At 62.8% G+C, this 57,671-nt stretch carries 48 protein-coding genes and 1 pseudogene (1 of these 49 only partly in view); 31 read left to right on the forward strand and 18 right to left on the reverse strand.

Annotation, left to right across the window (positions count from 1 at the left end; all coding sequences use genetic code 11):
• Positions 1-98 precede the first annotated feature (98 nt).
• Together IG178_RS26115 and IG178_RS04590 are read left to right on the forward strand one after the other, a co-directional pair.
• Entirely contained in the window at positions 99-2,063 is a 1,965-nt protein-coding gene (locus IG178_RS26115) for an RHS repeat-associated core domain-containing protein (RefSeq protein WP_193211345.1), read from the forward strand.
• Between the two features lie 10 nt (positions 2,064-2,073).
• Positions 2,074-2,451: a hypothetical protein gene (locus IG178_RS04590; protein WP_193211346.1), complete on the forward strand. Its 378-nt coding sequence runs from the start codon at positions 2,074-2,076 to the stop codon at positions 2,449-2,451.
• Between the two features lie 75 nt (positions 2,452-2,526).
• Here IG178_RS04590 and IG178_RS04595 read toward each other — a convergent pair whose 3' ends face one another.
• A complete protein-coding gene (locus IG178_RS04595) occupies positions 2,527-3,096 on the reverse strand; it encodes an SEC-C metal-binding domain-containing protein (RefSeq protein ID WP_193211347.1) in 570 nt (189 codons plus the stop codon).
• 23 nt (positions 3,097-3,119) lie between these two features.
• Between IG178_RS04595 and IG178_RS04600 the strand changes: the two genes are divergently transcribed.
• The 3 genes from IG178_RS04600 to IG178_RS04610 all read left to right on the forward strand — a co-directional run bounded on the left by IG178_RS04600 (position 3,120) and on the right by IG178_RS04610 (position 5,014).
• The gene (locus tag IG178_RS04600) at positions 3,120-4,139 is read left to right on the forward strand and encodes a transposase (RefSeq protein WP_226894848.1); all 1,020 of its coding nucleotides are present in this window, start codon (positions 3,120-3,122) and stop codon (positions 4,137-4,139) included.
• Positions 4,140-4,454: 315 nt separating this feature from the next.
• Positions 4,455-4,817 (forward strand): hypothetical protein, encoded by a 363-nt coding sequence (locus IG178_RS04605; protein WP_226894850.1) that lies wholly within the window; start codon positions 4,455-4,457, stop codon positions 4,815-4,817.
• Positions 4,817-5,014 carry a hypothetical protein gene (locus IG178_RS04610; protein ID WP_193211350.1) on the forward strand — a complete coding sequence of 66 codons (198 nt, stop codon included), beginning with the start codon at positions 4,817-4,819 and terminating at the stop codon, positions 5,012-5,014. The genes IG178_RS04605 and IG178_RS04610 overlap by 1 nt, the downstream gene beginning before the upstream one ends.
• On the opposite strand, the gene IG178_RS04615 is transcribed toward IG178_RS04610, so the two are convergent.
• Entirely contained in the window at positions 4,996-6,306 is a 1,311-nt protein-coding gene (locus IG178_RS04615; RefSeq protein ID WP_193211351.1) for a LamG-like jellyroll fold domain-containing protein, read from the reverse strand. The two genes, IG178_RS04610 and IG178_RS04615, sit on opposite strands and share 19 nt — an antisense overlap.
• A gap of 650 nt (positions 6,307-6,956) precedes the next feature.
• Here IG178_RS04615 and IG178_RS04620 point away from each other — a divergent pair.
• The 6 genes from IG178_RS04620 (at position 6,957) to IG178_RS04645 (ending at position 15,198) form a co-directional block, all read left to right on the forward strand.
• Positions 6,957-7,631 (forward strand): hypothetical protein, encoded by a 675-nt coding sequence (locus IG178_RS04620; RefSeq protein WP_193211352.1) that lies wholly within the window; start codon positions 6,957-6,959, stop codon positions 7,629-7,631.
• 103 nt (positions 7,632-7,734) lie between these two features.
• Complete coding sequence (locus IG178_RS04625; RefSeq protein WP_193211353.1) at positions 7,735-9,207, forward strand: FecR domain-containing protein; 1,473 nt, start codon at positions 7,735-7,737, stop codon at positions 9,205-9,207.
• Between the two features lie 16 nt (positions 9,208-9,223).
• On the forward strand, positions 9,224-10,294 hold the full coding sequence (locus IG178_RS04630) for a helix-turn-helix transcriptional regulator (RefSeq protein WP_193211354.1): 1,071 nt from the start codon (positions 9,224-9,226) through the stop codon (positions 10,292-10,294).
• Entirely contained in the window at positions 10,291-11,877 is a 1,587-nt protein-coding gene (locus IG178_RS04635; protein ID WP_193211355.1) for an MGH1-like glycoside hydrolase domain-containing protein, read from the forward strand. Before IG178_RS04630 ends, IG178_RS04635 begins: the two co-directional genes overlap by 4 nt.
• Positions 11,874-14,507, forward strand: coding sequence for an MGH1-like glycoside hydrolase domain-containing protein (locus IG178_RS04640; RefSeq protein WP_193211356.1), 2,634 nt, complete (start codon positions 11,874-11,876; stop codon positions 14,505-14,507). The genes IG178_RS04635 and IG178_RS04640 overlap by 4 nt, the downstream gene beginning before the upstream one ends.
• A gap of 250 nt (positions 14,508-14,757) precedes the next feature.
• A complete protein-coding gene (locus tag IG178_RS04645; RefSeq protein WP_193211357.1) occupies positions 14,758-15,198 on the forward strand; it encodes a DUF488 domain-containing protein in 441 nt (146 codons plus the stop codon).
• Positions 15,199-15,214: 16 nt separating this feature from the next.
• Here IG178_RS04645 and IG178_RS04650 read toward each other — a convergent pair whose 3' ends face one another.
• Together IG178_RS04650 and IG178_RS04655 are read right to left on the reverse strand one after the other, a co-directional pair.
• Complete coding sequence (locus IG178_RS04650; protein WP_193211358.1) at positions 15,215-16,504, reverse strand: cation:proton antiporter; 1,290 nt, start codon at positions 16,502-16,504, stop codon at positions 15,215-15,217.
• Positions 16,505-16,508: 4 nt separating this feature from the next.
• Positions 16,509-17,213, reverse strand: a complete 705-nt coding sequence (locus tag IG178_RS04655; protein WP_193211359.1) for a cyclic nucleotide-binding domain-containing protein — start codon at positions 17,211-17,213, stop codon at positions 16,509-16,511.
• Between the two features lie 89 nt (positions 17,214-17,302).
• On the opposite strand from IG178_RS04655, the gene hmpA reads away from it, so the two are divergent.
• Complete coding sequence (gene hmpA, locus IG178_RS04660; RefSeq protein ID WP_193211360.1) at positions 17,303-18,535, forward strand: NO-inducible flavohemoprotein; 1,233 nt, start codon at positions 17,303-17,305, stop codon at positions 18,533-18,535.
• Here the strand turns inward: hmpA and IG178_RS04665 are convergent.
• A complete protein-coding gene (locus tag IG178_RS04665; protein WP_193211361.1) occupies positions 18,523-20,253 on the reverse strand; it encodes a chloride channel protein in 1,731 nt (576 codons plus the stop codon). The two genes, hmpA and IG178_RS04665, sit on opposite strands and share 13 nt — an antisense overlap.
• A 26-nt stretch (positions 20,254-20,279) precedes the next feature.
• Entirely contained in the window at positions 20,280-20,705 is a 426-nt protein-coding gene (locus IG178_RS04670; protein ID WP_193211362.1) for a MarR family winged helix-turn-helix transcriptional regulator, read from the reverse strand.
• 84 nt (positions 20,706-20,789) lie between these two features.
• Between IG178_RS04670 and IG178_RS04675 the strand changes: the two genes are divergently transcribed.
• The 3 genes from IG178_RS04675 to IG178_RS04685 are packed head-to-tail and all read left to right on the forward strand — an operon-like array spanning position 20,790 to position 22,671.
• Positions 20,790-21,461, forward strand: a complete 672-nt coding sequence (locus IG178_RS04675) for a glutathione S-transferase family protein (RefSeq protein ID WP_193211363.1) — start codon at positions 20,790-20,792, stop codon at positions 21,459-21,461.
• Entirely contained in the window at positions 21,458-22,183 is a 726-nt protein-coding gene (locus IG178_RS04680) for an HPP family protein (RefSeq protein WP_193211364.1), read from the forward strand. Before IG178_RS04675 ends, IG178_RS04680 begins: the two co-directional genes overlap by 4 nt.
• Before the next feature lie 23 nt (positions 22,184-22,206).
• A complete protein-coding gene (locus IG178_RS04685) occupies positions 22,207-22,671 on the forward strand; it encodes a group III truncated hemoglobin (RefSeq protein ID WP_193211365.1) in 465 nt (154 codons plus the stop codon).
• Positions 22,672-22,721: 50 nt separating this feature from the next.
• Here the strand turns inward: IG178_RS04685 and IG178_RS04690 are convergent, their stop codons facing one another.
• Positions 22,722-23,132, reverse strand: a complete 411-nt coding sequence (locus IG178_RS04690) for a GreA/GreB family elongation factor (protein ID WP_193211366.1) — start codon at positions 23,130-23,132, stop codon at positions 22,722-22,724.
• 322 nt (positions 23,133-23,454) lie between these two features.
• On the opposite strand from IG178_RS04690, the gene IG178_RS04695 reads away from it, so the two are divergent.
• The 3 genes from IG178_RS04695 to IG178_RS04705 all read left to right on the forward strand — a co-directional run bounded on the left by IG178_RS04695 (position 23,455) and on the right by IG178_RS04705 (position 24,860).
• Positions 23,455-23,838: a dihydroxy-acid dehydratase domain-containing protein gene (locus IG178_RS04695; protein WP_226894889.1), complete on the forward strand. Its 384-nt coding sequence runs from the start codon at positions 23,455-23,457 to the stop codon at positions 23,836-23,838.
• 16 nt (positions 23,839-23,854) lie between these two features.
• Positions 23,855-24,226, forward strand: a complete 372-nt coding sequence (locus tag IG178_RS04700; protein ID WP_226894852.1) for a metallophosphoesterase family protein — start codon at positions 23,855-23,857, stop codon at positions 24,224-24,226.
• 127 nt (positions 24,227-24,353) lie between these two features.
• The gene (locus IG178_RS04705; RefSeq protein WP_193211369.1) at positions 24,354-24,860 is read left to right on the forward strand and encodes a metallophosphoesterase family protein; all 507 of its coding nucleotides are present in this window, start codon (positions 24,354-24,356) and stop codon (positions 24,858-24,860) included.
• Between the two features lie 170 nt (positions 24,861-25,030).
• On the opposite strand, the gene IG178_RS04710 is transcribed toward IG178_RS04705, so the two are convergent.
• The 3 genes from IG178_RS04710 to IG178_RS04720 all read right to left on the reverse strand — a co-directional run bounded on the left by IG178_RS04710 (position 25,031) and on the right by IG178_RS04720 (position 29,440).
• Positions 25,031-25,627 carry a hypothetical protein gene (locus IG178_RS04710; protein ID WP_193211370.1) on the reverse strand — a complete coding sequence of 199 codons (597 nt, stop codon included), beginning with the start codon at positions 25,625-25,627 and terminating at the stop codon, positions 25,031-25,033.
• Positions 25,628-26,298: 671 nt separating this feature from the next.
• Entirely contained in the window at positions 26,299-26,949 is a 651-nt protein-coding gene (locus IG178_RS04715) for an RNA polymerase sigma factor (protein WP_343225926.1), read from the reverse strand.
• A 4-nt stretch (positions 26,950-26,953) separates the two neighbouring features.
• Entirely contained in the window at positions 26,954-29,440 is a 2,487-nt protein-coding gene (locus IG178_RS04720) for a delta-60 repeat domain-containing protein (RefSeq protein WP_193211372.1), read from the reverse strand.
• 505 nt (positions 29,441-29,945) lie between these two features.
• Between IG178_RS04720 and IG178_RS04725 the strand changes: the two genes are divergently transcribed.
• The 3 genes from IG178_RS04725 (at position 29,946) to IG178_RS04735 (ending at position 33,120) form a co-directional block, all read left to right on the forward strand.
• Entirely contained in the window at positions 29,946-31,349 is a 1,404-nt protein-coding gene (locus tag IG178_RS04725; RefSeq protein ID WP_226894853.1) for a DUF7453 family protein, read from the forward strand.
• A gap of 272 nt (positions 31,350-31,621) precedes the next feature.
• Positions 31,622-32,347, forward strand: coding sequence for a PEP-CTERM sorting domain-containing protein (locus IG178_RS04730; RefSeq protein ID WP_193211374.1), 726 nt, complete (start codon positions 31,622-31,624; stop codon positions 32,345-32,347).
• A 23-nt stretch (positions 32,348-32,370) separates the two neighbouring features.
• Positions 32,371-33,120, forward strand: a complete 750-nt coding sequence (locus tag IG178_RS04735) for a PEP-CTERM sorting domain-containing protein (protein ID WP_193211375.1) — start codon at positions 32,371-32,373, stop codon at positions 33,118-33,120.
• Between the two features lie 62 nt (positions 33,121-33,182).
• On the opposite strand, the pseudogene IG178_RS26120 reads toward IG178_RS04735, so the two are convergent.
• From IG178_RS26120 to IG178_RS25865, 6 genes and pseudogenes are all read right to left on the reverse strand, one after another.
• Positions 33,183-33,599, reverse strand: a pseudogene (locus IG178_RS26120) (transposase).
• Between the two features lie 179 nt (positions 33,600-33,778).
• Positions 33,779-39,319: an RCC1 domain-containing protein gene (locus tag IG178_RS04750; protein ID WP_193211378.1), complete on the reverse strand. Its 5,541-nt coding sequence runs from the start codon at positions 39,317-39,319 to the stop codon at positions 33,779-33,781.
• Positions 39,320-39,374: 55 nt separating this feature from the next.
• A complete protein-coding gene (locus tag IG178_RS04755; protein ID WP_193211379.1) occupies positions 39,375-42,065 on the reverse strand; it encodes an autotransporter domain-containing protein in 2,691 nt (896 codons plus the stop codon).
• A 476-nt stretch (positions 42,066-42,541) separates the two neighbouring features.
• Positions 42,542-42,796 (reverse strand): transposase, encoded by a 255-nt coding sequence (locus IG178_RS04760; protein ID WP_425499863.1) that lies wholly within the window; start codon positions 42,794-42,796, stop codon positions 42,542-42,544.
• Positions 42,742-42,939: a hypothetical protein gene (locus tag IG178_RS26355; protein WP_425499862.1), complete on the reverse strand. Its 198-nt coding sequence runs from the start codon at positions 42,937-42,939 to the stop codon at positions 42,742-42,744. Before IG178_RS26355 ends, IG178_RS04760 begins: the two co-directional genes overlap by 55 nt.
• A complete protein-coding gene (locus tag IG178_RS25865) occupies positions 42,936-43,349 on the reverse strand; it encodes a hypothetical protein (protein WP_193211457.1) in 414 nt (137 codons plus the stop codon). Before IG178_RS25865 ends, IG178_RS26355 begins: the two co-directional genes overlap by 4 nt.
• 312 nt (positions 43,350-43,661) lie before the next feature.
• Between IG178_RS25865 and IG178_RS25870 the strand changes: the two genes are divergently transcribed.
• From IG178_RS25870 to IG178_RS04785, 4 genes are all read left to right on the forward strand, one after another.
• Positions 43,662-44,234, forward strand: a complete 573-nt coding sequence (locus tag IG178_RS25870) for a reverse transcriptase domain-containing protein (RefSeq protein WP_193211381.1) — start codon at positions 43,662-43,664, stop codon at positions 44,232-44,234.
• Positions 44,228-45,403: a reverse transcriptase domain-containing protein gene (locus IG178_RS25875; RefSeq protein ID WP_193211382.1), complete on the forward strand. Its 1,176-nt coding sequence runs from the start codon at positions 44,228-44,230 to the stop codon at positions 45,401-45,403. The genes IG178_RS25870 and IG178_RS25875 overlap by 7 nt, the downstream gene beginning before the upstream one ends.
• Positions 45,404-45,573: 170 nt before the next feature.
• Positions 45,574-46,035, forward strand: a complete 462-nt coding sequence (locus tag IG178_RS04780; RefSeq protein WP_193211383.1) for a hypothetical protein — start codon at positions 45,574-45,576, stop codon at positions 46,033-46,035.
• A gap of 83 nt (positions 46,036-46,118) precedes the next feature.
• Positions 46,119-46,289: a DUF1328 domain-containing protein gene (locus IG178_RS04785; protein ID WP_193211384.1), complete on the forward strand. Its 171-nt coding sequence runs from the start codon at positions 46,119-46,121 to the stop codon at positions 46,287-46,289.
• A gap of 73 nt (positions 46,290-46,362) precedes the next feature.
• Here IG178_RS04785 and IG178_RS04790 read toward each other — a convergent pair whose 3' ends face one another.
• On the reverse strand, positions 46,363-46,854 hold the full coding sequence (locus IG178_RS04790; protein ID WP_193211385.1) for a hypothetical protein: 492 nt from the start codon (positions 46,852-46,854) through the stop codon (positions 46,363-46,365).
• 298 nt (positions 46,855-47,152) lie between these two features.
• On the opposite strand from IG178_RS04790, the gene IG178_RS26125 reads away from it, so the two are divergent.
• The 4 genes from IG178_RS26125 (at position 47,153) to IG178_RS04810 (ending at position 55,422) form a co-directional block, all read left to right on the forward strand.
• Entirely contained in the window at positions 47,153-48,451 is a 1,299-nt protein-coding gene (locus tag IG178_RS26125) for a substrate-binding domain-containing protein (RefSeq protein WP_193211386.1), read from the forward strand.
• Between the two features lie 217 nt (positions 48,452-48,668).
• Positions 48,669-51,245: a discoidin domain-containing protein gene (locus IG178_RS04800; RefSeq protein ID WP_193211387.1), complete on the forward strand. Its 2,577-nt coding sequence runs from the start codon at positions 48,669-48,671 to the stop codon at positions 51,243-51,245.
• A 42-nt stretch (positions 51,246-51,287) separates the two neighbouring features.
• Positions 51,288-54,692, forward strand: a complete 3,405-nt coding sequence (locus tag IG178_RS04805; RefSeq protein WP_193211388.1) for a pilus assembly PilX family protein — start codon at positions 51,288-51,290, stop codon at positions 54,690-54,692.
• Between the two features lie 22 nt (positions 54,693-54,714).
• Positions 54,715-55,422 carry a hypothetical protein gene (locus tag IG178_RS04810; RefSeq protein ID WP_193211389.1) on the forward strand — a complete coding sequence of 236 codons (708 nt, stop codon included), beginning with the start codon at positions 54,715-54,717 and terminating at the stop codon, positions 55,420-55,422.
• A gap of 6 nt (positions 55,423-55,428) precedes the next feature.
• Here IG178_RS04810 and IG178_RS04815 read toward each other — a convergent pair whose 3' ends face one another.
• Complete coding sequence (locus IG178_RS04815) at positions 55,429-56,436, reverse strand: alpha/beta fold hydrolase (RefSeq protein ID WP_193211390.1); 1,008 nt, start codon at positions 56,434-56,436, stop codon at positions 55,429-55,431.
• A gap of 248 nt (positions 56,437-56,684) precedes the next feature.
• Here IG178_RS04815 and IG178_RS04820 point away from each other — a divergent pair, with 248 nt between their 5' ends.
• Positions 56,685-57,149 (forward strand): DUF6515 family protein, encoded by a 465-nt coding sequence (locus IG178_RS04820; protein ID WP_193211391.1) that lies wholly within the window; start codon positions 56,685-56,687, stop codon positions 57,147-57,149.
• A gap of 39 nt (positions 57,150-57,188) precedes the next feature.
• Positions 57,189-57,671 carry the 5' portion of a hypothetical protein gene (locus IG178_RS04825; RefSeq protein ID WP_193211392.1) on the forward strand. Its footprint extends 2,187 nt past the window's final position, so the window shows 483 of its 2,670 coding nt (coding positions 1-483); the start codon lies at positions 57,189-57,191; its stop codon lies off the right edge, out of view.

Here is a 57,671-nt window from a genome sequence, read left to right on the forward strand (position 1 = left end):
CTTCCGATTCGTCATTCACCTACGATGCGCTCGGTCGCCTCGTCGAAGCTGCCAACGCCTATTCCGACATCGACTATGCCTACGATCCGGACACCCTTGTGCTTGAAGCTGAGACGATCTCGATTGATCCCGATGGCAGCGGGGCCCGTGCCGCGGTGAGCCGGACTTTCGACCGTGGTCGCGACTCATTGCTCCGGCCCACTGGCTATGAGCTCATGGACGGGACGACGACGGACGCGGAAACCACTTACACCTGGCACTCCACTCGAGGGCAGCTGGGGCAGGTGACCGGCGTACATGCTGGGGCGGCGCGCGACTTTACCTACGGCTACGAGCCGGAATCCTACGGCTTGCAGGCCTCCCTGACGGGACCCGCCCACACCGTGACGATGGATTGGATGGCGGACCGTGATCTGCTGCACAACCGGGCCAACAGTGAGCGATATGGTGACAATTCGCTCTTTTCGAAGTATGAGTACGCCGTGAACGCCATCGGCCAGCGTACCGGAGTGACACTCACCGGGGACGAGTATTCCGCCGGCGCCGGTATTGATTGGGGCTATGATTCGATGGGCCAGGTGACGACCGCGGATCGCGCCGGCGGAACCACCGGCGACCGGGGCTACAAGTATGACGGCATCGGCAATCGCCTCCGCTCATCCCGGAACACGACCGATCCCGACAGCCTCGGCAATACCAACAACAACCTCGCCCGATATTTAGACAAGAGCGGAACCGGCGGATCTGAAGGCGCGAATGCGCTCAACCAGTATGGGCGGACGAGACTGTACAGTTATTCGGTTTCGAATCAGGATTATGATCAGGACGGTAACCAGACCTCCGGACGCTACCCGGTCGGCAACAACGGCGACCGCTACTGGGACGGTGAAAACCGGATGTATCGGGCCAAAGTCGGCACGGCTAATACCTACTACGCCTACGATCCCTTTGGTCGCCGTGTGGCGAAATTCCAGGGCAGCGGCACCGGGATGACCGGCAAGGTGTATTTCTACGATCGTTGGAACGTCGTTGCCGAATTTGGCATCGACACCACGACCTATCCGCTCGAGCGTACATACACGTGGGGCTCCGACCTGAGCGGCTCAATGCAGGGGGCGGGCGGAGTCGGGGGGCTACTCGCAGTGGAAATCGAATCTGGTGCCGATGCCGGGGTATACTACCCAACCTACGATGGGAACGGGAACATCAGCGAGTATCTCGATGCCTCGGCTGTCGTGGTCGCCCACTTCGAATACGATCCCTTTGGCGAGGAGGTTGTAGCCACGGGTTCAAAGGTTGCGCTGTTCGATTACAGGTTTTCGACCAAACCATTGGATGCGGAGACGGGGTACTTCTACTACGGATACCGGTACTACGATCCGGTTCAAGGGAGGTGGCCAAGCAGGGACCCGATTGGAGAAAGGGGTGGGTTGAATTTGTACGGGTTTGTCTATAATAACCCCAATTCTTGGTACGATATTCTTGGAGGAAAGCCCGGAGGCAGCGGGTGGAAATCTGGTCCCAGCAAGCCCAACACCGGAGCCGGTTCGGGTGAGGTCAATAAACAGAATCGGAAGTTGGCACCGAGCTTGCCGGACGTATTTCCGCATGACAAAAACAACCCGTTTCAGCACTGCGTCTGGAATTGTCGGATGACGAAAGACCATGGGCGGGAATTCGCGGAGCAAATGTCTTGGGAGAAAGAGAAGAAGGATGTCGCGATGGCGAAGCGGCGAGATAAGCTGCTAGCTCAGGGTCGTTGGGATGATCTTTCGGATTGGGAGCAGGACTGGATTCAGGCTCACGCTGATAGTGCTATGCAGCCGTCTGATTTCGATGATAATCGGACTGGCAGGAACTGCGGCGAATCTGTCGATGACAAGGATGATTGTGAATGCTGCTGCAAGAATGCAGGCCTTAGTCCTGGGCCCGCCAATGAAGGCGGCACTCCAGAGGGGACTGAGCCGGGATCAACTAGGCCGTATGGACCGTATTCTGAACCCGGGTCAACAAATGGAGGCGTTCCAGATTATCCAGATGTGACGCCGCCGCACTTGCGTTGAGCTAAAAATGATGGATTACATGACGCGGCAGCTTTCAATAATGATCACTGTGACATTGGGGGGCGCAATGATCGTGGCCCTGAACTGTTGTGGTATGTATGACCCAGCCTTGGCAGCTTCTTCACCCCGCTATTATTCGGTGAAGGAGGGAGCCGCATTTTTAACTGATCAAGGACAGCCCCTCTATGTCGAAAAAATCACCCCGGAGGAGGTAACCGTCAGTTGGAGAAACTGGCAGAGCCCTTGGAGCTTGCCTCTCAAGATGAGAAAGCAGATGGGGAACGGAAGGTTCCTTGAGGTCGTTGAAATTGATAGTGCAACTGGGACTGCTGAAATCAAATATTCCGAATTAGATCGAAGAGGGATCGAAGGGGCATGGGCGTTCTAGGGTCGGAATCTCCGAGGGTCAGTCCTTGAATTATGAATCTGTTAGACACTGATTGTCCGTTTCCTCCCTTGGGAATCACCTCCCGCAGCACTTCTTGAACTTGCGGCCGCTGCCGCAGGGACAGGGCGAGGTCCGGCCTACGGCGGAGGCCACGGGAGAGGGACGGATCCGCGGGGACGGATCGGCCGGAGGGAGGGCAGGAAGCGCCGCAGGCGGCGGAGAAGACCGCTGCCGTCCTGTCCGGCGAAGCTCGCGCCTCGCCAGCTTCTTGGCCTCGTAACTCTTGGCCTCCTCGATCTTGGCCAGCACCCGGGCATTCCACAATGGTTCCCGCTCGGCGTATTCCTCCGGGGTGAGCGGCACGCCGGGCGACTTGCCCCAGATCTCGACATGCGTCTGTGCCCAATTCGTCGTCCGCGACTTGGGCGAACCGGTTTTCTTGGGCTGGATGCCTTGTCGGCGCCGCCAGGCCTCCTGCTGCTTGCGCCGGCGCTCGGCCCGTTCCTCGTCGGTGAGATCGAGCCGGGGCCGCCCGCCTTTGATCCCGTGGGCGGCGCCCTTGATGCCGTGATGGCCTTGGGCGCGGGCGGTTTCGTTGAATGGGGTCAGTCTCCTCCGAGTAGCAATCTGACCTTGACGATCCATCGCGGTGCGGCTGGATGAGGGCGATGGCACGGCCGACGAGATTCCAGTATCCGGGGGCAGTCTACCATCTGATGGCCCGCGGCGACGGGGGGAAGGCGATTTTCGAGACGGACGAAGACCGCGTGGTATTCGTTGCCCGGCTGGGCGATGTCTGCACCAGTCATGGATGGCGGGTGCACGCATGGGTGCTTATGGGGAATCACTTCCACCTGCTGCTGGAGACCCCGCAACCGAACCTGGTGGCGGGAATGAAGTGGTTCCTCGGAACCTTCAGCCAGGGGTGGAATCGGGCCCGCAAGCGCCATGGGCATGTCTTCCAGGGGCGCTACAAGTCGGTGCCGGTGAATTCCAGTGAGTCGGATCCTTATTATTTCCGGATCGTGGCGGACTACATCCACCTCAACCCGGCGCGCGCGGGGCTGGCTGGTGGCGGGAGAGGTGCTCTGGCAGCCTACCGCTGGAGTAGTCTGGCGGGCTATTCGAGCGGCAAGCCGCCGGAATGGCAGGAGCTGGAACGGGTGCTGGGGGCCTTCGAGCTGGCACGGGACGGCCGGGGACGCCGTGCTTATGTGGCGTGGCTCGAGGCACGGGCAGCGAATACCGGCGGGGCGATCGATGCGGCGTCGACCGCTGCCCTGAAGCGGGGGTGGTATCTGGGGGAGGAGAAGTTCCGCGACCGACTGCTGGCCATGGTGGATCGGGCAAGAGGGGTGAAGCCGGGGGGCGCAAGCCGCCGTGGCGGGGTGCTGCGGGAGCATGGCGAGCGAGACGCCGAGCGCCTGGTGGTGGAGGGCAGTGCGAAGCTGGGCCTGCCGGCCGACCGGAAGGAGTTGGCAAAGATCAAGAAAGGTGACGGGCGGAAGGCGATGCTTGCTGCCGTGATCCGGCGGCATACGGGAGCGAGTACGGAATGGATTGCCAAGCGCCTGGCAATGGGGACCCCTGGATCCGTAAGCCGCCTGACCGGTGTGGTGCGAAGATCCACTGAAAAGACCAAGGAGTGCGAGAAGCTCGGAAGAATGTTGATGCGGGGAGGGGACTGAGCCAAGTGGCACGGCATTAGCGTATTTCCGGTATCGCGAGCGGTCGGGGACCTCTATATACTCGTGGCAAAGCGGGTAGAGGAGAGGATAGGATCAGCACTGCACGGCCAACTCGCCGTTCAATGACTTGGGGAGCGAAAAGCATAGTCCGAGACCGACCTGCTGAAGGACGCGCCAACCGTATGGATGATCCGCCGCAGGAGTGAAGAACTGGAGCGATTCCGTTGTGTCCAGTGGCTTAAGCGGGGGAGGATCCACCAGTGGTCCGAGAAGATTCCATGTTACGATGTCAATTCGGCCAAATGGGCGGTGAGAGTGCGATCAGGAAATGGGAATTCACAGCCGGGGCCGCGGATCGATGCGATCGCGGCGCAGGTGCTGGCGCGGTTCCGAGGGGTGATCCGGGCGAACCCGAATGTCAGCCACGTGGGCCCGGCGGGGACGCTTCCGGATTTCTGCTTCGAGTTCGTCGCGCTGATCGGTCGCTTGGGGCAGGGGGGGCTGAACCCCGTGCCCGAGGGCATGACCGATCCCCGCCGCGACGAGTACCGCAACGCCGAGAAGTTCCTGGAGTCGCTCCGGACGATGGAGGGCGCCGCGTTCTCGGAAACCGATTCCGCTCCGGCCAGTCCGACCGTCCGCCCGGCCTACGGCGGCAGCCCGATCCTGAACTCTTGATGACCCGCTTCCGATCCATCGCAGAGGCCATCAAGGCGCGGCTCGAGGAAATTCCCGAGATCGCCGGCCGGGTGATCGTTTACCGGCGCTCGGACATCGAGAGCGAGTTCACAAAGCGGATGAACAAGGCCCGCGGCAAGGCCGTGGTCGTCCGCATCGCCGCTTCCATCCGCCATGCCTACTCCCGAACCCGGTAGAACTGTCGGCCGGATGTTGTCGTTGAATCGGTGAACGTCGTCTCGCTTTCGTTTCCCTGGACTTCACCGATCTGCCCCCATTCTTCGAGATCCTCCGAACGGTCGACGTGGTAGATCTGCCCGGCGAGTGAACTCCAGGTTAGTGTCGTGGTGCTCGTCAAGGTGTCGCGATTGATGAATCGAATCACCGGAGCCGGAAATTCCACGGAGATGCCGAGCGGGGCGTGATTCTCCAGTTCGTAGGTGACGCCCCCCACGGGATAAAGGTGAATGCCATTGGTGGTGGAGTCTTCGAGCGTGCCATCGAAGTTCCAGCAGGCAATCAAACCGGGCTCGGTTCCTTGGAGGCCGCTGCCAAGGTTCGCGCGGATCTCGGCCAAGCTGCGCGCGGTGTTCCAGATCCTGATCTCATCCAGATATCCGTGATAGAAGCCCGCGCCGAAGGTGTCGCTGAGCTTCCTTCCGATCATATGATTCGCGTCCGTCACGCTGACGGGAGTGGCCGGCAGGGAAGTGTCAACGACGAGACCATTGAGTATGATCACGACCTTTGACCCATCGTAGCTCACGGCGAAGTGGTGCCACCCGTCGGAATTCGGGCCTCCATTGTCGTTGGCGAAGGGAGAGCCGGTCTCGACAACGCTGTCGTCTCCCCAGAAGTAATGCCGCAGGACCGATGAGCCGGAGAGCCGGAAGCCGTTGGCTTGGCGCGTGGCCTCTTCTCCCCAGAAGACGAACGTGCTTCCCCCAAGCTCCTCGGCATTCAAGGTTTCAGGATTCGCCCAGAGCTCAATCGTGAAGGGTTGGTTGCCGGAAGGGATCACTCCGGCCTCCGGCGAGAATGAGAGATGGCTGCGCCCATCGAGACGGATCGCGCCATTTCCGGTGAAAGCCGGAAATTTATCGAAATTCAACGGGTCGGTGCCGGCCGCCACTTCGTCACCATCGGAATAGAGGTCCCAGTCCGTATCCACCTCAAGTGGATCGGTGTGGTAGTCGTTGACCTCCTCACCGTCCTCCAAGCCATCCCCATCGGTATCCCGATTCTGGCTATCGGTACCGAGCAAGATTTCATCCTCGTCAGAAAGTCCATCGCCGTCGAAATCCGCACCCGGCTGGAAGAAGGAGAGATCGTCGAAAGGTGCGAATTGTCCACTGCCTCCATTTCCCGCGAACCGAACCCAGATCTCCGTGCCATCGTCCAACCCGGTGAGGTCGATCGAGCCGGAACGGTAGCCGGTGCCGTCGGCAGCTGCGGGCGTGACCGAGAATGTGCTGCCGATCTGGGTCACACCGGCAGCGCCTAGGATGTCCGCGCCGTTGCCCGGTGCAAAAGAACCGTCGGTGATAAAGAATGCCATGTCGGCCCCGGTCGAGGCATTCCCATCGGTAAAGATCCCCTGGAAGAATCGGAAACCAAGCTCCGGGGATCGCTCGGCATCGTAGGTCCCGATCGATTGATAGATCCAGCCGGTGCCGCGAAGCGCGAGATGGCGGCTGGGCGAGTAGTCGCTCGGGCCGTCGGTCTGAATCGCATTCGAGGGGTTCACCCACTCGGTGTAGCTGGCGGCGTCGGTGCTGGATTCGAACCAAGCGGCCACGTCCTGAACCTGACCGCTCAGGCCATCTTCGAAGCCCCCGCCGTTTGCCTGCGGGATAGCGGTTGAGGGAAGGCAGGAGCCAATGGAAACGACGGCCAGGAGGACATTGGGTTTTCTCATGAGGTGGCAATTTCGCGGTGACGGTTTCATTTGCCGCCCGTGCGCGACCACCCGATTTCAGGTCGAAGAACCCCGGAATCCGTTCAACCCCGGCGCGGTGACCCAAATCGCCGGGCAATCGACCCAAAACCCCATGGCGCCCGCGCCTTGAACACAAGTACACACCAGGGCGGATGCTGTCAGGATCCGGCAGCCCGCATGATCCCCAACAAACCCAAGCGATGAAAACCACACTCCTCATCATCACCGCCGCAACGCTTCTCGTGACCCATGTCCGCGCGGCGCTCACGGTGACATCCGGCGATTTCGAAGACGGCCTGACCGACCAACAGCTGGATGTGACCGGTTGGTTCGAAAGCTCGACCAGTGGCTTTGTCGATTGGATCAACCTGTCGACCTCGATCCAGAATGACCCGGGGAATGGCTATGTCCAAAGCCGTCATCTTGCCATGCGCGGGGACGGCTACGTCTACCAATCGCTGGGTTTCTATCAGAGTTCCGCCGGCACCATGGCGAATTGGGAGGCCTATCAGGGAGTCTTCGCGGACAGCAATGCATCGGCCGGCTTCACGATCGCGTTCTATGCCGGAGCTTTCCCGGGCGCAGGGGAAGGCGTGGACATCGCCACAGCGGGCCTCTCGTTGATTGGCTCGGTCACCAGTCTCAGCGCCTTGGGCAATCCTGCATCCCTGGCTTCGGCAGGCTATCGGAGTGGATCGATTGATCTATCGTCTTTGGCCGAGAATACGGAGATCTGGACGGTGGTCCGGGGGACCGGTGGCGCGGGAGCCTACGCCCCGTTGGATAGTTTCACGGTGACGCAGGTTCCCGAACCGTGCTCCATGCTCCTGGGTCTCATGGGGGCCGCAGGGCTGCTCGTCCGAAAGAGGCGCTAGGACGTTGCGGAGCGGGATCGCCTTTTGCCTCTTCCTCCTTGATGGATTGCACCACGGAAGCCAACTGCCACTGTAGGCGGGAACGGCCAGCTGAGAAGAAACCATGAATCTCGAAGACGCGCTGCGAAAGATCGACAACGGCCAGATGAGTGAGGAAGCAGCCTCCGGTCTCCGCGAGTGGGTGCTGGATGAACCCGGTGCTCTCGAGCGACTCGCCTCCACGCCCGCCGCAACCTCAGGTTCAGCGGTGGAACTTGCCCCTCCCAGGCCACGACAGGGCCCGATCCTTTCCCGAACCCAGCTCGGCATTGCCGGCCTGCTCCTGCTCGCCGCTGGCGGTCTCTCCTGGTACGCGCTGCGCCCGGGAGCTGCCGCGTCTTTCGTAACGATCTACGAATCTCAAGCGGAGGGCGCCTTCAAGATCGGCCAGGTGATTCCACGCGGCCGCCACGACCTTCGCCCCGAGGATGAGATCGCCATGGTCTTCAGCTCCGGGGCCCGGGTGGAGTTAAAGGGGCCCGGGTCCTTCGAGATCATCGATGAGCGGAACATGTTCATGCACGAGGGACTGCTCAAGGCGCGCGTCGATGGCCGCCTCGGCCCCTTCCAGGTCGAAACACCGGAAGGCCGGGTGATCGACCTCGGCACCGAGTTCACGGTGGCCCGGCCACGCAATGGTTCGACGGAAGTGTATGTGGACGAGGGCTCCGTACGCTTGGAGGCCGGAGGGAAGGACCGGCTGCTTTTCGAGAGGGAGGCGGCATTGGTTGTCGCCGGGGAGATGGCCTCGGAAGATTACCTGAAGCATCGCTTCGAAACGCCACTCGATCTGCATGAAATCGCGAGCGCCAATGCACGCGCCGCCGTGGAGTCCTCCACTGGCACGCCGCCATGGATCGACACATGGGAACTTTCCAATTCCAAGCCGGGTGACGCTCCGCCGGTGGAATCCGGGGCATTCGAGATTCGCGGCGGAGTCGTCACCGCAGGGCTCACCTATTCATCCGGTGGCTACAACCTTGCCACCTCTCCCCATGCCATCATGACGGGTTCCACACTCGGGGATTTCGAATGTTCACTCCAGGTCCGGTCGCACCGCTCCGCTGGCACGGAGAGCCGTTACCTGAGCTTTCTGATGCGGCTGCCCGATCCCGATCACGGCATCGAGACGGCCTATGCCGGGCTGTCTTTCCTGACCGAGAGCCGCTGGGAGGATTTTTTCGTGGGTGATGGCTGGTTCAAGAGCGGTTTGTGCATGCATGAAGGGACACAAGAGCCCGGGGAGTCGCGTGACCTCGAGTCGCCGCTCGGCATCCCGCTCGGCAACAAGACGGTGCTGGTTGTGCTTCGAATCGATCCTCTCAAGAAGGTGACGGACGTGTGGATCGATCCGCCCTTGGGCCTCGCGACCCCTCCTGCGAATGCGGATGGTCGGTGGCAGGATGTCCCGAAGTTCGACCTGCTGGGGCTGCGCTCGGGACGCCGTGTCCACGAAGGCGGATACACCTGCATCTTCGACGAGTTCCGCATGGGGTCGGACTGGAGATCTGTCCTGCCTCTCGAAGCCTCCAAATGACTTCCGCCTTCTCTTCATGAAGCGGATCATCGTCATCCTGGCCGAAGCCGAAGAGCGTTCCATCCAGCGGATGAAGGGTGTCTCGGATTTCTTCCGGGGAGCCACGGGATTCCAACTCGACTACCGGATGGCGGATTCGCCGCCACCGGGTGCGGGTCGGATGGATGGTTTGATCTTTATCGGGCGCCCCGAATGCAGTCTCCCTCACGATCTCCCGGTGGTCGGAGTGGGAGAGGATTTCTCCGCGCGGGATGCCGCCATTTCCTGGATCAGGGAAGACTCGATCGCGGCGGGCACCGCGGCCGGTGAACTACTCGCCCGCCAGGGCATTGCCCGCTCCTTGATGATTTCGTCGGGCCGGCCGGGTGAGATCGAGATGTGGAAAGGCTTCCAGCAGGCGATCACAGGCTCGGGCATATCCTGCCAGCACATCCAACTCTCCGGGCCGGACCAGGGATTGGCCGAGCACCTTGCCGGAAGTCGCGGCGGGGTTTTCCTTTCTTCACCTTTGCTGGCCTTGCCTTTGCGCGATACCCGGCTCGCGGCGAAAGGCTCGCTATGGATGACCGGCAGCGATGCCCCCGGCATGGCCGAGGCCTTGGATATGACGTCCATCAGCGAAGCCTCGCGCAGGATGGGGTGGCTCGCCGCGGCCTGTCTGGTGAAAGCGATGAGAGGGGATGCCGTGCCGCCGCTGCTGGAGGTGGCACCCCAGGGGATCGTCCATCGCCGCAGCACCTATCCGTTTGCGACTTCGGGATGCGCGGAAGTGGAGCGGGCGCTCGCCTTCATACGCGAAGCTGCAGAGCGCGACATCGGCGTGGACGATGTGGCCCGCGCGGCAGGGGTATCTCGCTCGGTGCTGCAACGCCGGGTGAAGGAGACGCTGAATGTTTCCGTGCTGCAGTTGATCCAGTGGCACCGCATCGAAAGGGTGAAAACCTGCCTTTCCGACCGCAGCCTTGGCATGGAGCAGATCTCGGAACTCGCGGGATTCTCGTCATCCGCCCACATGACGGAAGTTTTCAAGAAGTTGACCGGCAACACACCCTCGGAATTCAGAAACCAGCTCAAGGCCCGCCCATGATCAATGTTCGAACCAGACTTCTGGCAGCAGCAACGTACCTGACCGTCGCGGGCGCTCCTTTCTCATCGGGCGCGGACTCCCTTCCCGGCGACGCGCCGTTGCGGCGCTACGTCGAGCAATTCAACCGGCAGGACCAGGACTTGTATCCGCAGTCGATTCCCAACGGCCAGGCCTTTGAGTTTCTGAAAGAGAATATCCCTCTCTTCGACGCTCCCGACGAGGATTTCGTGCGCACCTACTACTTCCGCTGGTGGGTCTTCCGGAAGCACGTGAAGGCGACTCCGGATGGCAGGGTGATCACCGAGTTTCTCCCGCCTGTTCCCTGGGCTGGGAAGCACAACACCATCTCCTGCGCGCTCGGCCACCACCTCATGGAAGGCCGCTGGCTCCGCGACCGCGGGATCATGCGGGACAATCTCAGATTCTGGCTCACCAAGGCGGAAGGGACCCATTTGCGGCGCTACAGCAGCTGGCTGGGCACCGGGTTGTGGGAGTTCCACGAGGTCGCACCCGATCCCGCCTTCCTGTTTGAACTCCTGCCGTCTCTGGTCGCGAACTACGAAGGCTGGGAGAAGTCGAACCTTTGCGCTGACGGCTTGTTCCAGCAAAGCGACAATGCCGATGGTATGGAAATCTCCATCGGCGGGTCAGGCCGGAGGCCGACGATCAACAGCTATCTTTATGGCGACGCGCGCGTGATCGCCCGCATCGCCCGCTTGGCAGAAGATCCTGCCCTGGCCGATAAGTACGAACGCAAGGCGGACGAACTTCGAAAACGGGTACTGGCAACGATGTGGGATGACGATGCCGGTTTTTTCCGCGTGCTCCCGGGGACTGAAGGCGAAGGGCGTGCCGACGTGTCGGAGCTGTTAGGCTACACGCCGTGGCTCACAGGGCTGGCCGACACCAGTGCGCGCTACTCGCGGGCATGGCGGCTGCTCATCGATCCCCAGGGCTTTCTTGCTCCCCACGGGCTTACCACCGTGGAGCAGGCGCACCCGCAATTCACCATCAGCGAGGGGGGCCACGAGTGCCAATGGAATGGTCCGAGCTGGCCCTATCTCAGTTCCGCCACCCTCAAGTCACTTGCCAATGTCCTCCAGGACGGCGGCAGCCAACCGCTCAATCGCGGCGACTACTTCAAGCTGCTCGGCAGCTATACCCGCTCGCACCGGCTGATGGCCGCTGATGGCAGCCATGTTCCGTGGATAGATGAAAACCTCGATCCTTTCAGCGGGGTGTGGCTCGCCCGCAAGCTTCTGATCGAACGTCACTCTCCCATTAAGGAGCGCGGCAAGGACTACAACCATTCCTCCTACTGCGACCTGATCCTCTCCGGCCTCGTCGGAATCCGGCCCGATGTCGATAACAAGCTTGAGATTGATCCACTGCTGCCGCCCGGCCGCTGGCGCTACTTCAGCGTGGAGCGACTCCGCTATCACAACCGCGAGGTAAGCATCGTGTGGGATGAGGATGGCCTGCAATACGGGGCCGGCAAGGGTCTTCGCCTCATCGTGGATGGCAAGGTGGTCGCCTCTCGACCCGATCTTGGAAAACTCGCCGTCGTCCTCTCTGCCCGATGAGAACTCGCTTCCTCCACCTGGCCGCCGGCCTGCACGTGCTCCTCTCCATCCCGGCCTGGAGCGAGCCGCTGATCCTGAATGGTTCGGTGCTCGATTCCTATTTCGACGGCTTCCGGGAGGAGGACCGGTGGTACTTTGACGTGGCGACCGACGCCGGGGTGTCCCTGGTCAATCATGGCACCTACGGCGGGCAGTGGGTGAAGAACGCCGAGGCAGCGAACTACCTGCGGTCGAAGATCCCGCTGCTGGATGTTCCCGATGCCGCTTTGGAGAAGACCTGGTACTACCGCTGGTGGGCCTTTAGAAAGCACATCAAGAACATCGGCACCGCCGTGGAGCCACGCTTCGTCGTCACCGAGTACATTGATCCGGTGCCTTGGGCTGACTCGACCAATGCCATCGTGGCACCCGTCGGACACCAGCTTTATGAAGCGCGGTGGCTGGACGATCCTCAGGTCAGCGGGGACTACATCCGCTACTGGATGACCCACGCCGGCGCAAACCCGCGACGCTACAGTGCCTGGTTGGCTGACGCCACTCTGGCGCGGCACCTCGTCATCCCGGATGAGGGCTTGGTCACCGAGATGGTCTCATCTCCTGACAACCGCTTGAACTTTGACTCAAACTGGCAGGGATGGGTTCTCAACGATTCAAGGCCCGGTGGAGCGACCCAACAAGCGAGCTTCGATCCCGCCGATCGTCTCTTTTGGCAGAATGACGATCGGGATGCGATGGAGGTCAGCTTCGGAGGCAGCGGCAAGCGTCCCTCGATCAACAGCTACCTCTACGGCGACGCTCGCGCGACCGCGGAGATGTTCCGGATCGCCGCGCGGCACCAGCCGGCGCAGGCCGCGAGCCATCTCGCTTCCGCCGTCCGTTTTGACGGGCTTGCCGACGATCTGCGCGAGGCCATGCAATCTCAACTCTGGGACACCCGGGATGAATTCTTCAAAACCGGCTACGGCTTGGGAGGGAGCGCCGGGCCCGCTTCGTCCGCGGATTCCACCATTCCGCGGCACACCTGGTGGGCGCCCGATCACCTCGGCACCAGCGAGTGGATTCAATACGATTTTGCGAGCCCGGTGACCATCGAGCGGACTGAGGTCTACTTCTACGATGACCGGCCCTCGGGGGGAACGCGGGTGCCCGTCTCATGGGAACTTCAATTTTGGACAGGCTCTACATGGGCTCCTTTCATCCGCCAGCCCGGCCAAACCTACGGGGTGACACGGGATGTCTACAACAGCGTGGCACTCGAACCGGTGACCACAACGAAGATCCGGCTGGCCGCATTGCTACAGTCCGGCTTTTCGGCCGGTACCCTGGAATGGCGGGTCTTTTCCCCCGATGGCACCAATCTCGCCCTGGCCGCCACGGCATCGGCATCCTACACGGACATCTATGGAGGCACCGTCGCCGCGCTCAATGACGAGGGTCGCTACCCGCTTCAAGACCGCCGTGAGCTGATCGGATTCACGCCATGGTACTTCGGGCTTCCCGATGACGATGCCGCCGCGGATTACGACAAGGCGTGGTCCCATCTCTGGCGATTCTCCACCAGCCATGGACTCTCCAGCGGAGCCACGGACGAAGCCGGCTACCAGACCGGACAACTGGGGAGCTGCTGCCAGTGGAATGGACCGGTCTGGCCCTTTGCCTCGACTGTTACCCTCAAGGCAATGGCTCGGCTCCTCCACGAGCACAACCAGCCCTATGTCACCCGCCACGAGTATTTTAACGAGCTGATGGCCTACTCCAACAGCCACCGCTTCACCCTGTCGAGGGGTGGTGACACGCGCACGCTCTGCTGGATCGATGAATCGATGAGTTCCGGCGGGGCGGGTGGCGGCGTGTGGACCCATATCGGAGGAAACGGCACGCAACCCGGCGGCGCTCCCCGCGGCTTCTCCTACAATCACTCGGGTTTCGCCGACTTGGTGATCACGGGTCTCATGGGGTTGAAGCCGCGCGCGGACGAGATCGTGGAGGTCTCGCCGCTGCTGCCGGTGGATGCAGGCGGAGGCTTCGTGTGGGGCCACTTCTGCCTGGATCAACTCGCCTACCGCGGGCACCAACTCACGATCCTCTACGACAAGACCGGCAACCACTATGACGCGGGCCAAGGCCTTCAGGTCTTTGCCGATGGCATCCGGATCGCCGCATCAGCATTCCCCGGCACCTTGCAAGGGGAACTACCGGGCCTCATCGAGCAATGGGCGGCCACTTTCTTTCCGGGTTATCCGGACAGGCATCAACTCGTTGCGGAGGCCGATCCGGATGGAGACGGGGTGGAGAACCTTCTGGAGTTTGTTTTCGCCACCGATCCCGCATCGTCCTCATCAATGCCGTCTACCCGGGTTTGGATCGCCGCGGTGGACGGAGAGCCTCCCACCGCGGAGTATCTCTTCGTGGAAGCGGTCACTCGCGAAGAGAGCCCGGCCATCAATCTGCAGGCGCAGCTCTCTTCCGGCCTTTCCGGGTGGGACTCGGGTGACGGCGTCATCGTCGAACTTCCCGCGCTTCCTCGCGGTGATGGCACGGTGACCCGGCGTTACCGAAGCGCCGCCCCGGTTGCGTCAGGGAGTCCGGCATTCTTCAGGTTCCAAGCGAGCTTCTCCTCTTCCGAATAGTCGCGCTGGCGGAGCGCGCTGGGTCTGACCCGACGATCCTGCTCTTGGTCCGCTTCCTGCCCGCAGCCTGAAAGCAGTTGCGGGAAGTTCCGATTGACGGGCGATTGTATTGCGGTGCCGCCCGTACCCGGTCGTCCTCGCCTTGGGCGCTTCGGGTGTCGATTGCAGGTTGCGGGTCGCACATGGGATGGGAACTGGTGTGGAGACGAGATACTTGAGACTGCCGAGGCGGGCGCTACGTTACCCGGAGATGATCGTGGGATGCTATCGGTACGGACGCGGCCGCGCGGCCGGTGGACTCCGGGTTGGTGTTGCCCGGCACGTTCCTCGTGGCGTCCGGAAGGAAGACTACGTGCCGGGCGGCTACTTCGATGTCTGGCTTCCTGTTCTGGCTCCGAGTGCCGAACTGGTTCGAGCTTATCAGCGGGGAGAGTGCACCACCGCGCAGTTCTTTCGTCGCTACCGGGGTGAGATGCGAGGGGCGGAGGTCAGGCATGTCATCGCCCTGATGGCGGCGATGTCGATCCGGACGCCGATCCAGCTCGGGTGTTTCTGCGAGGACGAGTCGGTCTGTCATCGTTCAGTTCTCCGGGAGTTGGTGATCGAGGCGCTGGAGGATCTGCCGCCGGCACACGGCGAGCGGAGTGGGTGTGCCAGCCCGCCTTGCGCGATCCCGGATCCGGAAGGGTGACGGCTCTCGGGCTGGTTCAGACATCGGACGGGGACGGACTGGAAGCGAGGCTGGCATGCCGCCTACGGCCGTAGACCAGCTCGAATACGGGACTGGTCATCAGAGTCGTGACGATGGCCATCAGAACCAGGATCGAGAACAGCGACTCGCCGATGATGCCTCTCTCGAGTCCGATGTTGATGATGATGAGTTCCATGAGACCCCGGGCGTTCATGAGAGTGCCCACCGCCATCGCAGTGGCGTTGTCCTCGCCATTCAGTCTCGCGGCCGCCCAGCAGGCGATCCCCTTGCCCGCCACGGAGGCGAGTAGGATGGCGAGGCCGACGACGATGAGTCCCGGGGAGATCAGAACTCCGAGCCGGGTATTGAGGCCTGAGAAGGTGAAGAACATCGGCAGCAGGAACACCACACACATTGGCTGGAGTTTCCGCTTCAAGTCTTCGGCGAGCACGCCACGCGGCATCGCGATGCCCAGGATGAAACCGCCGAAGACCGCGTGGACCCCGATGGTGTCGGCGTACCACGCGGCGAGACAGAACAGGGCGAGAATGGTGGCAAGGGCCTGAGGTGTGACACCGCCCGCCTGCTCCGCTTTCCGGCCCAGCTTGGAGAGGAGGCGTCGTCCGATCGTCAGGACGAGAATGCCGTAGAGGAGGGCGCCACCGATCGCGACGACCTCAGCGCCGATCTGAATGCCGCCGATTTCCATCGGTTGGGATGCTCCGAAAGTGGCGAGCACGACTGCCAGCAGCGCCCATGCCGCAGCGTCGTCGATCGCACCTGCCGAGAGGGCAAGCGTGCCGAGCGAGGTGCCCGCAAGCCCCCGCTCCGAGATGATGCGTGCCAGCATGGGAAAGGCGGTAATGGCGATGGACGCTCCCATGAAGAGCGCTCCCTCGAAGTATCGAAGCTGTGGTGAGAAGATGCCGGGCACCTGGCGCAGCCACGGGACGAGCAGTGCGCCAAGAGCGAACGGGACGATCATCCCGGCGAGCGAAACGCAGACCGCACTGCGGGCCCGGGAACGAAAATGGTCGGTGCGGAACTCGAGGCCGACGAGAAACATGTAAAGGCCGACCCCCAACTGCGCTCCGGCGTAGAGAATGCCACGGGATTCACTCGTGAAGATGAGTTCGGCGGATTGTGGCCAGATCCACCCCAGCAACGAAGGCCCGAGCAGCACCCCCGCGATCATTTCACCGACCACCTGGGGCTGGCCAAGACGCTGCGCGAGCGCTCCCACCCAGCGACAGGCGAGGAGGATGACGGCCATCTGGAGGAAGAAGTATGCGGCTTGTTCGGTCATGGAGTCAGGGGATGGAAAACTGGATGTCGTCGAGTCTCCTCGGGTCGGGGATGACGATGCGGCGACCCTTCACGATGACCCGCTCCTCGGCCTGGAGGCGGGCGAGGATGCGGGACAGGGTTTCAGGGCGGGTGCCCAGCTCCTCGGCGAGGAGTGCCTTGGTGGTGTTCATCCGGATCTCTGCGGGACCGTGGCCTCCGGAGCAGCGGGAGCGGAGCCAGTGAACGAAGCGCGAACCGGCGTCACGAAGCTGATAGTTCTCAATGGTCCCGACCAGATCGTGAAGGTGTCGGCTGAGCGATGAAAGCATCCGCAGGGAAAGCTCGGGCCGTTGCTTCAGGTGATCGAGGAAGGGTCGGCGGGGAATGAGAATCACCTCCGAAGCCTCCATCGCGCGGGTGTGGGCGGGATATCCGGGGAGTCCGGCGATCGCGGGCTCGGCAAACGATTGTCCGGGGTGGACCAGGTGAATCAGTTGCTCCCTGCTTCCATCGATTGTCCGGAAGGCCTTGATCAGACCCCGGCGAAGCACGAAGAAGCCCGTGACGGGATCACCCTCGCGGAAGAGGATCTCGTTTCTGGCGAGCGGAACGATCGACGAATAGGAAGCGATGCGGACCAGCTCTGCCTCGGGCAATCCGGCAAAGACCGGAGCCTGTGAGAGGCTTGCCGCGAGGGCGGTGCGCTGGATAGAACCTCCTGCTTTCACCGAGCAATCGGGTGTGAATCTTGACCGGCGTCAAGGAATCGGCGGCATCCTTGTTGTCGGGCTTTCGCGTGGACGGGACTTTGGCGGGGATGAATTCCCAACCACCTGTTGCCCTGAGTGAACGGACCATCTCGGTGGTCAAAAGCACCGCCCCGGTCCTGGAAAAGCACGGGGAGGAACTGACGCGTCACTTCTACGAACGGATGTTCCGTGAAAATCCCGAGGTGCGGCCCTTGTTCAACACCTCGAATCAGGCAGGCGGCACACAGCAACGTGCCCTCGCGGGTGCCATCTGTGCCTTCGCCGCCAATGTCGACCAACTGGAAGTCCTCGGCGCCGCGGTGGAACGGATCGCTCAGAAGCATGCCGGACTCCGCATCCTGCCGGAGCACTATCCGATCGTCGGTTCCAACCTCCTGGCCTCGATCCGTGAAGTTCTCGGGGAAGGGGCTACCGACGAAGTGATCGACGCGTGGGCCGAGGCCTACGGTTTCCTCGCCGAAATCCTGATCGGACGGGAAAGCCACATCTACACGATCCAGGCGCGGAACGAGCACGGCTGGAACGGATTCAAGCCCTTCCGGGTCGTTGGCAAGGAGCGCGAGAGCGACGTGATCGTTTCCATTCTCCTCAAGCCCGCGGATGGAGGAAAGGTTCCGACCTACAAGCCGGGGCAGTACCTCACCGTGCGGTTTCCGGATGGTGAGGGCGGGACGACCATGCGGAACTACAGTCTTTCGAGCGCTCCGCATCCGGACCATTTCCGGATCAGTGTGAAAGCCGAGGAAGGCGGTTTTGTTTCCAACCAGCTCCACGAGTTGAAACTGGGAGACAAACTCGAAGTCGGTCCCCCTTGCGGCGAGTTCTTCCTCGACTTGTCGGAGCGTCACAGCCGCCCCCTGGTGCTGCTGTCCGCAGGGGTCGGCGTGACTCCGATCCTGAGCATCCTCGAAAGTGTTCTCGCCGAACAACCCGGACGGGAAGTCGTCTTCATCCATGGCGCCATCAACGGCCACACCCACGCGTTCCGGGGAGTGGTGTCGGAACTCGCCGCACGCCACGAGAACCTGAAAATCCACTTCCGCTACAGCGAGCCGACGGAGAGTGACCGCAACCACCGCTGGCACGACAGCGAAGGATTCATCGACGCGGAACTCATCGAGTCCCTCGCCCCGCGGAAAGACTGCGATTACTACTTCTGTGGACCGAAGCCATTCATGGCGTCGATCTACCGGCAGCTCCTGGCTTGGGGAATCCCCGGCTCCCAGGTGCACTTCGAGTTCTTCGGGCCGCGTGAGGAACTTGAGGCTCATGCGGGCTGACGCGGGGTCGGGGATGTTGGTGAAATTCCATACTCGTCCTGCAGCCGCCGTCTGCGGACATTCAGGATCTCCTTCCGGCTGATCAGGCCGACGAGGACGGGCCGCGCTCCCCGTTCCACCACGGGGAGCCGGCCTATCCCGTGCAGAAGCATCCGGTCGGTCGCGTCGGCGAGGGACTCGTCGGGGTGGATGATGTGAGGTTCGCGGATAGCAATTTCCTCTATCTGCGTATCCGACCCCGAGCGGATGGCTTCCAGAAGTTCGGACCGGGAAATGATTCCACGGAGAAGCCCGTCCTTTCCGACAATCGGGAAAATGCGCGCGTTGCTCAACGGGTCCGTTTCGTCGCCGGCTTTGACGAGGAGGTCCGAGAGGAGGTGGGAAGGGGGAACAGTCAGTGGGTTTCGGTTCATGACGGCGGAGACCGGCGTCGTGGCAAACAGGTCCGGCTCGTAGTCCTCGGGTACGCGGACGCCGTCGCGGGCGAGCTTCTCCGTCATGATCGATTCTTTCATCAGCAACCGGGAGATGAGCACGGCGAAGGCACAACCCAGAAGGAGGGGGCCGAAGGTCGAGGTGGAATGGGTCGCTTCGAACGCGAAAGCCACGGAAGCGAGAAATGCCCGGGACATCCCCGCGAACACCGCGGCCATGCCGACGAGCGCCGCGATGCCAATGGGCAAATCCGCGAATGGCGGTAGCAGGATCAGTGCGTGCGCGACCAGTGCAGCAATCGTTCCTCCAACCGTCATCACCGGGGCCAGCGTCCCGCCCGCCGTTCCGCTTCCGAGGTAGAGGGACCAGGAGAGAAACTTCAGAACGGCGAGAGTGGCGATGGCGGTCACCGCCATGTTGCCATCGAGCAAGGCCCGGAGGTTGAAGTAGCCTGAACCCAAGGTTCTGGGATCGAGCCAGCCGATCAAGCCGACGAGCAGGCCGCCGATCGCGGGCCACCACATGCGGGGGATAGGGAGGCGTTCGTAAAGGGACTCGATACGGTGGAGGGCTACGGTCATGCCTGCCCCGAGCGCGCCGCAAACGAGCCCGATGATCACGGCTCCCACCGCAATCCCCGGTCCGGGCGCGTCCGGGGCAGGGAGGGGGAGCATCGGGAAGGGTTGGTCGAGGAGTCCGCGCACGGCCATCGCGCTTCCTGCCGCCATAGCCACCGGAAGAAGGCTCCGAGCCTTGAATTCGAAGAGCAGCAGCTCCACGGCCAGCAGCACCCCGGCAAGGGGCGTGCCGAAGACCGCGGTCATTCCGGCCGCCGCTCCGGCGGCGAGCATCACTTTCCGCTCCGCGGAACTGTGGGGAATCCATTGGCCGAAGAGGGAACCGATGCCGCCTCCCGTGGCGATGATGGGACCCTCCGCGCCGAAGGGCCCGCCGGTACCGATGGAAAGCGCCGTCGCCAGAGGCTTGAGAATGGCGACCCGGAGCGGGATCCGGCTTTGGTTCACCATCACCCCCTGCATCGCCTCGGGAATGCCGTGGCCGCTCACCTCGGGCGCGGCGAACCGTGCCACCAGGCCGATGACGAGCCCGCCAGCCGCCGGGACGAAAATGGCCAGCCATCCGAAATGCGAGAAGGTGGCCGGGGCCTCGTGCCACGAAAACTCGCCCCGGAAGGAGAGGTTCGTGATCAGGTGGATCAGCTGGAGAAGTCCGATTCCCGCGACCGCGACCACCGCACCCACCACGAGGGCGAGCAGCGGCATCCGGAATCGTTCCCGCGACGCGCTTCTCATTCGTCCTCCTCGGCAAGGGATTGGAAAAGGGCGGAGATTTCCGGGCCGATCTGGCGGAGTTCCCGGCGGTGCACATGGCTGAGGTGCTCAAGCTTCGTCTCTGCGGCGGGGGTGAGTGCGAGGACCACCACTCTCCGGTCGGCTTCTCCCGGAATGCGGGTGATCCAGCCACCGGCTTCAAGGCGCTTTGCGAGCTCGGCCGCGGTGTTGGGCCTCAGGCAGAGACGCTCTGCGAGGCGTCCCACGCTGGCCCGCCCGCCCTCGCTGCCGCGAATGACCAGCATCGCCTGGTGCTGTCGGGGAGTCAGTCCCTCGCCTTTGGCGGCGTCCGCGCTGAACTCGAGAAAGCGCCGTAGGGCGAAGCGGAAATCCGCGAGACGGACGTAATCGCCATCGGAGAGTTTCTTTCGTGATCCGGACATCCGGCGCTTGCATTATGTCGTAGTGCGATACTATGCAAGCGGCATGTCGACCTCATGAGGCCGATCAATAGCTTTACGACCACGATGAATCCCGAAGTCCACGGTTTCGCCCACAGCCCCTATTGCATTGCCGTTGAATCCGCCCTCGAAGCACTGGGCGTCTCCTTCGACAGGAAGGAGGTATCCGCCGCGGATCGCAGCAGCGTGCTTCGGCTCACCGGAGGCGCGTACTACGAGGTTCCGGTGTTGGTGCACGGCGGCAAGGTGGTGTTCGAATCGGGGCCGGAGTCCCAGGACGTGGGCCACTATGTCGACGATGCTTTCGGCGGTGGTCGTTTGTTTCCCGAACGCCTGAGGGGAGTCCACGATCTGGTGATCCGTTACCTTGAGAACGAAGTGGAAGGGGTAACCTTCCGGATCTACGATCCGATTTTCGTCGCTTCCATCCAGGATGTCGCCGAGAGGGGGATGATCGTTCGGCACAAGGAGCGGAAATTCGGGCGGGGCTGTGTCGAGGACTGGCGGAAGAACCGCGAGTCGCTCCTGCGTGAATCGGCTCGGCTGCTCAATCCGCTGGAGGACATGCTCTCGATGAAATCGTACCTGTTTGGCGACACACCCGTCTTCGCCGATTTCCTGCTCGGGGGGATTCTCGGCAACTTGCAGTTCGGTGATCATCAGAGACTTCCCGCCGACCTGCCGAGTCTGGCGGACTTCCTGCCCCGGCTTCGAAATTTCCGGTTCTCGGCCGCATGAGACGGATTTCCGACCTGCTGGGAATCGAGCTCAACGTCGTATCAGCCAAGGAAAGGCTCGTCGCCGTCTCCGGCGGTGCGGTGGCGATCCTTCTCTTGTGCCTGATTATCGACGCGTGCGTCGGTTTGGGTAGAGCTCCCGCTCTGGTGGCATCCATGGGCGCAAGTGCCGTGCTGCTGTTTGCCGTTCCCCACGGCCAGTTGTCCCAGCCTTGGCCGGTGGTGGGAGGGCACGTCCTTTCGGCCTTGGTAGGTGTCACCTGCGCACGCTGGATTCCCCATCCCGCGCTGGCTTCCGCGGCCGCCGTCGGGTTGTCTATCGGCGCGATGCATCAGCTGAAGTGCATCCATCCCCCGGGTGGGGCGACCGCGCTGACCGCGGTGTTGGGTGGTTCCGCAATTTACGAACTCGGCTTCGGGTATGTTCTCTGCCCGGTCCTTGCCAATGCGGTGGTGATGGTGGGCGTTGCGATTGTCTTCAACGCGGGTTTCAAATGGCGCCGCTACCCCGCCGCGTTGAACCGGCGGTTGCCGACGGATGACCGGAGCGAACCCGGCCACGAGGATGTCATCGCGGCACTCAAGGCGATGGATCTGTTCATCGACGTGGATGAGGGAGATCTGCTCCGCCTCAGCGAGGCGATCCGGTCACGCGTCCAGCAGGAGATGGTTGATCGCAATCTCTCGTCCCGGGTTGCCGCAAGCAGGGAACGGGCAGCCTAGCATTATTGGTAGAAAGAGAAACCATGGAAGAATCAATAGCCGACATTCAGGGCCGCGACGAAATAGTCCGGTTGGTGAACGCCTTTTACGGGAAGGTTCGTCGCGATGAATTGCTGGGCTTCATCTTCGATGAGGTGGCGGCGATCGATTGGGAGATCCACCTGCCCAAAATGTATGCCTTCTGGCAAACGGTTCTTTTTCGCGATGGTGGATTTCGTGGCGATCCGATTGGCAAGCATGCTCGCCTTGTGCCACTCACGGCAATGGGGCGCGACCAGTTCGATCGCTGGCTGAAACTGTTCCGCGAAACGGTCGACGAGCTGTTCTCCGGTGAAAACGCCGAGCATATCAAGCGTTGCGCCGAGGACATGGCCAACGTGATCCACTCGAAGATCAATGCCATCTCCGACGAGCGCCTGGATTCCGCCAGGCTCACACCCGAACAGCGCGCGCGATACGCCGCGTATCGGGAGCAGGCAGGACACTGAAACGCGATGGCTTCGGCACCGCCGCGGATCGCGGCAGTGCCTGTTTTTTCTCAGTGCACGTCTGCAGGTGTGACCGCCTTTTCGATTTCAACAACCTTCATTGCCCGGATACCCTGGGGTCCGGTCCAGATGACGAGTTCGTTCCGGCGGCGACCGAGACAGGCCAGCGCAACCGGCTTCCCGATTCCGATCCGGTCGGCATCGATATCCTCCCCGGAAGGAACCACGATGCTCAGGACGAACACATCGCCCCGATCGGTCGGCGATACCAGCGTGATGCGGTCCTCGAGGCCTACATGGTCGATGAGTTGCGCGGGGCTGCCGCCGGTTTGGGCGACGTTCAACACGGCCTCGAGATTGAGGGTTTGGTCGGCATTGAGCCGGCCGCCCGGCTGTTCGCCTTGGACAAGGTCCCGAAGACAGGCGTGGTCTTCCCGGGACAAACGGATGATGCTTTTCATGGTTAAATACAAAAACAGGTGGATGCCGCTTCCGAAGGGAAGGGCATGAAGTGGTGAAAAAAACGAATTCGACCTCGGGCGATCCCGGGTCGAAAGACCACTTCATGAGACCACCCGCTTATGACCGAAAGGCCGAGAGCCGGTGCGCACACCAACCCCGGGAAGGCTTCGTCAACCAACGAAGTCCCGTCGAAAGCGACTTGGGGTGTGAAAAGTGCATCAAAGCCAAGGAGGATCGTTTGCTGGAAAGAAATAGCAAGGAGTTTGTTTCCGATGATCTCTCAGGGTAATCAAGCCCGGGATGGATAGACGGTTGAAGCCGATGGAACGGTTCTGGGATCGTGCCGCCGCCTGCCGTCGCGCGGCATGCGGCGGAGGATTACTTCAGGGCAGCGAGGTCGGCTCCGTGACTGATGTGGAGCGAGGTGCCATCGGGCATGTGAGCCCCGAGGCGGCCGTTGGATGGCCGATAGCGTTGGTGAGAAACGGCGACCGGATCAGCCTCGATACTCCCCGCCGGCGGATCCGCCTGGAGGTGGGCGATGAGGAAACGACGGCCTGGAGGGAGGCGTGGACCAGGCCTGATCCGAAAGTCGTCCACGGGTATCTCGCACGCTACGCGGAGATGGTTTCTTCGGCTTCGGAGAGAGCGGTGCTGTCGCCGGGATCATGCCTGAATGAAAGGTCGAAGGCGCGGCGAGGGTAGCCCATTACCCATTCTCATGATCCATCGGTTACGAATGACCCGGCGCGACGCGCTGAAGACAACCCTTCTTTTCAGTTCCGGCGTGCTTGGGGGAATGAACCCGCTGGCGGTGGATGCTGCCGACGAGCTCCGGCGCACGACCGGTCGCGGTGGCCTGCACGTGCTGGCTTTGGGGGACTTCGGGACAAATAATGCCAAGCAGCGTCAGGTGGCCGATGCGATGGTCGGACTGGCGGGCAAACTCGGCGTGTCGCCAACCGCGGTGCTGGCGCTGGGGGACAACTTCTATGGGCACCTTTCCCCCGAAACCATTCCGTCGCGCTTCGGCGGCTACTACCCGAAGGAGACTCTCGATTGCCCGTTCTACGCCGTTCTCGGTAACCAATGACTACGGTCCCGGTTACGATTCAAAACAAGGCCGGGCGAAGGCGGACATGGAGCTGGGTCACTCCGCCCGAAATCCGGGGTCGCGGTGGAAAATGCCGGCCAAATTGTATTCCCGCGAACTCGGTCCGGTGAACGATCCGCTGGTGAAGATTCTGTTTCTCGACGGGAACTACTTCGAAGGTGCGATGACGCCGCAAGAAAAGATTGCCCAACGACGGTGGCTGGCCGCCGAGCTGAAGCGGCCCACGAAGGCGAAATGGATCTGGATGGCGTCCCACTATCCGCTGTTCTCCCACGCCAAACCGGACCGGGACAGGGAGCGCCGGAGGCTGCGCGAGGAATGGAAGGGTGCTCTCGGCGATCCCCGCGTCTCCCTCTGCTTCGCCGGCCACGATCACACCCTCCAGCATCTGCGTGCCGAAGGCTACACGCAGGATTTTATCGTCTCAGGAGGCGGTGGTGCGAGCCGTCACGACGTCGCCGAAGCCGGTGACGATTTTTCGATGAAGACCCGTGGTTTCAACCACATCCATGTCACCGAAGAGAAACTGACGGTGCGTTTCATCAATCCGGAGGGCCGGCTCCTGTATGCTTTCGAGAGGGACCGGAAAGGAGCGATGAAGGTGTTGTCCTGAAACTGAGGGGGAACGCCCGGACCCGATCGGCAAGCTTATGAGCTGACGAATGGACTTTGACCGATGGCGGTTTCGTATTTGCCGCGTCCGCGCCTCTGGCCTCCGATTCATTCAGGTCACTTGAGCTGCAGTCGATTTCATCAACCGGATGAGGGGAACCCGGACGCGATTCAATTTTCGCTCTCCAGAAGGGTTCCGACCACGGTTCCGTCGTCGGTGCGCACCTGGATCTCCAGATTCGTGTTTCCTCCGCCGACATTCGGAGCCATGCCCATGTTTCCGATAAGCTCCATGCCAAACCCCGAATTGACGAGAATCGTTCCGCTTCCGGTGAACATCGATTCGGCCAGTGGCTGCTCGTTGGTGCTGCCATCAGGCAGGGTCCAGACCAGCCATGTCGTCTGGCCTTCGGGCGATGGATTGATTCCCTCGATCACCGCATCCACCGTACCGTCTTCCGGCTTCTCGATCAGAAATCCACCGGGTTCCGTCTGGGTGATCCCCTGTTTTTGGGTTTGAGCGGCTCCAGCGCCGGGATGGAACCCATCCAGATCATCTTCCGCATCGGCGAGCCGTCCAATGAAGCCGCGCTGATCGGGATCGGGAAACCAGATCATGCCGCTCGCCGGGTCGTAGTAGGTGCCGTCCTCCGATTGCCAGAGGCCGAACTCCTCCCACGAGGTTTCAGGAAAGTGCCGGTGGCGGACGACCATGTCACTGTTCGCAGGAATCATCCCCTCGACCGGCCATCCGCGTTCGATCACCAATGAAGCGGGATCACCGGGCGCTCCTGTTTCCGCCTCCAAGGACGTGCGCAGTGCATCGACCAACAGCTTCCGGAGATGCTCCCGGGATTCCTCGGAATCCCTGCCCGCGCTTCCGGGGCGGGACAGCTCCCTGACCTTCGGAAGGCGGCCCTTCCCGTCGGAACTTTCCACGATTCCCCTGAGACGTGCGATTTCTTCCCGGAGTCGGCGTTCCTCATGGGGACGACGAGGCCTGTCCAGTCTCGTGGGTGAGGTGCGGATCTGATTATCCCGTGTATCGGGAACCGCTTCCGGAAGGTCCGTCGATTCCCCGATCTCGGGCGTCATCATGGAAGACTCCCGCGAGGAAGTGAAATACCACGTGCAGGCGAGAGCGATGGACGCCGCCCAGCCGGCCACGGCGGCAAGTCTCCATGGCCGGGAAATTTCCACCTGTCCGCGAACCGGTGGGGAGGGTGGCGGTAGTTTGTCCATGATCCGTCCGAGGGTCCCAGGAGGGGCGGCGCTCAAGCGCGAGGACGCCAGCCACACGTCGATGGCCGTTTCCTTGGCTGCGTCCGCTTCGGCGAGAAGATCGCCGTTCCTCGCGAATTTCGGGTCCGTTCGTGAAGCGTCAGCCTCCGACAAGAGATCCAGCGCCCGCATCAGGGCGTCTTCACGATCCGATTTTTTCATGGTGTTTCTCCTTTCGGGTTCTCCATCAGTTTGCGCAGCTTCTTCATCGCGCGAAAGAGCCGGGTTTTGGCGGTGGCCACCGGAACTCTCCAGCGGGCCGCCTGCTCGTCGATCGTGGCGGGTTCGAACAAGGCCGATTTCACGATCCCGGCTTCGTCTTCAGAAAGCCCTCGAAGCGCGGATTCCACCCGGCGGACAGTGTCCCTGAAGAGCAGATCCTCGACACCGCCGTGGGACGCGGGAACCCCGAGCTCGGGAATGGCGCTTTCGTCCGCCCACACCGTTGCTCGGCGTCGACGCTTGCGAAGCATGTCCAGGCAAATGCCGCGCAGGATCATGCCCGCCCAGGTGAAACCTCTGGAGCGGGCGGGATCGTATTCCCCCGCCTTCTTCCAGATTCTCAGGAAGCAATCCTGGAGCGCCTCGTCTGCCGCGCCTTCGTCGCCGAGAAGATGGACTGCCATGCTGAAAAGCCGGTCCCCCCACATACGGTAGAGTTGTTCCAATGCGTTGCCATCTCCGCCTGCGATGCGCTCAAGCAACCAAGTGCCGTCCCAAAGCAGGGACGGAGGTGCGGTCGAGGAACGGCAGGCGGACTCAGGCATGTCTTCTCCCTTCCTCATCGTCCTTGGTCGAGCGGCATGCATCAGATTAACGAACTTCCGCCCGTAGCCGGAAGAACAGCTTCCGTTGATCCGCCCTCGGTAGGGAAACGCTGATCCGGGTCACATCGCCGTCTTCCGGGCTGGCGGTGAGAAGCGCGTTGGTTTCATCGGCGGTTTCCCAACCTACTAGATCTTCGCTGAATTCCACTTCGTGGGTCGAGTCAAGGGCCTCAAGACTGACCGGATAATTGAAGACCGCCATCTCGCCCCCGACATCAACCCGCGTCCCTTCGGATGCCTGGTGAGGATCGGAGCCGAAAAGGAACTCCAGCGCGTTGACGACCCCGTCGCCATCGTCGTCGTCTTCCGGACCACTTTCGCCAAGCTCCATGGCGATAGCCCACGAATCGTAGGCGGTGCGGGGTTCCCCCGAGGGCGGAGACACGCCGCCTGCCTCCAGACGGGCGATCCCGTCCCGGGCATGGCCATCGACGAGATTGAAAGAGCCTCCCACCCACAGCTTCGAGGTGCCGGGATGAAACGCCCAGTCGGATGGAATGACGCCCCTGTCCCAGCTCGCCGGATCGAAGTTCTCAAGCCCGCTGCTTCCCGCGACCCTCCAAGTGCCTGCGTCCCTCCGCACCCGGAACCTCCACTCCGGGGCGGCGAACGCTTCGTCGATCGACCCGTCCGGCAACATTCGGCGGATCCGCCAGCCGATGCCAACCCAATTCGCCGCCAGATAGAGCGTGCCTTCGTCTCCTTCCGTCGCATGGAGGATACCTTGGCCTCCCGTCAGCGGCGGTGCGGCGAAGCCGGCCACCCATCTGTCATCCCGCCACCACCTCAGGCGCTGTCGTGCCGGATCCGATGGGCGGGTTTCCGTGAAAAGGACGCCACCCTGCCATTCGCAGACCGGGTTGAGTTCCGCCGACCCTCCGAGTTGGCGAAGCTGCGTGCCGTCGGCCCCATGGATCACCGGTCCCACGACACATCCGCCCGTCGACAAGGGGAGCACTGTCCGCCCGAGCCGGGACATTGAGGAAGGAAGTCGTGCCTGCACCGTCCCCGTGGCATCCAAAAAGAACACGGTTTCCATCGGAATCTCCGTCTCGCTCCTTCTCACAGCGATCAGCCCGCCCCCGGGTTGGGCGAAAACCTGGGTGAACCGGCCGCCCCAAAGTTGTGTGCCTTCTTCGGCGTCGAAGGTTTCATCGAGCCCTCCGCCAGGACCCAGCTTGACGAGATTCGATACACTTCCACCCGGCAAGTTCAGCGGATACTCGGTCACCACATAGACCGCACCGCCGGAAAACGCGGCGGAAACGGGGAAGGCGGCCCGCGGGTCGGCGACAAACCCCGGATCGGCGGACCCGTCGCCATTCAGCATGACGAGATCCCGCTCCGCCGCTCCCTCGAACGACGAGAAACGCCCCGTGACCAACAGCCTGCCGTCCGTCAGCGCTTGGATCGAGCGCACCTGTCCCGGCGCGGTCGGATTGGACACGTGCCAATCCGGATCGGGCTGCCCGTCCGCAAGCAAACGGCGCGTGCCGTCCACCAGCAATTTGCCGTCCGGCAAGGCGATCACCGACCGCGCCCGGCCGGGGCTGACAAAAGACGTGTCCGTCGTATCCGTGGCGGTGAAACGTTGCAAACGCCCGTCGCGCCCCACCGACACCACCGCCCCGGTCGCATCTTCCGCCCAGGTGAAGGGTCGGCCGCGCGGGAACACGAAGCTCATCCTCCGGGTGGATGCCGCCCCGTCGTCATACCAGTCGATGGTCCGGGTTTCAGCCGAATCGTAGTAAAGGAAAAACCTACTATCGCGGCCCGTCACCACCCGGAAACCGTCGGCGGCGGGAGACAACGAGGGCCGGGTGTAATGATTGACCTCCACAAGGCTGACCGTTTCATCGAAAGAGCCGTCACCCGCGATCCGGAAAATCACGTTGGCCTTGTCCCCGCCATACCAGCTGGCCAAAAGGAGCGGGGAGGAATCTCCCCCCATCACCCACGCCCCTCCTCCCGTGGCGGGTATGAGCTGGAGAGGCTGGTCCGGCCAATCGGCGGACGGCTGGAACGAAGGATCGATCGCACCGTCCGAACGGTCGCGGATCTCCGCGAAGTTCTGTGCACCCCCGGTCCGGATCACCCACAAACGGTCACCGGCCACGAACTGGGGAACGATCTGCTGGCCCCCTGGCAGCGCGGTAGGAAAAGGAACGAGGGTTCCGTTCGCGTGCCTCTTCAACCACCCGTCGGCCTCATCGGGAATCAGCCACTCGCCATTGCCCAGTGAAAACCAGTCCCGGGATGCGCTGGTTGAAATGCCGTCGATCAACGCCAGGTTTCCCAGCGGCTCCAGGAAGCCGGGAACCGGCTCGCCGGACACCTCGCCATCGGGACCGAGCAGGATCCGGTCGCCCGTCGGCATGCCGTCGATGCGATCGAATCCCTCCCACGAGCTGCCGAGGAGAAAACTCCCGTCCGGCAAAGCCCGCACCGAACCGGGCGGAACCGCGTTTCTCACGATCGGGGCGAAGGAAGCATCCAGATCTCCGGGGGCGGCCTGACACCAGAGGGGAACCAGCGATATACCCGCGATGCCCAAGTGTTTGACGAGTCTCATCATCCTACTTCCGTCCCGGAGCGAAAAATGGTTCGCCGGAAAATCGGATCTTTTCGAAGCGTGTGGGGTGCCGACGCAGGGTGACCTCATTTTGGATCCGCTTGGTTTCAGCGAGTCGCGCGGCAGCGCGGGTAGGGCCGACCGTCCCCGGTCGGCCGGGATGCGAGGGAAGGGCCTGCCGGCGGGAACCGTTGCGGTCGGCCGGGGACGTCCGACCCTACCCCTTGCAGCCATCCAAAATGAGGGGGCCCTGGGTGCCGATGCAAAGCGGCTGGACGGGATTCCCGAAAACCGGGATCCTGTTCTCATGACATATGAGCAACGATTGGGTCGCCGGTCATTTGCACGCGGGGCACCTCGGTTCGGTCAGCCCTATGGTTTCGGCTGGGCGCGAGGGTGAAAGATCATGATGACCCGGGGGCTTTGCCTCCCGTTCATCGCATTTTCAGCCGTAGCCGTCGCGGAGGCCGGGATTGTGGTGGAACTGGAGGAGATCGATACCGCGCCTCCCCATTTCACCCTCGCCATGCAGCCCCCGTGGGTATCCGGAGGGCAGGCTCTCTACCGGAAGTTTGATTCCAGCACGGGAGGCCCGCCGGCAGGCATCTACCGGAACGGAACGTTGATCGCGGAGAACGGCGAAGAGTATGACGACGCGACCTTGACGGGCATGTATGTCATCGGAAAAACGGGCACCAGCTATGCCATCTATGGCATGGCCAACCACATGGCCGGGCGGCCGAACAATTACTACGACTGCATCTACCAGATGCCGGGCGGTACGCGGATCATCGACCGGAACTCTGTCTTTCCCGGCTATCCCACGCCGCTACCTCACAACGGAATCGCCGGAGGGACCATGGATCCCTCGAGCGGCAACATCGCCTTCTACATCCGCCCCTCCAACGATCCGGTGCTCCCGTCCGCACTGATGTACTGGCAGGACGGCAGCGCAACGCTGATCGCGAAACAGGGGGACACAATTCCCGGCAGACAGTCCACTTTTAACAGCTTCAATCTCGCCGCCTTGCCCTTCGCGGATGCCGGGGAGGTCATCTTCCAGGCCGCCGGCACTGGCGGTGTGGCAGGTATCTACAGGTGGAACGGAAGCATCCAGGCGATCGTGGATGACGATACTCCCGCACCGGGTGGCGGGGTGCTCGGAACACCCTTGGGAGGAGCGGTCAGGAACGGTTCGGATGTTGCATTCTCGGGAGGCGGAGGCGTGGGACAGCCCCGCATTTACAAGATGACTGGAGGACAACTGTCCGTCGTGGCGGACACGTTCACCCCGGTGCCGGGAGGCACGGGGGATTTCGCAAGCTATACCAGCCTTCAGATCAAGGACGGCTCGGTGGTGTTCATCGGCTCCCGGACAGGGACGCCCCGGGAGTATGGCATCTACACCGACATCGGAGGAAAGGTGGAGGCGATCGTGGACGTGCGGACGGACTTCGGCGGGCGTGTTCCGAAGACGTTCCACATGAACCCTGGCCGTGCCTGGGTGGAGGATTCGGTTTTTTTCCAAGTCAATTTCGAGGACTACAGCGACGCCGTGTTCAAGGCGACGTTCCGTTCGGTGCCGGATGTGCTGGAGTCAAAGGTGGAGTTCAGTTCCGCGACCAGCGGAACCATCACGGTGGCGACGGAAACGGGGGAGACCTACACGTTGAAGCGAAGCACGACGCTGGACCGTGCTACGGCGGAGGTGGTGTCCACGCACCCGGGGAACGGTACGGAGATGCAGATCCCCTTCGGGCCGCCGAGTCCGGCTCCACCGAAGATGTTCTACTGGGTGGAGCAGAACTGAGCAGCGGATAGCGGGTACCCGCATTCTTCGGCCGGAAGACGAACACGGTGGCCGAGACCCACTACCACCGCGGCATCATCACCGCTGCCGGCGGCAGGTGGGGGAGGAGTTCATGGGGAGGATGTTTTCTCATGGGCTGGGGCGCGGCCATTTCGGTTCCCTGAGGAGAACGCGACGATCCCCTGTTCAGGGGATTCCGCGGTGGAGGCCAATGTCTATCATCCTCGGGCCATTTCTAACAACGGGAATCGGCTTCCACCTGTTACAACACCATGAGACACCCCAGACTGCCCACCTCTTGCCTTTCCCGTAAAAACCCGCTTTATGTTCTTGCTGCGGGCATCCTCCCAGCCTGTGCCCTCGCCGGCGCATCCGCCATGGCGGCGATTGTCACCTACGAGTTCACCGGCGTGAAAAACGGTGGGGGATTCGCCTCTTACAACGGGCAGCCGATGAACGGCCGGATCGTCGTCGATACGTCGGTGGCTCCCACACTGGTTAGTACGGAGACGAACAACCATGAGTACGTCTTCCCGATCCTCTCCGCCACCGTGCAAATCGGAGATTTTTCCATCGAGAGCAAACCTTACGGGGATTTCGATCAGAACCTCAGCCCCCAGACACCGACGTGGAGAAACTACATCCGGATGTGGGAACATCCTAGCGGTTACAACATTCTCTCCGCCCACATCACCTCGACCGGAGCGGATCTCAACGGTAATACCGGCTGGAGTTTCCATGACATCATTTTCCGCATCGAGGACCGGAGCACGGGTGCGCTGAGCGTTCCCGGCCTGCCCGAGGATTTGTCCTCGTTTGAGTTCGGGGAGGGAATGGATATCGCGCTGCTTTCGGTGGGGGCTTACGACGGAGGATCAATCGTATCGACCTTCGTGGCGGGAAACGGATCGGTCTCGATCGTCCCCGAGCCCTCCACCGCCGCCTTCTTCGGCCTCGCCGGGGCACTGGCCCTGGTTCGCCGCCGCAAAACCGCCTGATTCTCCACCAACGCCAACCCGCCATGAAAGAACGTTTCCCCGCCGCCATTCTCTTCTTCGCCCCGTGCCTGACGGCTCCCGCCCAAGCGGCACTTGTGGCGTTCCCCGAGATCGTTATTACCTCCGTGGAAACTCGCGACATCAGCACAGGTGGCGCCCCCCGATTTGTCACAGGAGTGAATCGCAACAGCATTAATCCTTTGGACGGATTCGGAGCCTACACTCTGGGGTCGGTTCCCGGCACGGTGACGATTTCAGCGGGCGACACTCTTGCTTTTACCGTCCGGGCGGCACCGGGCATGGTTTTTCAACTGGAGCCGGTAACGTCGGGTTTCGTAATTGATCTGGATTACCGTGCCGCCACCCAAGGCCAACCCAACAGCCTGTCCGACTATTCGTTCGAGTTTGGAGGCCTGAGCGGTGGCACCGATCCCGCCTCCGCGATGATGTCCGGAGGAATTGTCGTCGGACCTTGGGAAGATTATCCGCACTTGAGCTGGTCACCCGGGGTCAGCGTTACGGCAGGACTGATTGCAGGAGAGATGGGGTCCCCGGGAACAACACTATACAATGCCGGGACCTTCGACAGCATCACATTTACAGGAACAGCTCAAAATCTCACGCCGATTTCCTTCAGCACAGACCTGAGATACTTTTCCTTCTTTGCGAACGAATTGTCTCTGGTTCCCGTCCCCGAGCCCTCCACCGCCGCCCTCTTCGGCCTTGCTGGTACGCTCGCCCTGACCCGCCGCCGCATAGACGGTCATTCCTGAATGGCGCTTAGAGTGTTTTAAATAGATCCATAGCCGCAATGGGCAATTCAATGGGCGGCGTCCTATGCGGTGACGCGGGACAGGGCTTTCCCGATCTCCAGCAGCAGCTGGTCGTTGTCTCGGGCCTCGGCGCCACGGAGCAGGTTCTTCACTTTGCTCCACATCGGCTCGATCGGATTGAGGTCGGGAGAACACGGCGGCAGGAAACGCACCTCCACATCGCGGGCGGCGAGCATTTCAAGCGCGCGTCAATCCTTGTGCACGCTGAGATTGTCCATCACCAGGATGTCACCGGGTCTGAGGATCGGCAGCAGGACCTCCTTCACGTAGGCTCGAGACACCTCGGCGTTGGTTGCGCCTTCGATGGTCATGCAGGCGGTGCGAAGCCTCGATCTTCGGCTTGCGCCCGCTGCGGTGGTGCTGCGGCGCGACGTCTCCGGCGTGGCGCCTCTGCTGGAGGAGCTTCTTGACCATCCCAAGCGAAACTTCGAAACGGCGGGCCACTTGGTCGCGTGTGACATCCCCGCGGTCGTAGGCCTTGAGGATTCTTTCGCGCAGGTCGATCGAGAGCGTTGCTATACCCGGAACGTATCAGACAGCCGTTCGAAACGGCTACGGCATTATTTAAAGTGCGTTAGGGTGTCGGTAGGGAATTCAGCTATTCTGGATTCACTGTGAGCCGGATAAACGCGCGCGGGTAGGCTGGAATGACGAAGACATGTTCATCTCCTTCACCAGTGTCGGGGATCGGCAACCAGTCATTGGGGCCAAGCGTTGTGCTCCATTCGGCACCATAGATGATTCCTCGTACCCCTGGAGGTGTGGTAAAGCGGAAAAGGAGCCCTCCCGCTTCGTGCCTGAGCTGGGGAAGCTTTCCCGGATCGCTTCTCTCGGGGTCCAGCCCGAAGGCATATTCGATAAGAGCGGGGATTCCGTCCTGATCTTCGTCCGAGTCGGAGGCACCCTCGGCAAACGCTGGATTTGCAACGGACGAAGTGGCAGGAGGGTCGACGGAGTGAGGGACGCCCATTACGACAAGGTTGTGGGACGATGAGGAGCCGCTGGAGGCGAAGATAACGCGTGCCGCGGAACCGAATGAGGATTGATCCACCGGGGCGCTGGACGAGCGGCCCACGGTGCTTCCGTCGCCTAGTTGACCGTTGTCGTTCCCGCCCCAGGCGGAGAGAGTGCCATCGGCGAACCATGCGAGGCTGTGGAAGTTGCCGGTGGCGATGCCGGTGGCCGACAGAAGGGAGCCGGGCGTAGGGGAAATAACTACCGGCAGGGTGTTGTCCGGACCAGAGGCAAAGCCTAGCTGGCCGTTGGCATTCCAGCCCCATGAGACCAGACTGTGATCGGTGCAGGCCACGAGACTGTGAGCACTGCCGGCGGAGAGGCGCGAGACAGTCTTGCCGGCCAGCCCGCCGAGGCCGCTGATGGTCACCGGCGTGTCACTTGCCACGGTGGATTGGTTTCCAAGCTGGCCGTGCTCGTTGTATCCCCAGCTGACGAGAGTTCCATCTTCACACAGTGCCAGCGCATGGTATTGGCCGGCGGCGATGAAGGTGATCCGCCGGCCCGAGAGGGCACCGCTGGCATCGACCGCAACGGGGATGGAGGTGCTGGCACGGGTCCCGTCGCCCAGCTCGCCATCGTCATTGAATCCCCAGGCGAGGGCCGAGCCATCCGTGCACCAAGCGTAGCTCTGGTAGGCCCCGGCGGCGATACCGACAATGCGTTTGCCCGCGAGCGCGCCGCTGGCATCCACGAGCGCGGGAACGCGGCAGATGGTGGTATTGCCAATACCGAGCTGACCGTGATTGTTGTACCCCCACGCCGCGAGCGTGCCGTCCGAGCAGAGCGCGAGATTGTGGAAGGAGCCCGCGGCCACGGCAATGATCGTCTTGCCCGCCAGCACGCCGCCGCGATCCACTTCGAGGGGGATCGATTCGCTGGCTGTGCCACCGTTTCCAAGCTGACCGTTCACATTGTAACCCCAGGAGGCGAGGGTGCCGTCCGAGCAAAGCGCGATGCTGTGGAGGTAGCCGGCGGCCACTTCGGTGGTGGTGCGGCCCGCCAGAACGCCGGAGTTTTCCACGGGCGATGGAACGAGGCCGTCGTCAAACGTCGCATTCCCGAGCTGACCGTGGCGATTCGCGCCCCAAGTGGCAATTCGGGTGGCGGCCCACTGCAGTACCAGGTCGTTGCCGGTGCCGCCGTAGTAGTTCGCCACGAATTCGTAACCGGTGCCGTCGTGGACGAGGACGACATGCTGACCTTGGGTAAGGTTTCCGAACTCTCCGTCGATGAGGCCGGGTCCGGTAAGGTCGATGACCGTGAGAACGGTGCCGGGCGCGGGAATGAAGCCGAGGGAAAGTTCCACGGTATTGCCGCGGGCCGAATAGTCCGTCTGGACGGTGCCGATGTCGCCGGGCGAATCGAAGTCTGCGACCAGTGGCGGACGATGAACCGTGACGGAGTAGGTGGTAGTGACCCCGGTTTCCGCGATCACGACAATCTCGACAGGATTGTCCCCGGGCTGAATGGCGAGAAGCTGGCTGGCGGCACCGGTCGGAACGGTGACCCCATTCACGGCGACGGTGGCGTAGGTGCTGTTGGTAGTCGGGGTAGCCGTCAGCGAGACGAGCCCGCTGTCCACCGTGGTGGAGTAGTTGGTGGTGCCGGGGGAGAACGCAGGCTGGAGCGAGCCGGCGGACAGATCGAGTGATGCGAGGGACGAGTCATTGGACAGCGGCACCGCGGCGAGGGCGACGTAGTGCGTGGCGGAGGAACCCTGCGAAAGATAAGTGAACTTCTCACCGGTGGCGGGAGGATTCGCGGCGACGGGGACATTGCTGGTGGTGGTCGAGCCATTGCCGAGCGCGCCGCTACCGCCATAGCCCCAGATGGCCAAGGTGCCGTCCGCGCAAAGGGCGGCGCTGTTGAAGTAGCTGCCGTTCACGCTGACGATCGATTTGCCCTGCAGCACGCCGCTCGACTGAACGGCCACAGGGCTCGAACGATTCACCGTGCTGTTGTCACCCAGGGTGCCGAGGATGTTCTCACCCCAGGTGACGGCGGTGCCATCGGTGGTGAAAGCCACGCAATGATGATTGCCAGGGGACACCATGCGGAGGGACTTGCCGGACAAAATGCCCGAGGTCACGACGCGGACGGGAACGGAGGCATCGGAAGTGTTGCCGTTGCCCAGTTGCCCGGAGTTGTTCCAGCCGAGGCCGGCGGCCGTTCCGTCCGAGCAGCGGTAGATGGCGAATGCATCCGCCCCCGCGATGACGGAGCGGACCTGTTTGCCGAGAAGCGCTCCGTTGCGCGTCACCTCAACGGGAGTGGAGGTGGTGCCTGGTGCCGTCGAGCCGAGCGCACCGCGAATGTTGTTTCCCCAGCCGGCAATCGATCCATCGGCACAAAGCGCGAGGGTGAGATACTCGCCGGTGGAGACGGAAATGATCTGCTTGCCGGCGAGGAAGCCGGTGGTGTCAACGGCCACGGGAAGATTGCGATCGGTTGAAGTGCCGTCGCCAAGAAGTCCCCATTGATTTGATCCCCAGCCTGCAAGCGAGCCGTCCGAACAAAGCGCGAAGCTCTGAAGAGTGCCGGCGGCGATGGCGATGATCCGTTTGCCGGCCAAGGCTCCCGAGCCGGTGATTTCCACGGGCACGAGCGACCGGGAGGAGCCGCCGGTGGCGCTACCATTACCGAGTTGGCCCCGGCTGTTGGAGCCCCAGGCAAAGAGCGAGCCATCGGAACACAGCGCGAGGGTATGCCCGTATCCGGTGGCGAGGGACAGAATCGTTTTACCATCCAGCGCGCTGCCGGTGGCGAGGGCCGTGGGGACCGTGGCATCGACGGTGGTGCCGAGGCCGAGTTGGCCGGCGTTGTTGTAGCCCCATACGTAAGGACGACGATTCGCCCAAGTGAGGACCAGATCGTTGCCGTCACCGCCGTAGTAATTGACCACGTAGCGATATCGGGCGTTGCCATGGCTGAGGATGATTTCCTGCCCGTGTTGGAGGTTCGAGAAGCGGTCGGTGATGAACCCCAAGCCGGTATTGTCGATCATCGTGAGGTCGGTGCCGGTTGCCGGGGCGAAGGCGAGTTCGATCTCGGCGGCAAGGCCGGTCGCGGTGAAGCCGGGCGCGTTCACCGGAACATCAGTGGCTGCAGCGAAGACATATTTTTCCGGCACCCGGGTGACGGCAATGGAATAGGCGCGGGTGGTAATGAGGTCTTCAGCGGTGACCATGGTGTTGATGATCGTGTTCCCCACCGGCAGCGGGAACGGCGCGCTGGTAGCCCCGCTCGCCAGCGGGGTGGAATTCATCGTGAGGGTCGCCGCGGGGTGGGTCGTGGTCGGGGTGGCGGAAAGGGTGGTGACTGCAAAGGGCAGCGTGATAGTGTAGCCTGTGGTGGAAGGTAAGAAGGCGGGCTGAAGCGCGCCGGTGCTCACGCCCAGAGAAGCGAGGGTTGCGTCATTACTAGGAGTGGTAAATGTGAGAGTTTCGCCCTGGACGGTCTGGGAGTTGCCGGTCGCCCGGGCCTGGTAGAAATAGGTGGTGCCAGGCAGGAGGCCGCTCAGTGTCTCCTCGTCCTCTACCTCCGCGAAACCGTTCCCTACGGAGCGCGCCGGGGTGGAAAGGGTGAGAGCCGACGCCGCAGTGCCGTAGAAGTAGCGCACGGTGGTGGCGTAGCCATGGGGCTGGACGTCCGAGCGCAGCCGCGCGGTCGTGGAACCCACTTGCCCGGCTGCGAGTGTCGTGACGGCCGGATCAACAGGATCATTGAGACGGAAGGTGAAGGCTCGGTACAGGCCTCCGCTGGCATAGTGGCGGCCTGTCACCGTTACGTGTCCGTGTCCGACGTCGAGCGAGTCCTTGGTGAGCGGATTGTCGTCGCCATTACTCACCGCGATCCGCTGCTGGATGAGGGTGTTGCCGTTTGCCGCGGCATATTTCAGCACCATCGTGTCCGGGCCATTGCCGGAAGCGTTGTTGGAAGAGCCGGCCACAACCGGATTGCCGGAGGGATCGAAGCGCACGGCCAGACCGTGGTCGTCCTTGATCAGGCCACCGGAAGTGATCCCACCGTCGTAGGTGCGTGTCCAAAGCGTGCTCCCGCTGTTGCCGGAGATGTACAGGGTGAGAATGTCGTCGTTGGCTGTCCCCGCGTAGGTGTGACCGGTGACGGCGACATTCCCCGAAGGATCGACGGCGAGACAGCTTGGGACGTCGATCTGATCACTCTCGTGGTGATTCACCCACAGCTCGGTTCCGTCGCTGCCCCTGTATTTGACGGTTCGGAAGCCTCCACGGCCTTGGCTGGTGCTGCAGGCGACGAGCACGTCGCCTGAGGAATCGACCACGATGTCCTCGCCCGAGGTGCTGCCGCCCGAGTCCAACCTCACCTGGTTCCATAGCACCTTGCCATCGGTCGAGGCCAGCTTGAGGATAACCGCTTGAAGTGATCCGCGGTTGTTGCCATAACCGGTGACGAGAACGTTGTCCGCGGCGTCCAGCGTCACTGCTTTGGCAAAGTCAGTGGTGGTGGATGCCCCGCTGGTGGAATACTGGTTCATCCACAGCGTCTCGCCCGTGGTGGAAGAGAACTTGTAGGTGACGAAGTCCGAAGCGATCGGAGACGAGTCGTTGGTGCGGGTGGTGCCGACCGCGATGACGTTGTCCTGAGAGTCCACGGCGACACCGGAAAATGAGGCATGGTTGTTGACCAGGAAGATCCGCTCCCAGAGCACCGATCCATCCACCCCGGAGTACTTGGCCGAGAAGAATCTTGGCTTGTAGTTCAAATAGGAATTCCGTCCGCCGACAACGATGACGTCGCCCGCACTATCGATGGCCATGCCCGTCACAAAGTCCCCGTAGTTGGCGGGAGGATTTGAAGCACTCTGCCAGATCCTGGCACCTGTGGAAGCATCGGACTTGATGACGAGCACGTCGTCGTAGCTTGACGAGGAATACGTGTTGAGCGCGGTCACCACCTGCCGATCCGGACCGGTTCTCACGACCCTGCCTTCGATGTTTGGGTAGGCGGCGTCGGCGACGAGATTCGACCACCGTTGGGTGAGGGTCTGGGAATAAAGCGGGAGGGCGGCAAGCGCCAGCACCCCGATCACGGCGGTTTTTATGAAAGAACGGGCAAGGCGGGAGAAGGAGCGGGCTGACATGGCTTTCCGGTATGGGCTGATTGGACGGATGATTTCCGGGAAGGGGGCGCTTTGTTCAGAACCGGAGCGAGGTGGAGAGGCTGAAGCTCTGCGAAGCATCGCAGTCCTGGCGGAATTCCGAGCGCCATGCCACGCCGATGCTGACGGTGTCGCCAGGACGGTACACCGTGCCGAAACCGATGAACAGCAGGTCGTCATTCATGCCTTGGGCCGCGACCTGGAACGGGCGGCTGCCCTTGACGAACGAGGAGCTGAGGACATGGGAATCTTCGCCGAGGCTGGCATTGAAGCCGATCTCACCTTTCAAGGAGAGCTGGTCATTGATGTCCGCTTCAGCCGCGATGCCGGCTTCAGCGAGGAAGGTGTCGTAGTTATCGCTACCGACGTTCAGCGCGACGGGCGCGCCGGCCGCGGACGAGGTGAGTTCGCGGAAGCCGTCCATGCTGGACGTTGAATAGCGAAGCCCCATCGAGGGGACGATACGGACATTCCGGTTTTGCCAGGCGGTCCCGTCTACCCCCAAGAACAACTCGGTGGCCGAGCTATCTACATCTGGAATGTCGACTCCGCCCGGGGACCAGCCGAGGGCGGTGGCGGAGACGCTCTGACGGGTGCCATCGAAAGAATATTGGCCATGGGACAGCGCGGCAGTAAGTCGCGTGCCGGTGCGCCCGTGTAGGAGAGCCTGGAAGATGAGGCCCGCCGACCAACCGCTGGCATCGGCATTGACGAGGTCGCCGTCGATGTCACCCCAATCGGCACCGACATAGCTGGCGAACTGAAGTCGGTCATTCAGCGTGGTTCTGGCACCCAACAAGAAGCCGCCTCCCGTAAGGTCGTAGTCGGCTTGGTTCGGCGAAGAATTGGTCTCCAGGTGGAAGGCATCCGCGGCGGCGAAGAATTCCCATCCGCTGAAATTAGAACCGGCGACGGGTGAGCCCTTCGCGCCGGAGCCGGTGCCGCCCTTTGAACCCGTCCCGTTTGTGGGGGTAGGGGAATGGGGGAATGCCGGGGCGGAAAGCGCGCTGCGCTGGTGGGTGCGGGTGGCGAGGACCGCGTAGTCGGAGAGCCCCGCATAGACTTCGGGCGAAAGGCGATCGAGCACCGCACCATTGAGGCCATTGGGTGAAAAGCTCGCAGCCAGGTCCCACAGCAGGTCCGGGTTTTCCCCATCGGCGATGCCGCTGGTAATGGAAAGACCTGATGGCCCCCAAGTGACATTCGTCACGCCGGGATCGATCACGTCATCGTAGAGCGAGATCCAGACCGAGCGCTGGTTGGCGGTGCCGCCGCTGGGGGAAGAGGTGCCGTCCGCGCCGGAGATCAGGGTGACGGTGCCATTGCCGGGATTGAACCAGACCACGCCATCGAGATTGGAGACCAGCGAGGAGAAGTTCCCCGTGTAGGAGCCGGCATCCACCACTTGGATCGGCACATAGGAGGCGAGTGACTCACCGAGTTGATTCAGCTCGAGCATGCCGCCGAAGGTAGCGCCACCGGAGACCGCCAGCAGATCGTGTTGGAAGCGGGAGAGGTCCAACTCCAGCGTACCTGTGGCGCTTTGCTGGAAATTACCCGCGACGGCAAGTGTGCCGAAACTGCCGCCACCAGGAGCAATGGAGGAGGTATTTCCGAGATCGCCCTGCCAGGTGCCGACACCGCTGCCGGAAGTGGTCAGCGAGGCGTAGTGCTGGCTGCCCATAGCTGCAAAGGTGGCCCCCGAGCCGATATCCAGAAGGGTGGAGGAGGTGCCGAAGGTGCCGGTATTGGTGAGTGTGCCACCGGTAATGAAAATGGAGTCAGCCGCGACATCGCCGCTGACCGTGACGATGCCCTCGCTGGTCAGTGAACCGGTCTCCAGTGAACCTGCGACCGAGGAGCCGTCGAGGAGGTGGCTAGTGTTGCTGGAAAGCATTCCTCCACCGGCCGCCAGGGTCCCGCCCGAGGAAACATAGGCGCTGATGCCTTCAGCTGCCCCGAGGGTGAGCGTCCCGGCATTCACGAGAGAGGCCAAGGAGGAGAGACCGCCATTCGTGACGGCCAATGAGGCGGCGGTGGAAATCGCGATCACCGAAGCGGCGGCAGCGCCGTCCACCGTCAAGGTTCCGCCGGTAATCGATAAGGAATCACCGTCCAGCGTGCCGGAAATCAGCACCGTGCCGGTACTGGTGACGTCGCCCGCCAAGCTCCCGGAAATGGTGCCGCCATGGAGGGTGGCACCGGTCGTGGCAGTGAGCGATGCAGGTCCGGCCAGGTTTCCCCCAACCTGCTGGACATAGGTTGCAACGGTTTCGGAAGTATTGATGACAAGGGACCCCGCGTTGATCAGTTCAACATCATCGGCGAGACCGCCGGATACATCCAGCAAGCTGGTCCCTGTCGCGATCTCCACGGATGTGGCTGCAAGCGCTCCGGTAAGCGTCAAGGTGCCGCCGTCAATCCGTGTCCCGCCGGTGAAGGTGCTGGTATTCGAAAGGATGAGGTTTCCTGTGCCCGCTTTGATGAGGCCGTCGGATCCGGCCAATACAGAATCGATCGTGAGTTCCCCGTTTCCGACATGGATGAAGGGCTGGCTCGTGGAATTGGCGGCGAGGGTGATCGAGTTCGCATTGATCGTGTAGTCCGCACCATTCTGAACGATGCCGATTGTCTGGATAGGAGTGAAGACCGTGACGGTGCCGCCGAGGGCGTCCTGAAACACGGCGACGTCCTCGTTGGTGTTCGGCCATGTGGTGTTTCCGGACACGGCACCTGGGGTGATGTTCCAATTCTTGTCTCCGGGGCTGGTTCCCCAGATCCCGTCGCCCCCGGGATTCCAATACCGGTCGGTGGCCGAGTGGAGACGCTCTAAAGACCCGAGGCTTGCCACGGCCACGGTAAGAACGAACGAAGTAGGCAAGATAGGGCAGGGTTTCGGAAGCACGGTTTCGACGGGCGGTTGTCGGCCAGGTCCTGAACGCCTAGCTCCGCCACAATTCGGTCCGATTCTCCCAAAAGTTTCAACATTAACCGCCTAGCTGAAGATAGTGAGCTGTGCGAATGCCGGGATTATGCGGGATGCCTTGATGCGTAATTCAAACGTCAGTAGAATATCAATATGAATGTATTCGTTTCACTCGCCCCTGTGATTCGCCTGACCCATCCAATCTGCGGTGTGTAACCCTAGCCGTCTGCCTCCGGATTGAACTTGGGAAGACCGTGAGCATGTTCGGACCGGTCCTGTCATGCTGTTGGTCTCCCCAAAGGACAGCCGTCCGCCCAGATCAGCTTGAGCCAGCCATAGGCGGTGGTTAGGACAGCTTTCAGCAGGCGGGCTCCGTCGCGGTCCTGCACGTCGGCGGGAGTCACCTTCAGGGAAAGGATGAATCCGAGGGTGCCTACCAAGACGTGTCTCATTCTTCCTGTAATTTTCTTACCCGCATCTAAGCCACGAAGTCCGGGTTGGCTAGCTGTGCGAACGCTTTGGCTATCGAGGATTGCAGCGGTCGGGGCTTTTTTACCGAGCTTGAGCCGGGCCAGGTCCCGGATGGCGTGATGGTTCCACTCCCAGTGCCCTGCTTGACCCACAGGCGGAAGTAGTGGTAGCTGGTCTTCCGGTGGGGCTGGTCATTGGGCATCATCCGCCAGCCCCCGCCGCAACGGATGATGTAGAAGATGCCGTTGAGAATGTCGCGCGGTAGTTCATGTAGACGAGCGTTTCCTCGATCGTCGACTCCATCTGGTCCGCGGCAAGTACGTCCGCAAGGGCGACGTGCTGCCCAAGCCCGTCGTCGCGCCGCTGTCGCCGTGCTTGTTGGATCTCTGATTCGCCGCGCCCGGCCTGATCGCCGAGACCATCGACAAGCGCTTCGTCTGCCACCTGCCGTATTAACGTCAGGCGGAGATCTTCGCACGCCCGGCCGTGGCCTTCCTCCACAAGACCCTGTGCGACTGGGCCGCGCTCGGAGCCCATTGGCTGTTCTCCATTTACCGCGCGATCCAGCACGAGCACTGGCGAAGTCGCTTCCGCCAGTTTGACGAGATCCAGCATCCCGTGGCCCGCCTTGGCGAGGGCTCCGGGACTCCACCGGGGTCGACCCTAGACCGTGGCACGCAGGTAGAGAAGCGAACGGATGACCGCCCTGAGGAGGGCGGCACCTTGAACTCGGGAGGCCCGGCCTCCATTCCGCGAAAGCGGATCGACGGCTTCCGACGAAACGAAGGAGTCGTTCAGGGAGACCGGGAGTCAGCCCCGCCCATAGTAGTCCGGGACGGGAGAGCCGGTCACATGGCGAAGGGGCGGGCGGATGGACAAAGCGGACAAAGCACCCACGCGAGGGAAAGGAATACTCCCGCTCAAAGCGTGTCACGCTCCCTGTCCGCACTAGGTGCGAAGGCGCGGTGCTCACCGGGGCACCGCTTCCGGTCGCTGTCGCGCCTGCTGGACCGCGGGATGTTGAGGGAGTCCTTTCACGCGCTCCGGGCCAAGGCCGCGTCGGGAGTCGACGGCGTGACCCATGCGGGGTATGCGGAGGACCTCGAGGCGAACCTCGCGGCCTTGGAAAAGCGCTTGGCGGAGGGGCGTTACCGCGCCACTCCGGTCAAGCGGCGGTGGATCCCCAAAAGCGGAGGAAAGCTCCGTCCGCTGGGCATCCCCGTGTTGGAGGACAAGATCGTGCAGCACGCCGTGCGGCGGATCCTGGAGGCGATCTGGGAAGAGGACTTCCACGATGAAAGCATCGGCTACCGGCCCGGACGGGGTGCCCGCCAAGGCTCGCAAGAGCTGCGCGAGGACCTACAGGGCAGTGGCTACCGCTGGGTCGTGGAGGCCGATATCCGGAGGTTGCCCGCGGATTTGAAGCAGTCAGGCGGGCTATCTCCGCTGCGCTCCGGTTCTTCGATCACGTCGACCACGGTTGGCTGGTACGCATGTTAGAGGAGCGCATCGCGGATTGTCCGCTGATCCGCCTGATCGTGAAATGGCTCAAGGCCGGAGTGATGGATGAAGGCCGCGTGGCGCACCCGGCGACGGGCACGCCCCAGGGCGGGGTGATCTCCCCGGTCCTCGCCAACATCTACCTGCACCACGTCATGGACCAATGGATCGCGAAGGTGGTGAGCAAGCACTGCAGGGGCCGCGTGCTCTTCCGGCGCTATGCGGACGACAGCGTGGTTTGCTTCGAGCGGGAGGAAGACGCGCGGGCCTACCTGCGCGCGCTGCCCGGGCGGCTGGCGAAGTTCGGTCTGGAAATGGCCGCCGAGAAGAGCGCCTTGTTGCGCTTCGACCGGCGGATGCCGGAGCGGAGCGGGAAGTTCACCTTCCTCGGCTTCGACTTCCACTGGGCGCGAGCCCGGGGCAATCCCGACTGGGTGTTCGTCAAGCGGCGCACCAACAAAGGGAAGTTCCGTGCGAGCCTGCGGGCGATGAAGGAATGGCTCCGCAAGGTGCGTTGTGGCAAGCTGGCCGACCTGCTGGCGGTGCTGCGCAGGAAGCTTCGCGGCTACTGGAACTACTACGGGGTGATCGGCAACTCGTCGATGACCGCGAAATACCAGAGCGAGGTGAACCGGCTGCTCTACAAGTGGTTGAACCGCCGCAGCCAGCGGCGCTCGATGACCTGGACGCAGTTCGGCCGCCGGCTGCCGGGATGGGACCTGCCGCCGCCACGGGTCGTGGAAAAGCCCCTGACTCCCGCATTGCGTCTGACCAGGAAAGCGACAGGATCGAAACCAACCAACAACCGAGGACCGGCGTCGCACTGGCTGCGCGTCCACCGAGGAGCCCGGTGCGGTAGTTCCGCACGCCGGGATCTGCGAGGGGGGCGCCGGGCAATCGGCGTCCCTACCTCAGTCCCTACGTCATCGAGGGGTGCTGCCTTTATTGACCCCAAAATCGCAAGAATCTCCGGAAATTGGATGATCAGCAGAATTGGGGGTTCTGGTAATCAGTTGATTGCGAGTGGATTGTTCCTTTTGGGAGCAGGATGTCGTCAGTTCGAATCTGGCCGCCCCGACCACTTTTTCTTCCTGCCCGCCGGGGTCCCGTTTGGATCTCTTTTGCCCGGCAGTGATTTTTTGAACGGAGGGTTTTCCGTGGGTCGTTGATCGCACGATTTCGATTGCCGTTTGCACGCAGATCGCCGGCTCCAAGTCATGCTCTTGAGGTGAAGGTGACTTGCGAATCGGGATCGTAAGTTTCTCTCCAGTAGTTGCTTGAGGTGGGTTGGGTGATGCGGTCAGCCGAGGCAGGCACGACGGCTGCGATAGGTGCTGGCATGGAAACCGAGCCACTCGTTCAAGCCCCTGCAAATGCCAGGATCAGTGCAGAGCTCCGCGACGCACTGGGCAGCTTTGCCAAGTCGACAAAAGGGTATCTTCTCGCGGCGGGAGCCATCGGCGATCCTGGGATCGCCGCGGCTTTCCGCTCGATCGCGGTGCAACGCGACCATCTCGCCGGATCGCTCGACGGATTCCGTGATGAAAGCGGAGCTGTCCGGACCGCGTCCGTGGATGAGGACGAGCGGTGGTGGTCGGAGGTCCAGGCCGGTGAATCCGGCGAGGGGAATCGCGCGCTGCTGGTCGAATGCTTGCGCCGCGAGAAGGAGCTCAAGAACGCGCTGCTCAAGGTGATCATCGATCCGTCGGTGCCATCCGGACAGCTGGAATCCCTGCAAGCCGTCCTGGACCAGGTGATCGATACCGTTGCCGAACTCGAGGCGGCGGTGGGGACGATTTGAACCGAGCCATTTTCCCGGGGTGCTGGAACTGCCGGCGCAGCACCCCGGTCTTCCAAATCCGCCGGCAATCGAAAGGAACCACCATGTTAAGTTGGGCAATTACATTCCTGATCCTGGCCCTCGTCGCGGCCGTATTGGGATTTGGCGGACTCGCAGGGGCTGCGGCCGGAATCGCGAAGATCTTGTTCTTCGTCTTCCTCGCGCTCCTGATCATTTCCGCGGTATCGCGCGCGGTGCGAGGGCAGAATCCTTGAACCGACCGGCGTGTTGGCGCCACCTCCGGGAAAGTTCCGGAGTTGGCGCCGGTAAATCCGGGCGATGCCTGGATCAAGCGGCCCGTGATGCGGGCAGCCAGCGTCCGAGCTCGTTGCGGAGCCCGCGTTTGATCGACCAGATGTCGATCCGCGAATTCACAAGAAGCGTGGTTCTGGAGGGGGCGGAATACACGTAAAGTCCCCAGGCGGGACCGAAGCCCAGGAGCATCGAGAGCATCCGCGGAAACTCATCGCGGTCGCGGCTCTTGAACAAGTGACCGGGGGCAAGCCCGATCGGGCGTTCCTCCTGATGCTGGCATCGGTAGGCATCGAGCTTTTGCTGGTCCCTGGCATCGCAGGCGCCGTTCGGGGGAATCACCTCGATCAGCTTGGTTCCGTCCTTGGTCAGCAAGCGGGCGAGACTGTCGGCGAGGGCCAGGCGGGAAGAAGGATCGGCCGGCATTTCATACTCCCCGGCAATCGGGACGCCCGCTGCCAGCGGTTGGTGATGCATGCCTTGGCCGGTCAGCCACTTCTTGATCTCGGAGCTCTTCAAACAGTGCATTTTTCTGAGGGTTGGGAATGGGAAGCATGACGTGCGGCAGCAAGGCACCCGCCTTGAGCGCAACCCTTCGGGGAGCATCGGTCATGCCATCGGATGGTGTGCCGAACCTTTCCTGGAATTTTGGCCGACGACCGCCGGCCTGCGCGAAAACCGTGGATTTCCAGCCGGCCCGCAGCCCGTCCCAAGTCGCTCATGCTGCGCGAAAAAGAGGGGCGCAGCGGTCGTTTCGATGAACGAATCGATCGCGATTTCTTAATAAACACCGGGGTGGGGAACGGGATTTGCTAAGGGGGATCGCGTGTATCAGGGATCCATCGACCATTCAAGCATCGAGCTCTTCCAAGCCGCGGACGACGTGGCGGGCGGCGGGCTCGCGATGGCCGATGGCACGCCGGGCCTGGTGCCGTCGCAGACGCTCGGCCCGGCGGCGGGTGCAGTCGCACCGGCCTTTCCCTCCGCCAAGAGCCGGCGGGTCCTCTTCATCACCGATTTCTACCAGGAGGACATCCTCCTCGGGGTCGTGGATTACGCCCGCCACCGCAACTGGGAGCTGATCACCAACATGAGGTTCCACGGCATGTTCCCGTCGGAAACCGAAGCCGACGGGATCCTGGTGACCGGTCACAGCGAGCGGGTCCAGACCTGGATGAAGCGTTGGCAGGGGACCCATGCGGTTCACCTCGGGTTCGCTCCGCCGGAGATGACGGTGCCGTGGGTGGATGTCGACTACGACAAGGCGGCGCGTGCCGGCGCCCGCCACCTGATGGAGCTGGGCCATCTCAACTACGCTTTCTATTCGCTGGTCAACCTGCCGGACGCCGTGCGGATGCGGGAGTCCTTCATTGCCGAGCTCGAGGACGGCGGGCGGACCGCCACCGTGCTCGATTTCGAGGAGGTCCACGGCGAGGAGACAATGTCGATTCCCCGCGAGGTGCGGCTGCGCTGGTTGGCGGACCGGCTTCACGAACTCAAAAAGCCGCTCGCGGTAATGTCCGACGACGATCGCCGTTCGCTCGAACTGGTGGCGGCGTGCGACATGCTGGGCCTCCGCATCCCCGAGGACGTGTCGATCCTCGGCTGTGAAAACCGCACGGTGGAAGTCAGCATGTCGAGGGTGCCGCTGTCGTCGGTGGACATGAACTGGCGGATGGTCGGCCGTGAAGGCGCCCGCCTGCTCGACGAGATGATGGAAGGCAAGGGCGCTGCCCATGACACCCGCGTGTCACCGCGCGGGGTGGTGGCCCGGGCTTCGACGGCAACCTTTGTCACCGAGAATCCGGCGATCACCCGGACCTTGCTGCACATCCGCCAGCACGCCGCCCATTCCCTCAAGATGAATGACCTCGCCCGCATGGCCGGGATGGCGGAACGGCAGTTCCGCGCCGAGTTCAAACGGCTGGTCGGTCACAGCCCGCGGCGCGAGATCCACCGTGCCCGGCTGGCCACGGCAACGCGCTTGCTGCGTGACACCGAGCTCAAGCTGGATGCGATTGCCGTGGAGAGCGGATTCGGCAGTGCGAAGAAGCTCTGCGAGGTTTTCGCGGAAGATTACGCGATGACCCCGACCGCATGGCGGTTGCAGGCCCGCGAATCGTAGGGTTGGAAACCCGTCCGTGCGGATTGGCACGGGGTGCAAGGGGCTTGCGGTCAGCGTGTTGCCCGGAAAATGTCAAAGCCGGGAATCCTTTTGTCCAAAGCAAGGAATGCCCGGGCCTGACCGGTGCTGTTGGGGCCGTCGAACCGAGAGCAAGTCGCCCCTACGCCGACGCGTGAACGCGCCTTGCAGCTTCCAACCAAAAAACACCATCCAACACATGAGTTCGATTCACTCGATTCCATCCACGCCGGCGACCCGGTCGCCGGAATCCCGGAAAGCCGGCTTGATCGCGGCCGTTCTGATCGCCGGTGCACTGCCGACCTCGCTATCCGCCGCCGGAACGGAGTTCTCGTACCAGTACTTCCGCTTCGAGCCGGTCAAGGCGTACAACAGCAACGGCAGCATCCAGCTCGCGGAATTCACCTTCTCCTACCAGGGCACCGTCCTGAACCTGAACAACCGCGACGGCAGCGGTGTCGATGTGGTGCCCGTCTCGGTCACTTCCGGTGGCCAGGATCCGAACGGCGCCGAGGGTCCCGGCAAAGTGATCGACGGCAAGCCGCTGGTGACCGGCGACACTGCCAACCACACCAAGTGGTACCAGGGTGACCCGTTCAACATCGCCAACGCGCTGACCTTCGATTTCGGCGCGGGAACTCCCGTGACGGTGGACGCGTACAACTTCTGCACCGGCAACGACAGCGTCGGCTACAACCGCACGCCGGTGTCGTGGCGGGTCTCGGGCAGTAACGATGGCGCGACCTGGGACGTGCTGGACATCCGGAGCGACTATCCGGTCGTCAATGCCAACTACACCTACCAGGCGGGCTTCGACCTGCCGGTGGGTATTCCGCCGGTGATCAATTCCTTCAGTGTGCTCAACACGCCGTTCGAGGGGACCGCCGCGATCATCAAGAACGGAGAGTCGGTGACCCTGGAGTGGGACACCCAGTACGGCGACACCGTCACCCTCTTCGAAGGGCCGGGCTCGACGACCGAGGCTGACTTCGACCTGAAGGTCGTCAGTCCGCCGGACAACTCGACGACCGCCTACACCCTGGTGGTGGAATCCGATCCATTGCCCCCGGCGATCCAGACCCAGCTGGTGCGCACCGTCGAAGGCGGCACCGAGACATTCCAGTACGTGCGCTTCAAGATCACCCAGCGCCGGGGTGGCGGCACCGCCGGTCTGGTCCAGATGGGCGAGTTCGAATTCTACAACGGCGACAGCACGCTGCCGGAGAACAAGGTGCCGGTCGTCCTTGCGACCAATCCGGGCGGAAGCAACAGCGCGCCCGAAAGCACCTCCAACGAGAAGGTGGAGAAGCTGGTCGACGGCGACTACGGAACCAAGTGGCTCGACGGCAACAACCAGGCGGTCATCTTCGACTTTGGCAGCCAGGTCTCGTTCGACCGCTACCTCTTCGTCACCGGCAACGATGCCCCCGACCGCGATGCGGTCATGTGGTCGCTCGAAGGAAGCAACGACGGCTCCACCTGGGAGCTCATCGAGAACGTCGACTTCACCTACCCGACGCCGCTGACCCGCGGTGCCACCACCCGCGAGATCCCGCTTCCCGGCGCTTCGCTGCCGGCCCAGATCGACCTCTTCACCGGCAACACCGCGACCTTGATCGCGGGTGAACCGTTGACCCTCACCTACGCCACCCAAGCCGCCAGCACGGTGTCGATCGATCAAGGCGTGCCCGCGCTCGGATCCACCTCCGGCAGCGTGGTCGTGATGCCGACCGAAGACACGCTCTACACCCTCACCGCGGAGTCCGGGCTTCCCGGCAATTCCGCCACCGCCACCTTCCAGGTCACGGTGATCGATGATCCGGGCGTCGACTCCATCGCCTACGACGACTTCACCGAGGCCGGGGCCGAGATCGCCCTGGTCGGAAGCTCCACGCTGACCACCGACCGTCTGCGGATCACCCCCGAACTCGGCGGCCAGCAAGGCGCGGCATGGTTCCTGAAGAAACAGGATGTCACGGGCGGCTTCGAAGCGAGCTTCGGGATGAGCCTCAACCAGGAAGATCCCAACGGCTTTGTTCCCGCGGACGGCCTGGCCTTCGTCGTCCAGAACGCGGCGGGTGGAACCACCACGCTGGGCGCCGGTGAAAACGGCGTCGCGGAGAACGCGCTGAGCATCAAGTTCAAGTCCTTCGGCTTCACCTACGAGGCGGCCTCCGCCCTCGAGGTGCGGGTTGGAACCACGGTCATCGCCAGCCGCGCCATCGGCCTGACCCCCGGCGTCGAGCTCTACGGCGTGCCCGGCCATCCCTACACCCTCGGCTCGCTGGCCACGGATCCCGCTTACCGGATCCGCGTGGTCTACATGCCCGGTGACCTCGACGTCTACTTCGACGGCATCGCCATCGTGCAGAACGTCGACGTCGACCTGGAGGCGATCGGTGCGGCCGACGCCGAAGGCAAGTCATACTTCGGCTTCACCGCCCGCACCGGCGGGAACATCCAGAACAGCGACATCACCGACTGGAAGGTCGCGCTGGGCGACTTCTCCGCGCTGCCGCCCTTCGGCATGGTGAAGACCCTCTTCAAGGACACCAACGGCGACAGTCTCCCCGACACGGTCGACCTCGTGTGGAACTCCGAAGACGGGATCTTCTACGACGTCACCCGCTCCCTCGACCTGGACAATAGCGCGCCCTGGGAGCTGATCAGCTCCGAGATCGGTGTCGATGGCCAGCTCGGGATCTCGATCAACTACGAGTCGATCTTCGACCCCGCGGTCCGGGCCTTCTTCCGGATCGAGGAGTCCGAGTTCTAACGCACACCGCATCCCGTCCTCACCCGTCACACCCGCACTCCAATGAAACGACCGAACTGGAAACCTGCAGGTCAAGGGTTCGCCCTGGTGGTCACGCTCTCCATGATGGTCTTGCTGACCATCCTGGCGGTCGGCTTGCTCTCGCTCAGCACGGTCTCGCTGCGCTCGGCCTCGTCCGGCCAGGTGCGGCAGATCGCCGAGGCGAACGCAAGGCTGGCCCTGACGCTGGCCCTTGGCAACCTGCAGAAGTCGCTGGGGGATGACCGGCGTGTGACGGCGGACGCCGCGATCCTCGGGAAGGGCGACCAGGAGTCGGCCCGACCCAGGCTTGTCGGGGTCTGGGACTCGGCGACCAGCGACCTGCTGGAGAAGCCGACGGCGAAGGATAAGGTCCCCTACGACTCTTGGAAGAAGGACCTGTTCAAGACCTGGTTGGTGTCTTCCAAGGAGCCGGAGGCTCTGAAGGACACCGGCTATGCGGAATCGGCCGCGTCGGGCGAAAGCCTGGCATTGTTCAACGAGAAGCGCGACGGCTTCGACCTGCGCGCGGAGAAAGTCGAGCTCGGCGGTGAGGGCGGCACGCTGGCCTGGGCGGTGGTCCAGGAGGGCGACAAGGCCCACATCAGCCTGCCGGGCGAAGCTCCGGAGGAGATCAACGACGTGCTGCAGGCTCCGATGCACCCGAACCTCGCGCTGTCGGACGTCGCGACCCAGCCGGAGGACGGCTGGCGGCAGCGGGCGGCCAAGGTGATCTCCCTGCAGCAGTCGGTGCTCGATTCCGAGTATGGGATGGGAACCGATGATGTTCCCAAGCTCGGCGCCGACTACACGACCCTGTCGCGCGGCGTCATCGCCGATGTCGCGCACGGCGGTCTCAAGACCGACCTGAACCTGGCCTTCGAGCTGGGCGACGACGACTTCGCCAAGTCCTCGTGGGACGGCCTTCCCAATCCTTTCCGCGGCGGCAGCGGCGAACTGCCGATGCATGGTCAGGTCGGGACCGGCCAGCCGGTCTACACCACGCTCAGCTACGGCACCGTCACCAACACCCAGCGCTTTCCGGTGGGATCGGCTCCCACCTTCGACATGCTGCGGTCGCACTACCGCGCCTATCGTCATCTCTACAAGACCGACGGGGTCGCCACCGCCTTCGAGCGCCCGCAGGTGAACCAGGCCTGGTCGCGCAGCATGGGCGCGGTCTATCCGGCTCCGCGCGGCAGCGAGACCGCGGTCACCCCGGTGCTCGACCGCATGATGTATCTCCTCAACCTGTGGGCCGACAGTTCCGGCACCCCGTGGCTGGTCATCACGCCGGTGATCACGCTGTGGAATCCGCACAACGTGGCGATCGAGAGCGAGGGCTACGTCGCTTATCCCTGGGTGGACATCCCGATCTATCTCGACTTCACGATCCGCTCCCGCGGCACGGTCAAAGAACAGAAGGGGACCTACCTTTCCCACCTGATCGGCAGCGGTCGCGTGCGCCAGGGGGAGGGTCGCCAGCTGGAGCCGTACTTCTTCTGCAACATCACCGCCGACGGCAGCGGCAACACCAGCAATCCGGTCAGGCTCGAACCCGGCGAGATCCGCATCTTCGTTCCGACCGAGACCAAACCGCGGCTCTACCAGCGGCTTTCCGGTGAGGAGGAACGGATCTGGAACATGCGCCCGGTCGAAAACATCGACCAGCTCAAGCTGGGCGGCGGGGTCGGGATCGACACGACCCTCGGCATGTATCCGGGGCCGCAGTCGAAGCTCGGGGTCGGCGACACCCTGGAGTGCCGCTTCACCTTCCAGCCCGACGTCTACCACTACTTCACCACCCTCGAGGACTCCGCCCGCATCAAGGACCCGAAGGCCAAGGGCACCGTGATCAACGAGGTACAGCTCTACAAGGGCAGCCCGACGGTCGCGTTCTCCAGCACCCGCTACACCCACTTCGGCAGCTCGGCCCCGAAGCTGGTCGGCGTGCTTGAAACCTATCACCGCACCGCGCTCCAGCCGGGCCAGGAAGCGGATATCGTCCATGCGGTGAACACCCGCCAGCGCTACATCAACTCGGCGGTCTCGGGTTCCACCTTCCTCGCCGGTCCCCACTACAACTCCAACATGCGCCAGGGCACCACGCTCGCGGGCCTCGGCCTGGAAACGTCATCGGACGGCAAGCGCGGCTTCTACGGCGCCAACAACAGCGCCAGCCAGGGCCGCGACCGGATGGTCTTGTTCGATGTCGCCCGCCAGGCACCGCTCTCGCTCGCCTCGTTCCAGAACGCCGACCTCAGCGACACCGCCTTCTCGCCGTCCAACCAGTTCGGCAACTCCTGGGCCTCGCCCTACCTCGAGCGCGAGAGCGTCGGGCGGGTCGTGCGTTCGACCTCCACCGGCGACCGGATCTATCCCGGCGGCCTCGGGGTCTACGACCACTCCTGGTTGCAGAACGAGGCGCTGTGGGACCGCTTCTTCCTGTCCTCGATCTCCCCGGTGGTTTCCCTGCGCACCGGCTCCGGATCGGCCGGCGTCTACAACGGCGACCAGGTTTCGGAGGACAAGCCGCTGAAGCGGGTGATCGACGAGTGGGTGGATTCGCCATCGGAAAACCCGCTGCGCAACCCGCGGCATCTCCTTCACACCGGGGCCACGCCGCGGGATGAAATCAAGGAGCTGCTCGAAGGCGATGCCGGCAGCCTCCATGCGGCGGCCCACCTGATGGTCGACGGTCCCTTCAATGTGAACTCCACCAATGTCGGCGCGTGGCGGGCGATGCTCGCCAGCTTGCGGGGAGAGAAATTCGAAACCGAACAATCGACCGGCGGTCGCACCGTCCACGATCCGGGCGACAAGACCCCGGCTCCGCGCCTCCGCGTGCCGGCGGGCGAGTCCGGGGACGAATGGGAGGGCTTCCGCGAATTGACCGACGAGCAGATCGAGCGGCTCGCCGAGGAGATCGTCGTCGAGGTCAAGACCCGCGGCCCGTTCCAGTCGCTCGCCGAATTCGTGAACCGCCGCGTCGAGGACGGTGAACTCGGCCTGAAAGGCGCCCTCCAGGCGGCGATCGATCGCGCCGGCCTGAACGACCAGATGCGCCTCACGACTTTCAGCACCACCCATTTCTTCGAGCCGGAGAACCTGCCCGATCCGCACACCGGCATCGGTCTCGCCGGCTGGCTGACCCAGGCCGACCTGCTCGGTCCGCTGGCACCGGTGATCACGGTGCGCTCGGACACCTTCCGCATCCGCGGCTATGGCGAGGCCCTCGATGCCCAGGGCAAGGTGCTCGCCCGCGCCACCTGCGAGGCGGTCGTCCAGCGCGTTCCCGAGTGGCTCGATCCCGCCGACGACGCGGTCGTCCATCCCGATTCCCTCGAGTCCGAGATCAACAAGACCTTCGGCCGCCGGTTCGAGGTCGTGTCCTTCCGGATGCTTTCGTCGCAAGAACTCGACGCCTGATCACCCTATATCCACCGACTCCATGAAAACCCGCGGTCTAATCCTGCTGTTGATGCTTCTCGGCCGGCCCCTGTTCGGCGAGACGCGCGAAGTCCGGTTCCTCGCCTGGAACGACGAAATCGCCGAACGCAAGCTGAGCACGTCAGGCAAGAACGACGAGATCGAAGGCCTGCATCCGCTCGAGCGGACCCGCGACTACAAGGTCGAGGTCGAGGAAGGTGCCTTCAAGCTGATGGCGCTCGACAAGGCCGCGGGGGAGGAGGGCGTGCCTGCACTGACGGTCAAGCTGAAGGAAGGAATGCTTCATCCGCTGGTACTGTTGCTCCCCAACCCGGGCGCTTCGACGGGCCTTTCGGCGATGGTCATCGAGGACGACGCCTCCTCGTTCAAATGGGGAAGCGTGCGCGCTTTCAACGCCACCCCGCGCAACCTCGCGCTGAGCATCGGTGACACCGGCAAGCTGCTGCCGAAGGGCTGGAAGCCGGTCGACTACCAACCGGCGCCGGACAAGACCTTGCCGGTGACCATTCTCCTGCCGGAAGAACTGAAGAAGGCGGCATCGAAGCGCAGCCTGCTTTTCAGCACCGTTTGGACCGGTGAAAGCGATGTTCGTGCGCTGACCATCATTGTTCCCGGAACCGATCCCCGCCTCGGGCCGGTGGCGGTGAAGGTGATCACCGAGGACCGCCGGGTCCTCGCCGCGCAGAAGGCGGCGATGTCGGCCCGCTAGTAGCCCTCACTCGGCGGAGAGGAACTTCTCTAGGGCTTTCCAGTAGTCGGGGAAGGCCTCTGCCTGGGGAAGATGGCCGATTCCCGGCAGGGCGACGAGTTCCGCCCCGGGGATCGCCGCCGCGGCTGCCTTGCCGAGCTCCTGGTATTGTCCGAGTTTTGCCGCCACCTCCGGCGTTGCCCGATCCTTGCCGATCGCCGTGCGGTCGCGTTCCCCGATGATCAGCAGGACCGGGCGCTTGATGTCCGGGAATTCGTGGATCACCGGCTGGGTGAAGATCATGTCCGCGGTCAGGGCGGAGACCCGGGCGAGCACTTCCTTGTCGGGGCCGATCGACCAACCTGCCTGCAGGGCGAGCAGGGGATCGTAGTCGTCCTTCCATTGGCCGTCGAAGTACGACTTCTGCATGTAGGCGCGGATCGACTCCGGCGTCTTTTTCAGTTCGGCGGCATAGACGTCCGCGACGCTGGCGTAGGGGACGAATCGCTGCCAGTCCTCAAGCCCGATCGGGTTCACGAGCACCAGCTTCTCGACGCGTTCGGGGAACATCAGCGTGAAGCGGGCCGCGACCATCCCACCCATCGAATGTCCGACCACGGCAGCCCGGTCGATGCCGAGGTCGTCTAACAAGTCCCGCATCTGCAGCCCGTAGCTCTGGAAGCTGTAAGGATAGTCCACCGGTTTGCTGGACTTGCCGAATCCGATTTGGTCGGGAATGACGACCCGGTATCCGTCCTCCAACAAGGCGTCGGCGGTCTCTTTCCAGTAGGCGCCGGAGAAATTCTTGCCGTGGAGCAGCAGCACCGCTCGGCCGTTCGGCTTCGCGGGAGCAAGGTCCATGTAGGCACCCTGGAGGTCGTGCCACGGGTCCACGATCTTCCGGTACTTCACCGGGTAAGGGTAGGGGTATCCGTCGAGTTTGGCATCGAGCGGCAGGATGGTGCTGTCCCCCGCGTGTGCAGGGAGCAGGCAGAGGGATCCGGCGAGCGCGAGGCCCAGGGAAAGTGCTTTCATTCCGATCGTTAGACGCCGCCGCGCGTCCCTGCAAACGGAAAGCCGGGCGAATGCGCGACGGGCTTCGGTAAAATGCAGGCTGCACGAAGTCCGGGTGCAGCCTGCATCCGGGAAGGTCCTCTTTCTTTAAGGTGGGGAGCTTGCAAGTCTCTGATGCAGAGTTGGAAGTGAGGTGTGGGTGAGATCGGCCCGGGCGCTGCGACGAGAAGGCGGGATCAACGAATCCCGTCAAACCTGTATCAACCATGATGAAAACAACTTCCACCCTTGCCTGCTGCGCCGCGATTCTCGCCGGCGGATCCCTTGTCAGTTGCGTTGCCCCCTACGACGTGAGCGGCGGCGCGGTCGTCGCGTCCACCTATCAACCGGGCTACACCGTCACCCGCTTGCCTTCCGGCTACCGTACCGCGGTTTACGGGGGCACCCGTTACTACTACCACAACGACACCTACTACCGCCCGCGCGGCAACGGCTACGTGGTGGTGGAAACCCCGCGCGGGGCCCGGCGGAGCCATCGTGACTGGGACGGTGACGGCCGCCGCAACTACCGGGATCCCCGTCCGACGGTTCCCGATGCCAACGTCCGGGTCATCCGCCGTCTTCCGGACGGTTACCGCGAGGTTCACCATCACGGCCAGCGCTACTACCGCTACGGCAATACCTACTACCAGAGCCGTGGCAGCGGCTTCGTGATCGTCGCCAGCCCGTTCTAAGGCTTGCAACATCCAGGGTGCATCGCCGGTATTGCCGGCATGCGCCCTTTGCCTTTTTCCATGCTGATGCTCGCCGGTGCCGCCACCTTGGGGGCGGAAACCATCTGGGTCGAAGGGGAGGATGCCGGCAGTTCGAAGGTGGCCCGCCATCCCTGGTACCACGACCAGGTCAAGAAAGGTGAGCTTTCGGGCGGAGAGTTCATCTCGCATTTCTCCAAGGAGTTCCCCGGCATGGCGCGCTACGAGTTCAAGGTTGATGCCGCCGGACGCTTCGCCCTGTGGATTCGCGCCAATCCGGTGCAGAGCGTGATCCGCTATGAGCTCGACGGGGGCGAGGGGGTGACGGTCGACATGAACCACCGCCAGAAGGGCAGCGCCAACATTGCCGCCGACGACAAGCCCGACCTCCGCTTCGTGGCGTGGGCCCATGCCGGGGAGTGCGAGCTCGCCCCCGGCAAGCACACGATCACCTTCCGTTTCGAGAGTCCGAACGAGAACCATGGCTCGCTCGACTGCTTTGTG

Source organism: Neoluteolibacter marinus, assembly GCF_014904755.1.
Classification (GTDB): Bacteria; Verrucomicrobiota; Verrucomicrobiia; order Verrucomicrobiales; family Akkermansiaceae; genus Haloferula; species Haloferula marina.

Coding starts and splice junctions, on each gene's coding strand:
- IG178_RS04590 (WP_193211346.1), top strand. CDS start 2,074: ATGGATTACATGACGCGGCAGCTTTCAATAATGATCACTGTGACATTG.
- IG178_RS04595 (WP_193211347.1), bottom strand. CDS start 3,096: ATGGATCGTCAAGGTCAGATTGCTACTCGGAGGAGACTGACCCCATTC.
- IG178_RS04600 (WP_226894848.1), top strand. CDS start 3,120: ATGGCACGGCCGACGAGATTCCAGTATCCGGGGGCAGTCTACCATCTG.
- IG178_RS04610 (WP_193211350.1), top strand. CDS start 4,817: ATGACCCGCTTCCGATCCATCGCAGAGGCCATCAAGGCGCGGCTCGAG.
- IG178_RS04620 (WP_193211352.1), top strand. CDS start 6,957: ATGAAAACCACACTCCTCATCATCACCGCCGCAACGCTTCTCGTGACC.
- IG178_RS04625 (WP_193211353.1), top strand. CDS start 7,735: ATGAATCTCGAAGACGCGCTGCGAAAGATCGACAACGGCCAGATGAGT.
- IG178_RS04630 (WP_193211354.1), top strand. CDS start 9,224: ATGAAGCGGATCATCGTCATCCTGGCCGAAGCCGAAGAGCGTTCCATC.
- IG178_RS04635 (WP_193211355.1), top strand. CDS start 10,291: ATGATCAATGTTCGAACCAGACTTCTGGCAGCAGCAACGTACCTGACC.
- IG178_RS04640 (WP_193211356.1), top strand. CDS start 11,874: ATGAGAACTCGCTTCCTCCACCTGGCCGCCGGCCTGCACGTGCTCCTC.
- IG178_RS04645 (WP_193211357.1), top strand. CDS start 14,758: ATGATCGTGGGATGCTATCGGTACGGACGCGGCCGCGCGGCCGGTGGA.
- IG178_RS04650 (WP_193211358.1), bottom strand. CDS start 16,504: ATGACCGAACAAGCCGCATACTTCTTCCTCCAGATGGCCGTCATCCTC.
- hmpA (WP_193211360.1), top strand. CDS start 17,303: ATGAATTCCCAACCACCTGTTGCCCTGAGTGAACGGACCATCTCGGTG.
- IG178_RS04665 (WP_193211361.1), bottom strand. CDS start 20,253: ATGCCGCTGCTCGCCCTCGTGGTGGGTGCGGTGGTCGCGGTCGCGGGA.
- IG178_RS04670 (WP_193211362.1), bottom strand. CDS start 20,705: ATGTCCGGATCACGAAAGAAACTCTCCGATGGCGATTACGTCCGTCTC.
- IG178_RS04675 (WP_193211363.1), top strand. CDS start 20,790: ATGAATCCCGAAGTCCACGGTTTCGCCCACAGCCCCTATTGCATTGCC.
- IG178_RS04680 (WP_193211364.1), top strand. CDS start 21,458: ATGAGACGGATTTCCGACCTGCTGGGAATCGAGCTCAACGTCGTATCA.
- IG178_RS04685 (WP_193211365.1), top strand. CDS start 22,207: ATGGAAGAATCAATAGCCGACATTCAGGGCCGCGACGAAATAGTCCGG.
- IG178_RS04690 (WP_193211366.1), bottom strand. CDS start 23,132: ATGAAAAGCATCATCCGTTTGTCCCGGGAAGACCACGCCTGTCTTCGG.
- IG178_RS04695 (WP_226894889.1), top strand. CDS start 23,455: ATGGAACGGTTCTGGGATCGTGCCGCCGCCTGCCGTCGCGCGGCATGC.
- IG178_RS04700 (WP_226894852.1), top strand. CDS start 23,855: ATGATCCATCGGTTACGAATGACCCGGCGCGACGCGCTGAAGACAACC.
- IG178_RS04715 (WP_343225926.1), bottom strand. CDS start 26,949: ATGCATGCCGCTCGACCAAGGACGATGAGGAAGGGAGAAGACATGCCT.
- IG178_RS04725 (WP_226894853.1), top strand. CDS start 29,946: ATGATGACCCGGGGGCTTTGCCTCCCGTTCATCGCATTTTCAGCCGTA.
- IG178_RS04730 (WP_193211374.1), top strand. CDS start 31,622: ATGAGACACCCCAGACTGCCCACCTCTTGCCTTTCCCGTAAAAACCCG.
- IG178_RS04735 (WP_193211375.1), top strand. CDS start 32,371: ATGAAAGAACGTTTCCCCGCCGCCATTCTCTTCTTCGCCCCGTGCCTG.
- IG178_RS04750 (WP_193211378.1), bottom strand. CDS start 39,319: ATGTCAGCCCGCTCCTTCTCCCGCCTTGCCCGTTCTTTCATAAAAACC.
- IG178_RS26355 (WP_425499862.1), bottom strand. CDS start 42,939: ATGATGCCCAATGACCAGCCCCACCGGAAGACCAGCTACCACTACTTC.
- IG178_RS25865 (WP_193211457.1), bottom strand. CDS start 43,349: ATGCTGGATCTCGTCAAACTGGCGGAAGCGACTTCGCCAGTGCTCGTG.
- IG178_RS25875 (WP_193211382.1), top strand. CDS start 44,228: ATGTTAGAGGAGCGCATCGCGGATTGTCCGCTGATCCGCCTGATCGTG.
- IG178_RS04780 (WP_193211383.1), top strand. CDS start 45,574: ATGGAAACCGAGCCACTCGTTCAAGCCCCTGCAAATGCCAGGATCAGT.
- IG178_RS04785 (WP_193211384.1), top strand. CDS start 46,119: ATGTTAAGTTGGGCAATTACATTCCTGATCCTGGCCCTCGTCGCGGCC.
- IG178_RS04790 (WP_193211385.1), bottom strand. CDS start 46,854: ATGCACTGTTTGAAGAGCTCCGAGATCAAGAAGTGGCTGACCGGCCAA.
- IG178_RS04800 (WP_193211387.1), top strand. CDS start 48,669: ATGAGTTCGATTCACTCGATTCCATCCACGCCGGCGACCCGGTCGCCG.
- IG178_RS04805 (WP_193211388.1), top strand. CDS start 51,288: ATGAAACGACCGAACTGGAAACCTGCAGGTCAAGGGTTCGCCCTGGTG.
- IG178_RS04810 (WP_193211389.1), top strand. CDS start 54,715: ATGAAAACCCGCGGTCTAATCCTGCTGTTGATGCTTCTCGGCCGGCCC.
- IG178_RS04815 (WP_193211390.1), bottom strand. CDS start 56,436: ATGAAAGCACTTTCCCTGGGCCTCGCGCTCGCCGGATCCCTCTGCCTG.
- IG178_RS04820 (WP_193211391.1), top strand. CDS start 56,685: ATGAAAACAACTTCCACCCTTGCCTGCTGCGCCGCGATTCTCGCCGGC.